This is a genomic window from Virgibacillus dakarensis, from assembly GCF_900155625.1.
GTDB lineage: Bacteria > Bacillota > Bacilli > Bacillales > Amphibacillaceae > Lentibacillus_C > Lentibacillus_C populi.
This window is the reverse complement of sequence record NZ_LT732553.1, coordinates 978,314-1,035,984: the sequence shown is the minus strand read 5'-3', so window position 1 is coordinate 1,035,984 and position 57,671 is coordinate 978,314. Positions and strand designations below refer to the sequence as shown.

General features: G+C 41.5%; 54 protein-coding genes and 1 other annotated feature (2 of these 55 running past the window's edge). Of the genes, 4 read left to right on the top strand and 50 right to left on the bottom strand.

Annotated features, from left to right (window positions below):
• The 3 genes in view from recG to sdaAB are tightly spaced (at most 24 nt apart) and all read right to left on the bottom strand, a layout consistent with a single transcriptional unit that may run on beyond the window.
• Positions 1-1,900, bottom strand: partial view of an ATP-dependent DNA helicase RecG gene (gene recG, locus CZ382_RS05145; RefSeq protein ID WP_088050142.1) — the 5' portion only. It extends 134 nt beyond the left edge of the window; 1,900 of the gene's 2,034 nt are visible here — the first part of the coding sequence; it begins with the start codon at positions 1,898-1,900; its stop codon lies beyond the left edge, outside the window.
• 6 nt (positions 1,901-1,906) lie between these two features.
• On the bottom strand, positions 1,907-2,794 hold the full coding sequence (gene sdaAA, locus CZ382_RS05140; protein ID WP_088050141.1) for an L-serine ammonia-lyase, iron-sulfur-dependent, subunit alpha: 888 nt from the start codon (positions 2,792-2,794) through the stop codon (positions 1,907-1,909).
• A 24-nt stretch (positions 2,795-2,818) separates the two neighbouring features.
• Positions 2,819-3,481 carry an L-serine ammonia-lyase, iron-sulfur-dependent subunit beta gene (sdaAB, locus tag CZ382_RS05135; protein WP_088050140.1) on the bottom strand — a complete coding sequence of 221 codons (663 nt, stop codon included), beginning with the start codon at positions 3,479-3,481 and terminating at the stop codon, positions 2,819-2,821.
• 136 nt (positions 3,482-3,617) lie between these two features.
• Between sdaAB and CZ382_RS05130 the strand changes: the two genes are divergently transcribed.
• A complete protein-coding gene (locus tag CZ382_RS05130; protein WP_088050139.1) occupies positions 3,618-4,904 on the top strand; it encodes an NCS2 family permease in 1,287 nt (428 codons plus the stop codon).
• A 41-nt stretch (positions 4,905-4,945) separates the two neighbouring features.
• Here the strand turns inward: CZ382_RS05130 and CZ382_RS05125 are convergent, their stop codons facing one another.
• The 4 genes from CZ382_RS05125 to CZ382_RS05110 form a co-directional block, all read right to left on the bottom strand.
• On the bottom strand, positions 4,946-5,260 hold the full coding sequence (locus tag CZ382_RS05125; protein ID WP_088050138.1) for a hypothetical protein: 315 nt from the start codon (positions 5,258-5,260) through the stop codon (positions 4,946-4,948).
• Positions 5,261-5,327: 67 nt separating this feature from the next.
• Positions 5,328-6,989: a DAK2 domain-containing protein gene (locus CZ382_RS05120; protein WP_088050137.1), complete on the bottom strand. Its 1,662-nt coding sequence runs from the start codon at positions 6,987-6,989 to the stop codon at positions 5,328-5,330.
• 123 nt (positions 6,990-7,112) lie between these two features.
• Entirely contained in the window at positions 7,113-7,475 is a 363-nt protein-coding gene (locus CZ382_RS05115) for an Asp23/Gls24 family envelope stress response protein (protein ID WP_088050136.1), read from the bottom strand.
• Positions 7,476-7,778: 303 nt separating this feature from the next.
• Positions 7,779-9,497, bottom strand: a complete 1,719-nt coding sequence (locus CZ382_RS05110; RefSeq protein ID WP_088050135.1) for an IS1634 family transposase — start codon at positions 9,495-9,497, stop codon at positions 7,779-7,781.
• Between the two features lie 404 nt (positions 9,498-9,901).
• On the opposite strand from CZ382_RS05110, the gene rpmB reads away from it, so the two are divergent.
• Complete coding sequence (rpmB, locus tag CZ382_RS05105) at positions 9,902-10,090, top strand: 50S ribosomal protein L28 (RefSeq protein WP_088050134.1); 189 nt, start codon at positions 9,902-9,904, stop codon at positions 10,088-10,090.
• Between the two features lie 152 nt (positions 10,091-10,242).
• Here rpmB and spoVM read toward each other — a convergent pair whose 3' ends face one another.
• From spoVM to CZ382_RS05030, 15 genes are all read right to left on the bottom strand, one after another.
• A complete protein-coding gene (spoVM, locus tag CZ382_RS05100) occupies positions 10,243-10,326 on the bottom strand; it encodes a stage V sporulation protein SpoVM (protein ID WP_088050133.1) in 84 nt (27 codons plus the stop codon).
• Positions 10,327-10,356: 30 nt separating this feature from the next.
• Positions 10,357-11,031 (bottom strand): thiamine diphosphokinase, encoded by a 675-nt coding sequence (locus tag CZ382_RS05095; protein ID WP_088050132.1) that lies wholly within the window; start codon positions 11,029-11,031, stop codon positions 10,357-10,359.
• Positions 11,032-11,036: 5 nt separating this feature from the next.
• Positions 11,037-11,699 (bottom strand): ribulose-phosphate 3-epimerase, encoded by a 663-nt coding sequence (gene rpe, locus CZ382_RS05090; protein ID WP_088050131.1) that lies wholly within the window; start codon positions 11,697-11,699, stop codon positions 11,037-11,039.
• Positions 11,700-11,703: 4 nt separating this feature from the next.
• Complete coding sequence (rsgA, locus tag CZ382_RS05085; RefSeq protein ID WP_088050130.1) at positions 11,704-12,585, bottom strand: ribosome small subunit-dependent GTPase A; 882 nt, start codon at positions 12,583-12,585, stop codon at positions 11,704-11,706.
• Positions 12,586-14,637 carry a Stk1 family PASTA domain-containing Ser/Thr kinase gene (gene pknB / locus CZ382_RS05080; RefSeq protein ID WP_088050129.1) on the bottom strand — a complete coding sequence of 684 codons (2,052 nt, stop codon included), beginning with the start codon at positions 14,635-14,637 and terminating at the stop codon, positions 12,586-12,588.
• A complete protein-coding gene (locus tag CZ382_RS05075; RefSeq protein WP_088050128.1) occupies positions 14,631-15,392 on the bottom strand; it encodes a Stp1/IreP family PP2C-type Ser/Thr phosphatase in 762 nt (253 codons plus the stop codon). The genes pknB and CZ382_RS05075 overlap by 7 nt, the downstream gene beginning before the upstream one ends.
• Positions 15,393-15,480: 88 nt before the next feature.
• Positions 15,481-16,827: a 16S rRNA (cytosine(967)-C(5))-methyltransferase RsmB gene (gene rsmB / locus CZ382_RS05070; protein WP_088050127.1), complete on the bottom strand. Its 1,347-nt coding sequence runs from the start codon at positions 16,825-16,827 to the stop codon at positions 15,481-15,483.
• A gap of 5 nt (positions 16,828-16,832) precedes the next feature.
• The gene (gene fmt, locus CZ382_RS05065) at positions 16,833-17,771 is read right to left on the bottom strand and encodes a methionyl-tRNA formyltransferase (protein ID WP_088050126.1); all 939 of its coding nucleotides are present in this window, start codon (positions 17,769-17,771) and stop codon (positions 16,833-16,835) included.
• Between the two features lie 16 nt (positions 17,772-17,787).
• The gene (gene priA, locus CZ382_RS05060) at positions 17,788-20,196 is read right to left on the bottom strand and encodes a primosomal protein N' (RefSeq protein WP_088050125.1); all 2,409 of its coding nucleotides are present in this window, start codon (positions 20,194-20,196) and stop codon (positions 17,788-17,790) included.
• Positions 20,193-21,401: a bifunctional phosphopantothenoylcysteine decarboxylase/phosphopantothenate--cysteine ligase CoaBC gene (coaBC, locus tag CZ382_RS05055; RefSeq protein WP_088050981.1), complete on the bottom strand. Its 1,209-nt coding sequence runs from the start codon at positions 21,399-21,401 to the stop codon at positions 20,193-20,195. Before coaBC ends, priA begins: the two co-directional genes overlap by 4 nt.
• A gap of 137 nt (positions 21,402-21,538) precedes the next feature.
• The gene (gene rpoZ, locus CZ382_RS05050; RefSeq protein WP_088050124.1) at positions 21,539-21,733 is read right to left on the bottom strand and encodes a DNA-directed RNA polymerase subunit omega; all 195 of its coding nucleotides are present in this window, start codon (positions 21,731-21,733) and stop codon (positions 21,539-21,541) included.
• Positions 21,730-22,350 carry a guanylate kinase gene (gmk, locus tag CZ382_RS05045; RefSeq protein WP_088050123.1) on the bottom strand — a complete coding sequence of 207 codons (621 nt, stop codon included), beginning with the start codon at positions 22,348-22,350 and terminating at the stop codon, positions 21,730-21,732. The genes rpoZ and gmk overlap by 4 nt, the downstream gene beginning before the upstream one ends.
• 18 nt (positions 22,351-22,368) lie before the next feature.
• Positions 22,369-22,629 carry an extracellular matrix/biofilm regulator RemA gene (gene remA, locus CZ382_RS05040; RefSeq protein WP_088050122.1) on the bottom strand — a complete coding sequence of 87 codons (261 nt, stop codon included), beginning with the start codon at positions 22,627-22,629 and terminating at the stop codon, positions 22,369-22,371.
• 315 nt (positions 22,630-22,944) lie between these two features.
• The gene (locus tag CZ382_RS05035; protein WP_088050121.1) at positions 22,945-23,826 is read right to left on the bottom strand and encodes a YicC/YloC family endoribonuclease; all 882 of its coding nucleotides are present in this window, start codon (positions 23,824-23,826) and stop codon (positions 22,945-22,947) included.
• Between the two features lie 102 nt (positions 23,827-23,928).
• Positions 23,929-26,580 (bottom strand): calcium-translocating P-type ATPase, SERCA-type, encoded by a 2,652-nt coding sequence (locus tag CZ382_RS05030; protein ID WP_088050120.1) that lies wholly within the window; start codon positions 26,578-26,580, stop codon positions 23,929-23,931.
• A 128-nt stretch (positions 26,581-26,708) separates the two neighbouring features.
• On the opposite strand from CZ382_RS05030, the gene CZ382_RS05025 reads away from it, so the two are divergent.
• Positions 26,709-28,424 carry an Rqc2 family fibronectin-binding protein gene (locus CZ382_RS05025; protein ID WP_088050119.1) on the top strand — a complete coding sequence of 572 codons (1,716 nt, stop codon included), beginning with the start codon at positions 26,709-26,711 and terminating at the stop codon, positions 28,422-28,424.
• 153 nt (positions 28,425-28,577) lie between these two features.
• Here the strand turns inward: CZ382_RS05025 and CZ382_RS05020 are convergent, their stop codons facing one another.
• Both CZ382_RS05020 and CZ382_RS05015 read right to left on the bottom strand, forming a co-directional pair.
• Positions 28,578-29,000, bottom strand: a complete 423-nt coding sequence (locus CZ382_RS05020) for an organic hydroperoxide resistance protein (protein WP_088050118.1) — start codon at positions 28,998-29,000, stop codon at positions 28,578-28,580.
• A gap of 390 nt (positions 29,001-29,390) precedes the next feature.
• Complete coding sequence (locus CZ382_RS05015; protein WP_088050117.1) at positions 29,391-30,251, bottom strand: LysR family transcriptional regulator; 861 nt, start codon at positions 30,249-30,251, stop codon at positions 29,391-29,393.
• A 117-nt stretch (positions 30,252-30,368) separates the two neighbouring features.
• On the opposite strand from CZ382_RS05015, the gene CZ382_RS05010 reads away from it, so the two are divergent.
• Positions 30,369-31,244 (top strand): class I SAM-dependent methyltransferase, encoded by an 876-nt coding sequence (locus CZ382_RS05010; RefSeq protein ID WP_088050116.1) that lies wholly within the window; start codon positions 30,369-30,371, stop codon positions 31,242-31,244.
• A gap of 263 nt (positions 31,245-31,507) precedes the next feature.
• Here the strand turns inward: CZ382_RS05010 and CZ382_RS05005 are convergent, their stop codons facing one another.
• The 26 genes from CZ382_RS05005 to spoIIGA all read right to left on the bottom strand — a co-directional run.
• Positions 31,508-32,164: a TasA family protein gene (locus tag CZ382_RS05005; protein WP_088050115.1), complete on the bottom strand. Its 657-nt coding sequence runs from the start codon at positions 32,162-32,164 to the stop codon at positions 31,508-31,510.
• A gap of 36 nt (positions 32,165-32,200) precedes the next feature.
• A complete protein-coding gene (gene sipW / locus CZ382_RS05000; protein ID WP_088050114.1) occupies positions 32,201-32,800 on the bottom strand; it encodes a signal peptidase I SipW in 600 nt (199 codons plus the stop codon).
• Positions 32,793-33,632: an amyloid fiber anchoring/assembly protein TapA gene (tapA, locus tag CZ382_RS04995; protein WP_235000406.1), complete on the bottom strand. Its 840-nt coding sequence runs from the start codon at positions 33,630-33,632 to the stop codon at positions 32,793-32,795. Before tapA ends, sipW begins: the two co-directional genes overlap by 8 nt.
• 159 nt (positions 33,633-33,791) lie before the next feature.
• Positions 33,792-34,412 carry a CalY family protein gene (locus tag CZ382_RS04990; protein ID WP_088050112.1) on the bottom strand — a complete coding sequence of 207 codons (621 nt, stop codon included), beginning with the start codon at positions 34,410-34,412 and terminating at the stop codon, positions 33,792-33,794.
• A 558-nt stretch (positions 34,413-34,970) separates the two neighbouring features.
• A complete protein-coding gene (pyrE, locus tag CZ382_RS04980; RefSeq protein ID WP_200809518.1) occupies positions 34,971-35,591 on the bottom strand; it encodes an orotate phosphoribosyltransferase in 621 nt (206 codons plus the stop codon).
• Positions 35,581-36,291 carry an orotidine-5'-phosphate decarboxylase gene (gene pyrF, locus CZ382_RS04975; protein ID WP_088050109.1) on the bottom strand — a complete coding sequence of 237 codons (711 nt, stop codon included), beginning with the start codon at positions 36,289-36,291 and terminating at the stop codon, positions 35,581-35,583. Before pyrF ends, pyrE begins: the two co-directional genes overlap by 11 nt.
• The gene (locus CZ382_RS04970; RefSeq protein WP_088050108.1) at positions 36,288-37,205 is read right to left on the bottom strand and encodes a dihydroorotate dehydrogenase; all 918 of its coding nucleotides are present in this window, start codon (positions 37,203-37,205) and stop codon (positions 36,288-36,290) included. Before CZ382_RS04970 ends, pyrF begins: the two co-directional genes overlap by 4 nt.
• Positions 37,202-37,954: a dihydroorotate dehydrogenase electron transfer subunit gene (locus CZ382_RS04965; protein ID WP_088050107.1), complete on the bottom strand. Its 753-nt coding sequence runs from the start codon at positions 37,952-37,954 to the stop codon at positions 37,202-37,204. The genes CZ382_RS04970 and CZ382_RS04965 overlap by 4 nt, the downstream gene beginning before the upstream one ends.
• Positions 37,951-41,151, bottom strand: a complete 3,201-nt coding sequence (carB, locus tag CZ382_RS04960) for a carbamoyl-phosphate synthase large subunit (protein WP_088050106.1) — start codon at positions 41,149-41,151, stop codon at positions 37,951-37,953. The genes CZ382_RS04965 and carB overlap by 4 nt, the downstream gene beginning before the upstream one ends.
• Positions 41,144-42,244 (bottom strand): carbamoyl phosphate synthase small subunit, encoded by a 1,101-nt coding sequence (locus CZ382_RS04955; protein WP_088050105.1) that lies wholly within the window; start codon positions 42,242-42,244, stop codon positions 41,144-41,146. The genes carB and CZ382_RS04955 overlap by 8 nt, the downstream gene beginning before the upstream one ends.
• Positions 42,237-43,517, bottom strand: coding sequence for a dihydroorotase (locus CZ382_RS04950; protein ID WP_088050104.1), 1,281 nt, complete (start codon positions 43,515-43,517; stop codon positions 42,237-42,239). The genes CZ382_RS04955 and CZ382_RS04950 overlap by 8 nt, the downstream gene beginning before the upstream one ends.
• Entirely contained in the window at positions 43,477-44,406 is a 930-nt protein-coding gene (locus tag CZ382_RS04945) for an aspartate carbamoyltransferase catalytic subunit (RefSeq protein WP_088050103.1), read from the bottom strand. Before CZ382_RS04945 ends, CZ382_RS04950 begins: the two co-directional genes overlap by 41 nt.
• Positions 44,407-44,699: 293 nt before the next feature.
• On the bottom strand, positions 44,700-45,242 hold the full coding sequence (gene pyrR, locus CZ382_RS04940) for a bifunctional pyr operon transcriptional regulator/uracil phosphoribosyltransferase PyrR (protein WP_088050980.1): 543 nt from the start codon (positions 45,240-45,242) through the stop codon (positions 44,700-44,702).
• A gap of 150 nt (positions 45,243-45,392) precedes the next feature.
• On the bottom strand, positions 45,393-46,304 hold the full coding sequence (locus tag CZ382_RS04935) for an RluA family pseudouridine synthase (protein WP_088050102.1): 912 nt from the start codon (positions 46,302-46,304) through the stop codon (positions 45,393-45,395).
• Positions 46,301-46,771 (bottom strand): signal peptidase II, encoded by a 471-nt coding sequence (lspA, locus tag CZ382_RS04930; RefSeq protein WP_088050101.1) that lies wholly within the window; start codon positions 46,769-46,771, stop codon positions 46,301-46,303. The genes CZ382_RS04935 and lspA overlap by 4 nt, the downstream gene beginning before the upstream one ends.
• 166 nt (positions 46,772-46,937) lie before the next feature.
• On the bottom strand, positions 46,938-49,694 hold the full coding sequence (ileS, locus tag CZ382_RS04925) for an isoleucine--tRNA ligase (protein ID WP_088050100.1): 2,757 nt from the start codon (positions 49,692-49,694) through the stop codon (positions 46,938-46,940).
• A gap of 172 nt (positions 49,695-49,866) precedes the next feature.
• Positions 49,867-50,087, bottom strand: a binding site (T-box leader).
• Positions 50,088-50,195: 108 nt separating this feature from the next.
• Positions 50,196-50,693: a DivIVA domain-containing protein gene (locus CZ382_RS04920; protein WP_088050099.1), complete on the bottom strand. Its 498-nt coding sequence runs from the start codon at positions 50,691-50,693 to the stop codon at positions 50,196-50,198.
• 99 nt (positions 50,694-50,792) lie between these two features.
• Positions 50,793-51,569: a YlmH family RNA-binding protein gene (locus tag CZ382_RS04915; RefSeq protein ID WP_088050098.1), complete on the bottom strand. Its 777-nt coding sequence runs from the start codon at positions 51,567-51,569 to the stop codon at positions 50,793-50,795.
• An 11-nt stretch (positions 51,570-51,580) separates the two neighbouring features.
• Positions 51,581-51,847 (bottom strand): YggT family protein, encoded by a 267-nt coding sequence (locus tag CZ382_RS04910; protein WP_088050097.1) that lies wholly within the window; start codon positions 51,845-51,847, stop codon positions 51,581-51,583.
• Between the two features lie 6 nt (positions 51,848-51,853).
• Entirely contained in the window at positions 51,854-52,288 is a 435-nt protein-coding gene (locus CZ382_RS04905) for a cell division protein SepF (RefSeq protein WP_088050096.1), read from the bottom strand.
• Between the two features lie 9 nt (positions 52,289-52,297).
• On the bottom strand, positions 52,298-52,978 hold the full coding sequence (locus CZ382_RS04900; RefSeq protein ID WP_230856047.1) for a YggS family pyridoxal phosphate-dependent enzyme: 681 nt from the start codon (positions 52,976-52,978) through the stop codon (positions 52,298-52,300).
• Between the two features lie 26 nt (positions 52,979-53,004).
• Positions 53,005-53,814: a peptidoglycan editing factor PgeF gene (gene pgeF / locus CZ382_RS04895; protein ID WP_088050095.1), complete on the bottom strand. Its 810-nt coding sequence runs from the start codon at positions 53,812-53,814 to the stop codon at positions 53,005-53,007.
• A gap of 44 nt (positions 53,815-53,858) precedes the next feature.
• The gene (locus CZ382_RS04890) at positions 53,859-54,137 is read right to left on the bottom strand and encodes a YlmC/YmxH family sporulation protein (RefSeq protein WP_088050094.1); all 279 of its coding nucleotides are present in this window, start codon (positions 54,135-54,137) and stop codon (positions 53,859-53,861) included.
• A gap of 705 nt (positions 54,138-54,842) precedes the next feature.
• Positions 54,843-55,622: an RNA polymerase sporulation sigma factor SigG gene (gene sigG / locus CZ382_RS04885; protein ID WP_088050093.1), complete on the bottom strand. Its 780-nt coding sequence runs from the start codon at positions 55,620-55,622 to the stop codon at positions 54,843-54,845.
• A gap of 124 nt (positions 55,623-55,746) precedes the next feature.
• The gene (gene sigE, locus CZ382_RS04880) at positions 55,747-56,466 is read right to left on the bottom strand and encodes an RNA polymerase sporulation sigma factor SigE (protein WP_088050092.1); all 720 of its coding nucleotides are present in this window, start codon (positions 56,464-56,466) and stop codon (positions 55,747-55,749) included.
• 375 nt (positions 56,467-56,841) lie between these two features.
• On the bottom strand, positions 56,842-57,671 hold the 3' portion of the coding sequence (spoIIGA, locus tag CZ382_RS04875) for a sigma-E processing peptidase SpoIIGA (RefSeq protein ID WP_088050091.1). The gene runs 91 nt beyond the window's last position; only the last 830 of its 921 coding nucleotides appear in the window; the start codon falls outside the window, past its right edge; the stop codon is at positions 56,842-56,844.

Below are 57,671 nucleotides of genomic sequence, written 5' to 3'. Positions count from 1 at the left end.
AATCATGTATCATGTCAGCAACTTTAAATTCGGGTACACCACTTTGTTTTTTTCCGAAAAAGTCACCAGGGCCGCGAAGCTTCAAGTCCTGCTCAGATAAGGCAAAGCCGTTATTCGTTTCCGTCATGATCCGCATCCGCTCCTTGCCAACTTCCCCTTTTGGTTCGGCAATTAAGATACAATAGCTTTGTTTATCGCTTCGTCCAACACGCCCCCTTAACTGGTGCAATTGTGACAATCCAAACCGTTCCGCATCATAAATCACCATAATTGTTGCATTTGGTACGTTGACACCAACTTCAACAACCGTTGTTGATACCAGAACCTGAATCTCATTTGCAGCAAACCGTTTCATGACATCTTCCTTTTCATCCGAATGAAGCCTGCCATGCATGAGTCCAACACGGATGGATGGCGGATAGAACGCCTGTAATTGTTCATAAAGATCGACGGCGTTTTGGATGTCCAATTTATCGGACTCCTCAATCAGCGGGCAAATCACATAGGCTTGTTCACCATATGCAATCCGTTGTTCGATAAACTGGAGTACCCGATCAAGCGTATTTTCCTTTGCCCAGTATGTCTCAATTTCCTTTCTACCGGACGGCATTTCATCAATAACCGAGACATCCATATCTCCAAAAGCAGTTATTGCAAGCGTTCTTGGGATTGGGGTCGCCGTCATAAATAACACATCCGGATGAAGTCCCTTATCACGTAATGTTCGTCGTTGTTCAACACCAAAACGATGCTGTTCATCAACAATTACCAGTCCCAAATCGGCAAAAAATACATCGTCCTGTATTAAAGCATGGGTCCCGATGACAATATCCGCCGTAGCTGCTTCAATTGCTTCCAGGATTTCCTTGCGTTTTTTTCCTTTCACCGATCCGGTTAACAATACAATCTTCGCCCTTTCACCGAACAGCTCCGTCAATGACTCATAATGCTGCTCTGCCAAGATTTCGGTTGGCACCATTAAAGCACCTTGTCTGCCGGCTGTAACAGTTCCATAAAGGCAAATGGCCGCCACCGCCGTTTTTCCTGAGCCTACATCCCCTTGCAGTAATCGGTTCATTCGATAAGGGGATTTCATATCTAGCAAAATTTGCGTAAGTGTTCGTTGCTGGGCTGCTGTTAACGAAAATGGGAAATGGTCAATGAATTCCTCCAGCTTTTTCTGGTCATATTGCTGCGCATTTCCATGTGTCGCTTCTCGTTTCATTTTCCGTAGTAATTGCATTTTCAGTTGAAATAACAGAAATTCCTCATAAGTAAAGCGTCTTCGTGCATGCTTTAACTCGGTGCGGTTTGCTGGAAAATGCATGGTCATAAGTGCATCAAGACGATTAGGCAGCTTATAGGACTTTAAATAGCTCTCCGGTAAAATCTCTTCCACTTGATCGGCATAATCATTTAGTGCACGTTTAATAGCTTTTTTTAATTTTATATTCGTCACGTCACCTTTTAATGAATAAAGCGGCTGAATCGAAGCATGGTTTTCTGCGGGGCCTTTTTTATAATTACTTACCGTAATTTGCAGTCTGTGAGCATCCCATTTTCCAGTTAATGTAACAATGTCATTTGGTGCGATTTGCTTTTTGGCAAAAGGTCGATTAAACATGACGGCTTTAATTGCTACGTTTTCCACCTCCAGCGTAAAAACAAGCCGTGATTTTCGTTTCCCATAAAAAGTGAGGGAAGGCTGATGGATCACCTTTCCCTCAATTGTAACCTTGTCATCGTGAATCAATTCACGAAGCGGTTTTATTTCAAAAACATCGTAACGATAGGGGAAGTAAAACAACAAATCTTCTACAGTATAAATGTGAAGTGCGGCTAAGTCTTCAGTGAATTTGCCGCCTACGCCCTTAATCGAATCTACGGAATCATTCAGCAATTTCTATCACTCTTTCACTGTGGCTGCAATGCCAAAAATTTTCTCTTTAATTGCTTGACCTGTTGGGGTAGCTGCCAGACCACCCTCACCCGTCTCTCTTAATGCGGATGGCATTGTTTTACCGATCCTGTACATTGCCCCAATGACTTCATCACAAGGAATTCGACTTGTTACGCCAGCAAGTGCCATGTCAGCTGATACGATCGCAAGCGTTGAACCCGCGGCATTTCGTTTGACACACGGCACCTCAACTAATCCTGCAACAGGATCACATACGAGACCAAGCATATTTTTCAGTGTCATCGCAAACGCCTCAGCAGATTGCTGGGCAGTCCCGCCAGCCATTTCGACGATTGCGGCTGATGCCATCGCTCCAGCCGAACCGACCTCTGCCTGACAGCCTCCCGCAGCTCCGGAAATAAACGCGTTATTTGCCACAACAAAACCAAATGCTCCAGCAGTAAATAAATAACGAATCATCTGTTCCCGTGTTGGGTTAAGCTGATTTTTTACCGCAAACAATGTGCCCGGTACACAACCGGCACTTCCAGCAGTTGGTGTTGCACAAATCGTTCCCATCGCTGCGTTTACTTCATTTGTTCCCATTGCTTTGCTAACGGCATCAAGCAGCAGATTTCCTGAAAGCGGTGTCTTTTCCTTCATGTAGTTTTGAATTAGCACGGCATCCCCGCCTGTCAAACCAGTAACCGATTGAACACCCTGCAGCGCATCTTCGACAGCCTTTTCCATCACATTCAGGTTTTTTTCCATATCCCTCATGATCGCTTCACGAGCTACGTTTTTGACGTCCATCTCCTGACGTATCATAACTTCCGATATCAATATATTTTCTGATTCAGCTATTTCCACCAATTCTGCAACTGTACGAAACATAGGAAAACTCCTCTCTCCATCCATCTATGAAACAATTTTCGAGATTTGCATAATATGATCAGCATTTTCTAATTCTTGCAAAATACGATCCTCAACATTTTGGTCAACTTCGATAACCATCAACGCTTCTTTCCCAACGTCTTTCCGGTTTACTTCCATATGCCCAATATTAATTTCATATTTGGCCAAAATTCTTGTTACCGACGCAATTGCCCCAAACCGGTCATTATGCATAATTAAAATGGCTGGGTGGTTGCCGGACAGTCGTAACGCAAATCCGTTTAATTCCGTTATTTCTACTTTCCCACCGCCGATGGAAATCCCAACTAATTCCAACTCCTCTGAGCTATTACCGATAACAAGCCTAGCCGTATTCGGATGATCGGCCTTGGCGTCATCCTCAATGAATTCCACTTTTATATTTTTTTGCTTTGCTATATCAAGAGCCTTACTCATCCTTGGATCATCAGTGTCAAAGCCAAGCAGTCCCCCGACTAAAGCAAAGTCCGTTCCGTGCCCTTTATATGTTTTGGCGAACGACTCATATAAGTAAATTTTAGCCCATGCAGGTTCTTCACCAAATAAATTTCGGGCAGCCTTGCCAATTCGGGCAGCTCCTGCTGTATGTGAACTAGATGGACCGATCATGACCGGACCAATGATATCAAATACAGAATTATATTTCATGACGTAACACCCTCTTTTCTTCCTGAGTATTCTATGCCTATTGTCAATTATAACAAAAACATCTATAATATTCATTTGTGGATTATATTTTTATAATCGGGCGGGAGAGGGATAGAAGGAATTAAGAGGAGATAACATGCCTTTTAACAATGGCCACACGAAGTTAGAAACTGCTAACGGAGAATGGCTGAGAGAAATTCTTGCTGGATTGATAGGTTATCTTACTACCGTTTACATTGTTGTCGTTAATGGATCGATTCTCAGCGAGGCGGGCATTTCCCTTGAAAGTGGCATGATGGCAACGATTTTAGCCAGTTTTGCCGGAACATTCATAATGGGAATTTTTACGAAGCTTCCATTGCTGGTAGTCCCGGGGATGGGGATCAATGTACTGTTTGCCTATTCCATTGTCGAAGGAACCGGGCTAAGTTTTCAGGAAGGCTTGGCGGTTGTATTGGTAGCTGCTGTGATTTTCCTGATTACAGCATTCAGTCGATTAGGTTTATTATTGAAGGAAGCAATACCGGAATCGTTAAAACATGCGATTACGGTTGGATTAGGCTTTTTTCTAATCTTAATCGGACTGGAGAAAAGCGGTCTTGTCGTAAGCGGTGAGCATACGATTGTTGCTTTGGGTGATTTCACGTCTGCAACTGTCATCGTTAGTTTGTTAACACTATTTTTAGCGATATTTTTATTTATTAAAAATATCCCGGCAAACTTTCTGATCACGATGATCGGCGGAACATTGCTCGCTTATTTCTTTGGTATTCTTGAGACAGGAAAAAGAGCAGTTGCTATGCGACCGGATGAATTATTATTTGTTCCTTCCTTTTCAGCAATTGATGAGTTTTCTTTTTGGCTCGCGGTTTTTCCATTGACCATGATTATGGTCTTTGAAAATATGGGATTATTACACGGCCAGCTAGAAATGCTCAAGCGAAACGATAGCTATGACAAAGCATATCAGGTGACGGCTTTTTCATCATTGCTATCAGCATTTTTCGGAACATCGCCAACGGTTTCAGCAGCGGAAAACGCGGCTGTAATAGCTTCAAAGGGAAAAACGGGTAAAGTAGCGATAACCGCAAGTATTTTCTTTTTAGCTACCATCTTTATCATTCCATGGATATCGATGATTCCAAATACAGCTATTAGTCCAATTCTGATTATTGTTGGCGTATTAATGGCACAAAATATCCGCCATATCAGGCTTGATGATTTATCAGAAGCCCTTCCAGCATTTCTGGTTACGGTGATGATTCCATTCACGTATAGTATTGCAGATGGAATGGCCTTTGGATTTATCGCCTACCCGATCGTCAAACTAGCATTAGGGAAACAAAAAGAATTATCAGCAGCATTAATCGTCATTTCAGCACTGTTTATGGTTGACTTTGTGATGAAGATTGCCGGAATGTAAAGTTATGTAAAAGGCCTTCCTTTAGGGGCGGCCTTTTTTCTTTATGTCGGCAGCGCTTGCTCAATGAACAACAATTTTGCACCTTCGATCGGCGGGTTTCTGCTTTCGATCGGCGAATTTTCACTTTCAATCAGCGGGTTTCTGCTTTCGATCGGCGGTTTTTCGCTTTTGATCAGCGGGGTTCTACTTTTGATCAGCGGTTTTTCACTTTCGTTCAGCGGGGTTCTATTTTTGATCAGCGGGTTTTCGCTTTCGATCAGCGGGGTTCTACTTTTGATCAGCGAATTTTCACTTTCGATCAGCGGGTTTCCGCCTTCGATCAGCGACATCTCACTTTCGTTCAGCAACTTTCCCATTTGTTACGCGTCTCAGACAAAAAAGGCCGTACTGCGAAAATCGCAGCATGGCCTGCTTAACCTATACTTATTCAACCGACAAAATATACGAATAAATCGGCTGGTTTCCGTTATGAACTTCGACTTCTATATCTTCATATGTCGCTTCGATGTAATTCACTAATGATTCCAGATCAGCATCGCTGACATCCTCGCCCTGAAGAATGGTAAGAATTTCATCGTCTTCGGTAATCATTTCTTTCAGTAATAATTTTACCGTTTCTGTTTTATCTTTATTTGTCGCTTTAATTTTACCATCGGCAATTCCCATGAAACTGCCTTTTTCAATAGCAATACCGTCTATTTTCGTGTCACGAACAGCGTATGTAACCTGCCCCGTTTTTACTTGTTCGCCAGCTTCTTCCATCATTTTCTTATTCGCTTTTATGTCTCGCTCTGGATGGAATGCCAAAATAGCGCCTATACCCTGTGGAATAGTTTTCGTTGGTACCACTTGAACGTTTCCTTCGGCTATTTCTCCAGCTTGTTCGGCTGCCATGACAATATTTTTGTTGTTTGGCAAAATCAAAATATTTTTGGCGTTGGCCTGGTTAATCGCATCGGTAATATCCTGAGTACTTGGGTTCATCGTTTGCCCACCCTCAATAACTACGGTGGCACCAAGACTTTCAAGCAGTGTTTTGATTCCGCTTCCCATTGCGACCGTCACAATCGCATATTCTTCCTTTGCTGCCGGAGTCGATTTCTTTTCTTTTTCGCCAACTATTGCTGTATGCTGTTCACGCATGTTCTCAATTTTCATATTAATCAAGCTGCCGTATTGCTGACCAATGGTTAATACATTTCCAGGGTATTCAGCATGAACATGGACCTTAACAATTTCATCATCTGCTACAACTAAGAGTGAATCCCCGTGTTCACTCAGTTCATTGCGAAATGCTTCTTCGTTAAAAGGATTTTTCGCTGTTTTTTCTTGATCAAATTTAACCATAAATTCCGTGCAATAGCCGAATTCAATATCAGATGTATCCATGAAGTCCTGGGCAAGCTTATGGTGCTCCGCGTTAACCATTTCATCCATTTTTTCTTCACTAACATCGTAAGCTGGTAGTTCTTCACCTTTCAAGGAAGCAAGAAACCCTTCATAAATTGTCACAAGACCTTGTCCACCTGAATCAACGACACCAACCTCTTTTAATACTGGTAATAAGTTTGGTGTACGCTTTAAGGACGCTTTGGCCTCGGTTAATACGTTTTCCATCAATACGACGATGTCCTTTTCTTTCTTTGCTTGTTTAACAGCTACAGACGCTGCATCCTTTGCCACCGTCAAAATCGTCCCTTCAACAGGTTTCATAACTGCTTTATAAGCTGTTTTTACACCACTTTCAAATGCATTTGCCAAATCCACTGCCGAGAGCGTCTGTTTATTTTCAATACCTTTTGCGAAGCCACGAAATAATTGCGATAAAATAACACCCGAGTTTCCTCTGGCGCCCATTAATAAACCTTTAGCGAAAGCATTGGCAACTTCCGATATATGTCCCGATTTCACCTTTTTCACTTCACCAGCACCTGAAGTCATTGATAAATTCATATTTGTCCCGGTATCCCCATCAGGAACCGGGAATACATTTAATGCATCAATTTTTTTCGCATTATTCGTTAAATGGTGTGCTCCCAAGCGTACCATTTGTGCAAACGTCTTGCCATCTAACGCTCGTACCATAACATGCTTTCCTCCTTCATCAACCAAAAATACCCTGCTATTTCGCGTATTACCACCGTCGCCGTCCATTACGGTTCAATTAGACATGCGTTACCTGATGGCTTACACAAGCTCGCTTACGGGTTAATCTTTGGCCACACGAACTCCTTGGATATAAATATTGACGGAGTCGATCGTTAATCCTAATGTTTGATTTAGTGTATACTTTACCTGGGATTGAACATTATGTGCTACTTCCGATATTTTGGTACCATAGCTTACAATTATATACATATCAATATGAAGACGATCACCATCTTGTCTGACTATGATACCTCTTGAAAAGTTCTCTTTCCGGAGAATTTCGGCAATACCATCTTTGATTTGACTTTTGGAAGCCATTCCTACAATTCCATAGCACTCGATTGCAGTTCCTCCGGCAATCGTTGCAATAACATCGTTTGTAATTGTCACATGACCATCATTTGTGTTAAGCTCAATGGACATAATCATCCTCCTCTGAATAACGGCCTTTTCAAGGTTAGTTTACTACATTTACCCAACTTTTGAAAGAAAACATATTATCCCAACTAACCACTATTAACAATGAACGAAACCCGATGATCTGTCAAGTCGCTTTTAGAGACTAACACCAGTCCAAGCATCAGTGCTTTGCATCAAAAAATAAATTGCATTATCCCAGTACTTGTGATAAATTCTCGTCTTTGACAGTTTTTGAAGGGTAAAACCTCCCGAAACCTTGTTATTGAAAGGTTTTGGAAGGTTTTTTTTACTATCAAAAGTTGAGTACTATTTTGTCTTCTTCAATTGTTTTAAAATTTTTTTCATGTCCTTTATCGGAACAATTTCATAGTCTGTTCGAAACCCAAACACCTTATGCAACTTATCCGTTAATTCATCCCGCTCATAAAGTGGAACATAACCTTCACCGGAAACTTCCATTACCTCCATATTTCGTAATTTTTGAATGACTGCGGGACAAGTGAATGCCTCTTCTAATTTTTGCTCTACTATACGATAGGTTAGTAAGGCAAGAAAACAAGTAAGAAAATGGGCTTCGATCCGATCTTCTTTTCGTACATACACAGGTCTTGATTTTAGTTCACTTTTCATGATGCGGAAACTTTCTTCAATTTCCCACCGTTGTTGATTAATACGAATCAATTCCAGTGGATCAGATTCCAGATTAGTGCACACTCCATAAAACCCGTCATACTTTGCTTCTTTTTGAATCGATCCCTCATCAATTGAGAAATGGGCCTTTTTAGCGACCTCTCCGTCTCCTGTAGTATACTGGGCCTGAATAAACCGCGCAGGATCATTGGGTCTTTTCTTTTTAAGAGAAGATGGTTTTTTCACTTTTTTCAGAGCTCGTTCGATTTGTCTCTCCCGAATGGTTTGTTGATAATTTTTATATTTTGGTGAAAAAGTGACAAGAAGCCGTTGTTCTAAATTTCCTTCTTTAATCCAACGCTCTTTGAAATAAGTTGTTTGATTTTCGGAACTGTCATCAACATCAGAAAGATGAATGGCTTTATCGCCTGGCCTTACATGCCACCCAGAAGGGTCAAGTGCCCATTCTTTCAGATGTTTTTTTAATTTCTTGATGGATTGTGTAGTAATGAATCCACGCTTGCCTAACGTGTTATATATCCGATTTTTTTCAGAAGATAGGCCTGCATCCGTACAGACAACAAACTGGGATAGCTCAAAGTCTTTTAAAATTCTTTTTTCTAAAGGCTTAAGAGACCCTTGTTCGTTGTCATTTCCTCTGAAAATAGAAAAGGCAAGGGGAAGACCAGAGGCGTCCATAAATAACCCCATTTGAACTATCGGATTTGGCCGATTTTCTTTTGATATTCCGAATTGTTTATCCCCATCCTCCTGTTCGATTTCGAAATAAAAATTGGTACAGTCGTAATACAAAATTTTTTTGTGACGGTTGACCAATTTCAAGCTGTTTTTATAAACCGTTTGTTGAATAAAATCTGTTTCCTTTTTCAGCACATCTAACGCGCGATACAGTTGGTGGGGCTCGCATTGAATGCCTTCTAATAAGGATTGCGCTTGTTCAAACGAGTTCTTTTTAGACGTAGGATGCAGCACACGCATATAAATTAATTTAGACAGGATTTCATTGAGGTCATAATGAAACTGATATTTTTCCTGAATGGTCCTTGTCGTGTGCTGTAAACCCAGTTGGTAGTAAACGGATTGTAAAAACAAATAACCAACATTGAACGAGCGTCGCTGATTGTGCTCAACGATTTTTCGCGGATTATATTTTGCGATAATGACCGCGCTTTTTTGTTTCTTTTGTTCCGTTAATTTTTTTGCATAGGCCCGCGCCCATTCCTCCGGATCCACACCCGGATGTTTTTCACGGATCTCCTTTTCATTTCCAAGCGCTTCCACAACTTTTGTCGTTGATTTTCCGTTGATATCACGGACATTTTCGATGACGGAATAGGAAACGGAATTCTTGGACACACTCTTTTTAATGCGCATCACTATCCCTCCATTTCCTTTAGATACGTCTAATATAACATAGTACTAAATAGTACTCAATAATAAAATTAAAAATTTGACAAAAAAATAAGCCCTCACAAGGCTTACAGTGTTTTTTTGGAAGTGAAACTGTCAAACTCCCGGACATAATCATCCTCCTCTGAATAACGGCCTTTTCAAGGTTAGTTTACTACATTTACCCAACTTTTGAAAGAAAACATATTATCCCAACTAACCACTATTAACAATGAACGAAACCCGATGATCTGTCAAGTCGCTTTTAGAGACTAACACCAGTCCAAGCATCAGTGCTTTGCATCAAAAAATAAATTGCATTATCCCAGTACTTGTGATAAATTAAATAAGTATTAAATGACACATGTAAACAGTAGGGAGGGATTTGCATGGCTAGAAAGTGTGTTGTTACTGGACGTCAAACTCGCAGTGGAAACCAACGTTCTCACGCTATGAATTCCAACAAGCGTAATTGGAAAGCTAATGTACAAAAAGTTCGTATTATGGTAGACGGCAAACCTAAACGTGTTTATGTTTCTGCACGTGCCCTAAAATCAGGTAAAGTAGAGCGCGTATAATATACAGCTTTATCTTTAGTTCAAAAAAGCATCCGGTAGTTGGATGCTTTTTCTCTTTGCTTAAAACCCGTTTAGAAAAGTAGCCTTTAGGCAAGTCCAGTTTTAAAAAAAGAAGCTTCTGCCAACTGGATTGACAAAAGCAAACCTCTTTTCTATTTATCTTTTTTAAAAACACCGATGCAGACTCGAACTAATCCACCAATAAATCTTGGGAGTTTAATCGTATAAAATTTCAATGAGTCCCCTCCTCTAATAACGAACAAAGCCTATTTCTTAATTGGAATCGTTTCATTTATGGCGTCACGACTCTTTATTAGTAATAGTATGCCTTCATTAAAGGAAAAAGTACCATTTTTTAAAAGAAGCTTGTTAGATATACAGCGTGTCGATCCCCAAGAAAGGTTCTGATTGACAAGCGGATAATAGAAACCCTCCAGCGACAGCCCCCGTACTTGTTGGGTAAAAGGGACAAACGATAGATTGGGATAGTTTATATCATTGGTTACTGTGTGTGTTCCCGGTTCTACCATTGTCAGCCAGTTATCTTTATCAACAATAAATCCTTGCATGCCTCTTTTTGCAATCGAATAAAGTGTTTGAATATTAATGATTTCATGATCGAGTCTGCCGCCAGTTACGCCAAATAAATAGATGCTGACCGGTTTCCATTCATATGCTATCCGAAGCGCCAGCTCCAGGTCGGTCGAATTTTTCTCAACCGGATGCTCCTCGAATAAATATGCGTGTTGTTTAACGATCGCTTTTTCTTCCTGACTGATGGAATCAAAATCACCAAGTGCATAATCAGGGGTAATATGGTTCTCTATTAATGTTAATGCACCGCGATCAGCGCCAATCCATACATCTATTTCATCCATATATAACGACAATTCAGGAAGCAGGTCAAGTGATCCATTGCCTACGATTGCAACAGTTGTCATGCCAATTACTCCATTCCGTTCGCTGCTTGACGGATTCTTCGTATTGCCTGATGCCGATCATCCTTGGTAAACACCGCACTGCCTGCTACTAACACATCCGCACCAGCTTCTGTACAAAGCTTTGCGGTATCCGTATTAACCCCGCCGTCGACCTCGATCTCGAAGGTAAGCCCTAGTGCTTCGCGCCATACGGCAACTTGTCTGATTTTCTCGGTAACGGCTTGAATAAAGGATTGACCGCCAAAGCCAGGATTTACCGTCATCAGTAATACCAAATCAACATCAGGGAGGATTGTTTTAATCATTTCAGCTGGGGTTGCCGGGTTAATGACAACACCAGCCTTTACACCCTGATCCTTAATTAATTGGATAGTTCGATGCAAGTGTACACACGCTTCCTGATGGACGGTAATAATGGACGCCCCTGCTTTTGCAAAACTGGAAATATACGTATCCGGATTGTTAATCATCAAATGAACGTCTAATGGTAGCGATGTGATTGGTTTAATTGCTTCAACGATGAGCGGACCAATGGTTATATTTGGAACAAAATGGCCATCCATCACATCCACATGAATATAATCGGCTCCACCTTTTTCCACATCAATAATTTCTTGTCCCAGCTTTGCAAAATCTGCTGATAATATCGAAGGTGCAATTTTAGTCATTGAATTAGTACCTCGCCTTTCTCGAATTAATCTCTTCGTAAAAATTTAAATAATGTTCATAGCGAAACCTTGTGATCTCGCCAGTTTCAACGGCTTGCTTCACCGCGCATTTTGGTTCTCGATAATGCATGCAGCCCCGAAATTTACAGTTTTCTTTCCGCACACGAAATTCCGGAAAGCAGTCAGCCAGTTCAGCAAGGTCTATTTCACTAAAGTCAAGCGAACTGAACCCCGGGGTGTCAGCAACCAACCCGTCATGGACGTTGATTAACTCAACATGTCTTGTCGTATGTTTTCCACGTCCCAAGCTTTTGGAAATATCTGCTGTTTTTAGTAAAAGGGAGGGCTTTAACGCATTAATTAATGATGACTTTCCAACCCCCGATTGTCCGGCAATAACGGTTACTTTTCCGGTAAAATATACTTCTAATCGCCCCAAATCATCTGGTTGTTTTGCTGACAGCAATTCAACTGGATAACCTATCTGCTGGTAATCCCTTTGATAACGTTGCATTTCGATTCTTTCATTTTCATCAACGGCATCCATTTTCGTAATAAAGATAACCGGTTTTATTCCTTTTGCTTCAATGAGTGCTAGAAACCGGTCCAACAGTAACGGATTGAAATCCGGCATAACAGCAGAACTAACAATAATTGCCTGATCAATATTGGCAATAGGCGGGCGTTTCAGCTCATTTTCTCTCGGTTTAATTTCCTGAATATACCCTTCATCGGGATTACCTACATCGAACGATACAAAATCCCCGACAAGCGGGGTAATCTTCTTGTTGCGAAAAACCCCACGTCCTCGGCATTGGTAAATTCCGTCTTGTGTCTGAACATAATAAAACCCGCTTAACGCTTTGATAATCCTGCCATTTGCCATTTAGTCACCCTCTTCATAGGAAACTGTCTTATTTATAACAACCTCGTTATCCCTGATCACTTTATATTCTGCCTTGTCATCCGGTGCTATCGTTAATGTAATAGTAAATTCTGTATCCTTCGTGATCGTTTCCTGCTCCGCAACTTCTGAAATAGACCGGTTCATATCAGCAATATATATTTTTACTGTTTGTTCCTTCACTTTACCCGAATCTTCGTCTGTTGGCTGATCAGGATTATACGGAACAGTAAAGGTCACCTTTTTTGATGCCGGTGGCTTCTCTTTCGGCCCGGTTGAGATATGGACATCAACTGTCGAGCCTTCTCCCAGTTTTGTCCCTGGTTCCGGATCCTGCTTGATCACTTCTCCTTCAGGTACAGAATCGGAATGTTCTTCTAAAACATTCATCGTTAAATTTTGTTCATCCAGGTAAGCTTTAGCCTCGTCCTCCGTCATCCCCTTTAAATTATTTAAGGAAACCAGATCCGGGCCATTACTATATTCGAAAATGACTCGTGTTTCACTTGGAACAACTTCCGAATCCGGTGTCGGCTGAATTTGCGTAATTATTTCTCCTACTGGTTGATCCGAGTGTTTCTCATAACCAATAACCTCATACCCTTCCTCTTCCAGCAACCGTTTTACCTGACTGAAATCCTCGCCGACATGATCTGCAAATGTCACCTTTTCTTTGCCTTGACTGACAAAAACCGTGACACTGGTTTCTTCCTTAACCGTATTTCCTGCACGAGGATCTGTTTTGACAACGATGCCTTCCTCAACATCCTCTGAATACATCATTTCCTTTTTATGCTTCAAATTGAATTCTTCCAGCTTATTTACTGCATCCTCATATTCCATATCCGCAACATCAGGTACATCCACTTCCTTAGGCTGCAATAAACTCGGAACAATAAACAATGCTGCTGCACCAGCCGCAAGTAAAATAAATAAAATGACAGCAATAATGATCCACTTCTTCTTCTTTTTTTTGCCATTCTTTTTTTTACCATTCTTTTTTTTCTTTAGCTCCTTTTTCTTGTTTTTTGCCGGCTTTTCAGTGGCTTCATCTGCTTCGTTCCCGTTATATGGCTTTGTACTGCCATTTGTCTGATGCACAATCGTATCCTGATTAACTGTATCCCCCATTTGATTATCGGTAATGATTGGAATAGCCTTCGTTTCTTCCCCCGCTTCAACTGGTGGTACATATTTTTCCTCGTTTATCCGGCTGGGGTCCAAGGCTGTTTCAAGTGCGTCTTCCATATCGTATACAGTGTCATACCGATGAAACGGATCTTTTGCTGTTGCTTTCAGGACAATATTTTCAACGCTTTGCGGGATATCCTGGTTAAACCTCCTGACAGATGGTGTATCATTTTGTAAATGCTTTAATGCGATGGATACTGGTGACTGACCGGAAAAAGGCAGACGTCCGGTTAAAAGCTCGAACAGGACGATTCCTAGCGAATAGATATCCGATTTTTTCGTTGCCATGCCCCCACGTGCCTGTTCAGGTGATAAATAATGAACCGAGCCTAAAATCGAATTGGTTTGCGTTAATGACGTCGCACTTAATGCAACCGCAATTCCGAAATCAGTCACTTTTACTTGTCCATATGTATCCATCAGAATATTTTGCGGCTTTATATCACGATGCACAATATCATTTGCATGTGCGTGAGCAATTGCCGAACTGATTTGTTTCATAATATCCAATGATTCCTGGACTTCAATAGGGCCGTATTTCTGTATGTATTCCTTTAAAGTCATGCCATCTACATATTCCATTACCATAAATAAAATGTGATCTTCTTCCCCAACGTCGTAAATACTTACAATATTTGGATGTGAAAGACTTGTAGCTGATTGAGCTTCCCGGTGAAACCTGGCAATAAATTCTTCATCATTTGCATATTCCAAACGCAAAACCTTGATGGCAACGTCACGGTCCAAGATAATATCTCTTGCCAAATATACATTCGCCATGCCACCGCCGCCAATTGTTCCCTCGATACGATATCGTTCATATAACAGGTGACCATTCAGCACGCAGTTTCACCCTCTTCCCTGGAACGATCATGCTGGATGAGGATAACCGAGATATTATCCTCGCCGCCTAATTCATTGGCCAAATCAATCATCTTCTGTCCTTTTTCCTTCAGGCTATTCTCCAACCGCATGAGCTCGGACAATTTATCATCCGGTAATTTATCTGTCAGGCCATCGGAACATAATAATAATTGATCATGCTTGTCCCAGCCAAGGCTGCGAACATCTGATTCGACATGTTCTTCTGTTCCAACAGCTTTTAGAACAACATTTTTCCTAGGATGATTCTGTGCCTCTTCATGCGAAATTTGACCGGATTTAACAAGAACATTTACGAGGGAATGGTCTTCGGTAATCTGCTTAAACTCATTATCATTTACAAGATAGCAGCGACTGTCACCAACATGAGCTACCGTAAAAAAATCCTGTGTACAGATCGTAATCACGATGGTCGTACCCATTCCTTGACATGCCTCATTTTTCACCGCATGGTCATATATTGCTTTGTTCATTTCCTCAATAGCCTCAGATAAAAAAGACTCGATTTCATCTGGTGATGAAAGCTGGTTACTTTCCTCCCATTTTTCCTGTATGTGTGCGACAGCCATTTGACTGGCTACATCACCAGCCCGATGTCCACCCATTCCATCGGCAAGAGCAGCCAGAAATTGCCCATTACGATTATAATAGATACCCCCGGAATCTTCATTATGGTCCCGGACTCTGCCACGATCGGTCAGAAATTGTCCTTGCAAATTGATTCACCCCTTTGGCCCCAATAGTTACCTCACCATTTATTACCTACATTATGACACGAAATAACCTGTAATAGAATATTTTTCTTCATTTTTTTCGGAAACGGGTAAGGAAGAAGCCGTCAGTTTGAAAGGTTTGCGGGAAAATCTGCAATCCATTCTCCGTTCTTCCCGGAGAATGCTCAAAGCCCGCCGGTAATTCCGTAAAAAAGCGCTGATCGATGATAAAATCAGGTTGCTGTTGCAGGAAGCTTTTTACGACACCTTCATTTTCCGTTTGCTCAACTGTACATGTACTGTAAATCAGTAACCCGTCTTTTTTCAATAACGGTGCAACATGCAACAGTATTTCCAGCTGAATTTCTGCCAACCGCTTAATATCTGTAGCATTTTTATTGTATTTAATCTCTGGTTTGCCACGGATTACACCCAGCCCAGAACATGGGGCATCAGCCAAGATACGGTCAAAGCTTTCGATTTCGTGCAATTCCTGCAATTTTCTCGCATCTGCTTCGTTAGCAACGATAATCGTCAAGTCCAGGTCTCTTGCTTTTTGACTGATTAATTTAGCTTTCTTTGCATGAAGGTCATAAGCATAGAGCATTCCTTTGTTTTGCATTTTTTCAGCAATATGTGTTGCCTTTCCTCCCGGAGCACTGCAAGCGTCAAGTACCTCCATCCCCGGTTTTATTGCCAGCATTTCCGCAACAAGCATGGAGCTTTGATCCTGGATAGTAACAATACCTTCTTTAAACAAATCCGTTTTTAAAACATTTCCCTTATCAATAACGATCCCCTGACTGGAAAAAACGGATGGCCTTACTTCCAGTCCTTGTGCTGTTAATAGGCGGATCACTTCCTGCCGGGAAATTTTTAATGGCTGAACCCGTACAGATAGGGCTTTGCGGGTTACGTTTGCTTCACACATCTCACGGGTTATTTGCTCCCCGTACATGGCAATCCACCTGTTTACAAGCCACTCCGGATGACTTGTTTCAATGGCGATCCGCTCAGCCGAGTTCTTAATATTACCTGTGTCTGGAACACCTTTTCGCTGGATACTGCGAAGCACACCGTTTACTAATGAGGCGATCCCTTTGTTCCCTTTCGTTTTTGCAATCTCTACCGCTTCGTGAATAATCGCATGATCGGGTACTTTGTCGAGGAAAACCATTTGATAAACGGACATCCGAAGCAACATTCGTACCCATGGAGCGATTTTTTTCCTTGACTCAATAAATGCGTCCAAATAATAATCCAATGTAAGTTTTCTCTGGAATGTGCCATAAACAATTTCTGTTAGCAGACCTTCATCTTTAGCCTTTATTTTGCCTGTTTTAAGCTCATAGTCAATTAACAAGTGACTATAGGCTCCGTCTTTTTCCATTCTTTCCAATATATCCAGGATCGTTTTTCTTAATCGGTAGTTACTCATGTTGATCAATCACCCAATTTTGTACCAGATTTGATTCGGTCTGACGCGCCATGCAAATAATCGTGAACCGTCATTCGCTTTTTACCAGCAGGCTGGATTTCTTTAATCGTTATCCCTTGTCCATTCCCGCAAATAACGGTAAACCCTTCGTCACTAACGCGGACAATTTCTCCGGGTGTTCCCTGATATGTCGTGTTATCGGGTTCTCCCCACCATATTTTCATCCTGCTGCCATTATAAGTTGTAAATGCAACAGGCCAAGGGTTTAGTCCCCTGATTTGATTGTAAATCGCGATATTGCTGTTTGTCCAGTCAATTTTCTCCTGCTCCCGTTTAATATTTGCGGCGAATGTTGCTTCCTGATCATTTTGTTTTTGAGGTGTAATCGAATGTGTAGCCAGTTTTGGTAATGTATCCAATAATAAATCAGCACCAGCGCTCGCTAATTTTTCATGCAAGATCCCAACATTATCATCGTCGGCAATTGGCACCTTCACTTGCGTCAAAATATCACCGGCATCAAGTTTTTCTACCATATACATGATCGTCACACCAGTTTCTTTTTTACCCTGTAAAATGGCGTAATGGATTGGTGCACCACCACGGAGCTCCGGTAATAGAGAAGCATGGACGTTGATACAGCCATATTCGGGAACGTTCAACAGTTCCGATGGCAGGATTTGCCCATATGCGGCCGTTACAATTAAGTCTGGTTGATAATCGATAATAGGCTGGTAATCATTTTTCAATTTTTCCGGCTGGAAAACCGGTATGTTTAACTTGTCTGCTGTCTGTTTCACTGGAGGAGCTGTCAGTATCTTCTTCCTTCCCTTGGGCCGATCGGGCTGGGTGACGACTAACACCACTTCATATCCGGCCTTGACGAGGTTCTCCAATATCGGGACAGAAAAGTCTGGTGTCCCCATAAATACGATTCGTTTCATATACTATCCCTACTTCCTACATCAATTGATATGGCTGCATGTCCACTGTAATCAGCAGGTCATCCTTTCGCACATCATCATCAAATTGCTGGACAATTTTCCTGATCAGGTTCCGTAACTGTGGTTCCTGCTTGTATTTTACCATGCATTGGTAACGATATCTATCTTTCATGCGTGTGACTGGTGATGGTGTCGGACCAAGGACTACCGTTTTATTGTTTACATGATTCAGCAGCAATTGCACGATTTTTTGTGTTGTCTGGACAGCTTTTACCTGATTCCGATGGGAAACCGTCAATAATGCCAAAAAAACATATGGAGGGTATTGAAACGTCTTACGTGTGTTCATCTCGGTCCGATAAAATTGTGCATAATCATAGGTGCTTGCTAGTTCGATACTATAATGGTCAGGAGTATACGTCTGGACAATCACCTCACCTGGCAATTCATGCCGGCCAGCCCTGCCGCTTACTTGCGTCAGCAGCTGGAAGGTTTTTTCCGAAGAGCGAAAATCCGGCAAGTGCAGCATCGAGTCAGCGGTCAATACACCAACAAGGGTGACATTTTCAAAATCAAGTCCTTTTGCGATCATTTGCGTTCCTAATAAAATATCTGCTTCTTGATTGGCAAATCGCTTTAATAGTTTTTCATGAGCGCCTTTTCGCCTTGTCGTATCGACATCCATTCGGACAACCCTTGCTTCCGGGATTAGCTGTGTTAAAGCTTCCTCTACACGCTGTGTTCCGGTACCAAAGTAACGGATTAAATCACTGTTGCATTCCGGGCAATGTAAAGGAACGCTTTCCTCATAAGAACAATAATGACATTTTAATTGATTGCTATTTTTATGGTATGTCAAGGCAATATCGCAATGTGGGCATTCTTTTACATGTCCACATTCCCGGCACATCACAAATGTTGAATAGCCTCGCCTGTTCAACAGCAAAACAACCTGTTCTTTTTTCGCAATGCATTGTTCGATTTGTTTCTTTAATCTGCGTGAAAACATCGTACGATTGCCGGCGTGAAGTTCTTTTCGCATATCGACTATCTGAACATCAGGCATCCCTTTATTATTTGTCCTTTTTGTTAATGTAGCTAGTTGGTAAACGCCTTTTTGGGCACGAGCGTATGATTCTAGTGCAGGTGTCGCACTCCCAAGGATAACCGGACATTGATGCTTTTCGCCGCGATAAATGGCTACATCTCTGGCATGATACCGGGGCTGGTCCTCCTGTTTGTAACTTGTTTCGTGTTCTTCGTCAATAATAATAATCCCGATATTCTCGAACGGGGCAAAAACTGCCGACCTGGCCCCAACGACAACCTGTACTTCTTTTCGCTGAACCTTCCGCCATTCATCATATTTTTCCCCACTTGATAAGGCACTATGTAACACCGCAACATTTGAACCAAACCGCCCTTTAAAGCGATGAACCATTTGCGGAGTCAAGGAAATTTCCGGAACGAGGACAATTGCCTCCTGCCCTTTTTCGATGACGTCCTGAATCGCTTGTAAATAAATTTCTGTCTTGCCGCTGCCAGTCACACCATGTAGCAAAAATACGTCGTGCTGGTTTTCGGCAATTTTCCGTTTGATCGGACTAATCGCTTGCTCCTGCTGTTCTGTAAGCTTTAGTGCTGTTGTCTTAACAACCTGGTCGTCGTCATAAGGATTACGAAAAACCTCCATCCTCGTTGAAACAAGCAGCCCTTTATCAACTAATTTTTTAATTGTCTGCTGTGTGGTCTGTAAGTTTTTTAACAGCTTCGTTTGTTCTATTGCCTCTGGATTTTCAATGAAAAAGGTTAGTATTTCCCGTTGTTTCGCTGCATTTTTTGCTAAATCCTGGATCGCTTCTTCAAGTAAATAAGCATCCTTGTTAGGCTTTACTATGGTGGTATATTTTTTGGTGATTTTAGATTTAACGAGATAGTTAATCATAATATCCCCAACCTGGATTGCTTTTTGAACGTGGGAATACCGGATCTGCCGATTGTTCAATTCCTCATATGGCACGTAATCACGGCCGGCAAATAAAACCTCTAAATCATCTGCCAGCTTGGCATCTGTCAGGCGGACAAGCTCCTTTTTATATTGTGATTTCAATACTTGCGGCAGCATAGCCTGATACGTTGTAATATAAAGACTTAGTGTTTCATCCGCCAGCCACTTCCCGAGTTCAAGCAGCTCCTCTGTTAAGGCGGGGGTTAAATCGAGAATGTCGATAATTTCTTTTAATTCATCATAAGCCGATTCTGAAACTCGGCCGACAACATAACCCATTATTTTCCTCGGACCAAACGGAACGATCACCCGCATACCGTTTTGCAACACGTCAAGAAATCGGTCTGGAATAAGATAATCAAAGGTTTGATTAATCGAACGGGCTTGCACATCAACAATTACTTTAGCTATATTCACTTGGACTCATCCTTCATATCCCGGTCAATCAACATCATAATCTTATCCGCCATATCCCGTTTTGATGATAAGGCAATTTCCTCTTTCTCCATGTGTTTGTTCAAGTATGTGGCAATATTCGTATCACCGCCGAACCCGGCGCCAGCCGTCGATACGTCATTAATTACAACTGCATCCAAGCGTTTCTTTTGCAATTTCTTCATTCCATATTCCAGAGCATTTTCCGTTTCAGCAGCAAACCCGACTAAAAATTGACCCGTTTTTGCCTCTCCAAGTGATTGCAAAATATCTTTTGTCCTTTCCATTTCGATTTTCCAGACACCATCCTGTTTTTTCATTTTCTCCTCATAGACCTGTTTTGGGCGGTAATCCGCAACAGCTGCTGCCTTAATGACAATATCACTCGTTAGAAAATTGTGATGCATTGCATGATACATTTCCTCAGCAGTTGTAATATTAATACGCTTGATCTGCTTATTCACTAATTCCATATCGGTTGGTCCGGCAACAAGGGTAACCTCGGCACCAAGGTCAGCTGCTGCCTCAGCAAGAGCAAAACCCATTTTCCCTGATGAATGATTGGTAAAAAATCGCACCGGGTCAATTTGTTCGCGTGTTGGTCCTGCTGAAATCAGCACCTTTTTTCCGGCAAGGATCTTATTTTTGTCTTGATGGGTTTTGACTGTTTCGATAATACTTTCTGGTTCTTCTAATCGTCCCTTCCCAACATAGCCGCACGCTAAATACCCTGATCCGGGTTCGATAAAGTGGTAGCCCCATTTTTCCAGGCGCTGCATATTTTGCATAACAGCCGGGTGGGCATACATATGGACATTCATAGCAGGGGCAATATAAACACTGGCCTGTGTAGCTAATAGTGTTGTCGATAGCATATCATCGGCAATCCCATTGGCAAGTTTTCCAATGATGTTTGCTGTAGCTGGGGCTATGATTACAATATCTGCCCAGTCTGCGACATCGATATGAGCAATTTTTCTAACATCTTTTTCATCAAATGTATCCGTATATACAGGATTTCTGGATAAAGCCTGAAATGTTAATGGTGATACAAATTTGGTTGCGTTCTCCGTCATCATTACCTTTACATTTGCACCCGCCTGTGTTAATTTGCTCGTTAATGCACAGGCCTTGTACACCGCTATCCCGCCAGAAACCCCTAATAGAATATTTTTATTCTGTAGCATTTCTATTACCGCCTTTCCGGTTTCGATCTGCATTGTATAACTCATTTCAATCATACATAATCAAGCAAGTATAAAACAAATAATAATACCCTCGCCAAAATAATGCGAGGGTATTGGACCCGAGTTGTCTGAGAGGATTATTCCTTAACAAATAATTTTTCTGCCAGAATTTCTTCAAGTGCCATGCCGACATATTTTTCAGATTTTGGATTTTCCACCTGACAGTTTTTTGCATGGCGCATCTCTCTTGCACGTCTTGCCGATAAAGTAACAAGTGTATATTTTGATTTAATCTTTCCCTGTAGTGCGTCAATTGATGGCTCTAACATCATTTTATATCATCCTCCAATAGCTGCTTATATTGTTTCGCAATCCGTTCCCGTTTACAGTGTTCACTTTGAATGATCGATTTCACCTTGGCTACTGCATGTTTGATCTGATCATTTACGACAACATAATCATAGGCATCCATCATTTCAATTTCGTCTCTCGCTGCTTTTAGCCGGTTTAACACTAATTCTTCCGTTTCCGTGCCACGATTCACGATCCGGTTCTTTAATTCCTCCAAGCTTGGCGGGAATAAAAAGATGAACACACCTTCCGGGAAGTTTTCCTTAACCTGTAATGCGCCTTGCACTTCAATTTCCAGGAAAACATCATGCCCTTCTGCTAATGTCTTTTCCACATAATCCCGTGGTGTACCATAATAATTATTGACATATTTAGCATATTCCAATAACTTGTTTTGGGCAATTAATGATTCAAATTCTTCATTTGTTTTATAAAAATAATCGACACCATCTGTTTCACCTTGCCTTTTCTCCCTGGTTGTCATCGAGATCGAATATCTTAATGCTGTATCATGTTGAAACAGCTCTTTTCTCACTGTACCCTTCCCAACACCTGAGGGACCGGAAAGAACAAATAAAATCCCTTTCTCTTCTATCAAAACAGCTAACCTCCCGTTTTATTCATCCGAATCTTCTTCATGGCTTAATACGCGCTGCCCTACTGTTTCCGGCTGAACTGCAGATAACACGACGTGATCACTGTCGGTAATGATGACAGCTCTTGTCCGACGTCCGTACGTTGCATCTACTAACTTATTATTATCACGTGCAACGGTAATAATCCGTTTTATTGGCGCTGATTCTGGTGAAACAATAGAAATAATTCTATTAGCAGAAACAACATTGCCAAATCCAATGTTAATTAGTCGTAAACTCAAACTGGTTCCCCCTTAAAATTCAAGCAGCGTCCGATTCGGATGAGGATCTGACGTACCGGGCGCTACCCATGACTACTGCATTCCGTCTACACTTATAGAGGATGTTCAAGAAGTCACCAAATAAAAAGCGGTGAACTAAGGCGTTTGCGGTAAAGAATCTTCTGCTAAAACCGCCCTAACAGCAGAAGTCAGCACTTCCTGTACTCAGCAGCTGCGCCGCCTCGACCTTCAAGACTCAGATTCAGCGACATTTGAACACCACTATTACTACTATCTATTATATGTATAGGAAAAAAGAAATGCAAAAACAAGCGATTACTCTATATTTTGCACTTGTTCTTTCATTTTCTCCAATTCACTTTTTATCGATACAACCCATTCGCTTATTTTGGGATCTGTAGATTTGGAGCCGATTGTATTTGTTTCACGATGCATTTCCTGCAGGATGAAATCCAGTCTCCGGCCGACTTGCCCATCCTTTTCAATTGTTGTAAAAAATTGATCGATATGGCTTCCTAATCTTGTAATTTCCTCGGTAATATCCCCTTTTTCCGCCAACAGGGCGATTTCCTGGTACAAACGGCTTTTATCTATATCCATTGCCCCATCCAAATGATCCTCTATGCGCGCACTGATTCGTTCCCGATATTCATCGATGACGTGTTCTCTGCGTGTTTTTAAAGAGGAAACCAATTCCCTGATGATGTTCATGCGGGCAACTATATCTGTAAGCAGCTTTTCTCCCTCATTCTCACGCATTTGTTTAACTTGTACACAGGCAGCTTCAATACTTTTTATAACCATATCAAGCTCTAACTCAGACTGTTCTGCAGTCTGCCGGACCGAAAACAATTCGGGAATTGATAAAAGCGTACTCATTGGAATTTCGCCAGTTAACTGGTAGCGTTCCTTCACTTGCTGAAGCTGGCCCATATATTGATCCAGCAATTTCCAATCGGTTTCGAGTATGTTTTGCGCAAAACCTTCCCCATCCACACTTATATACAATTCAATTCGTCCCCGGTTAAAAAAGGAGCGAACAATTTCTTTTATTTTCTCTTCCAAAAGTAAAAGGGTGTGCGGAATCTTGATATTAAAATCAAGGAAACGATGGTTAACACTTTTGATTTCAACAGTTACCGTTGTTTTCCCGATATGGACCACATCTCTTCCATACCCCGTCATGCTTCTTACCATACTTACCACATCCATTACATTCGTTTAACTCTCTAATTATAGCAGTGATCAGGGAAAAATGAAAAGCTTCCGCAAATAAAATAGCAGAAGCTGTGATAAATTCTATTTTTTTGTAAAGCCAAACAAAACCGTCGGTAATGAACTAAAGACAATGATAAGCAGCCAATCTCGCAAACTCAAAAATGTCGTATGGAAGACAACTTGTAATGGTTCAAAATAGATAACAACGAGGAGCAGCAATAAGGACGAAATGACGGCTAAAACCAAATACATATTTTCAAATGGATTCCGGGTAAAGACCGAATGTTCACTGCGGCAATCAAATACATGAATAAGCTGAGCCATGACCAATGTTGTAAAAGCGATCGTTTGCCCATAGACAAGATTATCCGGATCATTCTGATAGGTCAGCATAAAGGCAAGCAACGTCACAAGGCCGATTACTATACCCCTGCTGACAATTTTAAACCCAAGTCCTCTGGCAAACACACCTTCCCTTGGGCTGCGTGGTGCCCGCCGCATCACATCTTCCTCCGGCTTATCAAGTCCTAGCGCCATCGCCGGCAGCCCATCTGTGACCAGGTTTACCCATAATATTTGTACAGGTACAAGCGGTAATGGTAACGCCAGCAGCATCGCAAACAACATTACGAGAATTTCACCAACGTTGGATGCCAGCAAATAACGAATGAATTTGCGAATATTTTCATAAATGTTTCGCCCTTCATTTATCGCAGCTTTTATTGTTGCAAAATTATCATCCATTAATACGAGCGACGAAGCTTCTTTCGTTACATCTGTACCACTTTGTCCCATGCTAATTCCGATATCACTTGCCTTAATTGCCGGGGCATCATTTACCCCGTCACCGGTCATTGCTACAATATGCCCTTTTTCCTGAAATGCATTGACAATCTTTAATTTATGTTCCGGGGTTACCCTGGCAAAAACATAAACCTGGTCGATCACTTCCCGTAATTCATCCGTTGACATTTGATTTAATTGATTTCCATCCAATACTAGACCGTTCTCAGGCAGCAGTTGTAAATTTTCAGCGATCGCCCTTGCCGTTTTGACATGATCGCCTGTTATCATGACCGTCTTGATTCCTGCATTTCTGCATTCTGCAATTGCCGCTCTTACTTCCTTGCGCGGCGGATCAATCATCCCGTACAGACCAATAAACGTCAAATCATTTTCGATAAACGTAGTGTCCAGTGCATCCTGCTTGGACAAAGGCTTCATAGCAATGGCAATTGTCCGCAATGCTTTTTCGGCCATTTGATTGATAGCATGATCAATATGGCTTTTATCTTCTTTTTTCAGCAATTTCCTGCCGTCTTCACCCATGAAAAACGAAGATCTCGGCAGTAAAACATCGGGTGCGCCCTTTGTAACCACAAAGCGCCGTTTATTGTTATCCTCGATAATGACACTCATGCGTTTGCGATCGGAATCAAACGGAATTTCTTTCACAATACGGTATTCGTTGTGCTCCGGCTTTAAACCGATTTTTCGAGCCGCAACCAGCAACGCGCCGTCAGTCGGATCCCCGTCAACATAATATTTCCCTTTTTTAACATGTAATTCAGCGTGATTGCACAGCATGCCATATAACAGCATGGATTGCAAATTTGGGAATGTTTCGTTGACCTTTGTTTTATTGAGAAAATAATCACCACGAATATCATAGCCGTCACCAGTAACATATAAATGCTTGCCATTCAAGTAAATTTCTTTAACGGTCATTTGATTTTCCGTCATCGTCCCTGTTTTATCGGAACAAATAACGGACGCACATCCTAATGTCTCAACAGCTGAGAGCTTCCGGACGATTGCCTTTTTCCGGATCATCCGCTGCACACCTAATGATAAGGCAACTGTTACTATCGCCGGCAGCCCTTCCGGAATTGCCGCAACTGCTAGAGATACACCGGCCAAAAACATATTATAAACTGGGTGCCCCTGATAAACACCTACAACGACTACTAATGCCGTTAAAGCCAATGCAACAAAAATGAGGATTTTTCCGAGTTCTGCAAGCTTATTTTCCAATGGGGTTGTTATTTTTTTCGTTTTCACCATCAAGGAAGCGATTTGTCCCATTACCGTATTCATGCCCGTCCCAACAACAATCCCCGTTGCAGATCCTCTTGTTATTAGCGTTCCCATAAATGCCATATTGCTTTGGTCCTGCGGGTCTACATGATCCCTGGAAATCCCGTTCGTATGCTTCATAACCGGCAGTGATTCCCCAGTTAATGCTGACTCCTCTGCCTCCATGCCAATTGATTTGATAATTCGAACATCAGCTGGAATCCTGTCACCGCTTGAAAGCCGGATAACATCACCGACAACAATCTCTTGTGACGGCACTTTTATCCATTCACGATCACGCAGGACGGTTGCAATTGGTGCAGATAATTCCTTTAATTTGGCTAGTGATTTTTCCGCCTTTTGCTCTTGGAAATAGCCGATAAAACCATTGACAAGGACAATTACCATAATCGCGATGGCGTCGACAAACTCACCTAATAGTCCAGCAATCAATGTTGCCGCAAGTAACACAATTACCATGAAATCTTGGAATTGTTTAAGAAACAGTAGCCACCGTGGCGTGCTTTTTTCCTCTTCCAGTACATTGGCACCGAATTTTTTGCGACGATCGGCTACTTGCTTGACAGGCAAACCGTTATCCATTGTCACATTTAATTTTTCCGCTACTTGATCTACGTCCAATTGATACCATTTCATACCGCATTCCTCCACATTCACCTGCACTCATTTTTACACTGCACAATGCTTGTACATGTAAAACCATTATTCATTTCTATGCAGACTTGACCGGAAAAATGCTATAATTGCATTAAAGAGGTGATCGTATGCCATTTGATGGAATTGTTACAAGGGCAGTAACGGACGAGCTAAACGCAAAAATTATACCAGGAAAAATAACAAAAATTTATCAACCTACGATGACGGAACTTGTTTTAACGGTTCGCAGCCAAGGTATAAACCATACATTATTATTATCGATACATCCGACATATGCACGATTTCACCTGACCGATGATGATTACAAAAATCCGAAAGAACCGCCGATGTTTTGTATGCTGCTCCGCAAACACCTGTCGGGAGCGACGATCGAAGCCATTAACCAATATGGCATGGAACGGATTGTAACCTTCACGATAAAGACGCGCAATGAAATCGGTGATCTAACACGTAAGTCCTTGGTTATTGAATTAATGGGCAAACACAGTAATGTCATGCTGGTTGATAAGGAAAAAGGGCATATCATCGATAGCTTGAAACACGTCTCGGCCGCGCAAAATCGCTATCGAACTATTCTGCCTGGACAGACGTATAAGCTACCACCTGAACAAAATAAAGCAAATCCCCTTGAAATTGACGGGGAAAATTTTATCAAAAAACTCGATTTTAATACTGGTAAACTAGAGAAGCAAATTGTGCAAACACTTGTCGGCTTTTCCCCACTCATTGCCAGCGAAATCGTTCATCAGGCAAGACTAGGTTCGGCAAAAATATATAAGGAAAAGTTTATTGCTATTCAGGAATTGCTCAAAACAAACAACTATACACCGGCAATTTATCAAGGGAAAAAAGAAGACTTTCATGTACTTCCGATCACGTCCTTCCAGGGTAAAGAAGAATTATTTTCGACAACCAATTCCATGCTCGATACATTTTTTTCGGGAAAGGCTGAGCGTGACCGGGTCAAACAACAGGCAAAGGACTTATACCGATTTATCAAAAATGAAAAAGACAAAAATGAACGCAAGCTGAAAAAGCATGCGAAAACAATGAAAAAGGCTGAAGGTGCTGAAAAATTTCAGCGGCTCGGGGAATTATTGACAGCGAACATGCACATGGTAAAACCTGGGGATGCATCCGTTTCCGTCATTGATTATTACGACCCGGAACAAAACAGTTTAATAATCGATCTTAATCCGAACAAGACACCGAGTGAAAATGCCCAAAGCTTTTTTAAAACGTACCAAAAGCTGAAAACCTCCAAACGTATGGTGGAAAAGGAAATGGTCAAAACAAATGAGGAAATTGCCTATTTAGATCAGTTGTTGCAGCAACTTGACACCGCCCGTGAAGCGGATATAGAGGAAATACGTGATGAGCTTCGTGACGAGGGCTACTTAAAAAAACAACGGCAGCAGAGAAAACAGAAAAAGCAAGGTAAACCTCAACCGGAAGAATATGTATCTTCTGACGGTACAGAAATTCTTGTCGGGAAAAACAATAAGCAGAATGAATATGTTACAACCAGGGTCGCACACCGTGATGACATTTGGCTGCACACGAAGGATATACCCGGGTCACACGTTATTATCCGCAGCCGCACACCAAGTGAAGAGACATTGCTGGAGGCGGCACAAATAGCTGCTTATTTCAGTAAATCACAGCAATCATCTTCCGTGCCAGTTGATTATACAACGATTCGCCATGTCAAGAAACCAAACGGTGCTAAGCCTGGTTATGTTACCTATGATAATCAGAAAACACTTTTTGTCACACCAGATAAAGCAATTGTTGAGAAATTGCGTAAAAAGAAAAACGGATGATCCTCACCAAGATCATCCGTTTTTCTTTTGGTATTTGTTGAATGGATCCAGCCTGAACAAGCACGCAGTCCAAGCCAGTGAACGCGGAACTTTGGAGTTTAAGCCCGCTCCTAATTAGAGTGCGCTACCTGCAGCGCCACAGCATGTCATTCTTTATTCAACAGCTTCAGGATTTAAGGTGACCTCTATGTTTCCTCTAGTAGCTTTTGAATACGGACAAGCTTGATGCGCATCTTCCGCTAGCTGCTGAGCATCTTCAGGGTTAACACCTTTTATCTTAATATTTAACGTAACCGCAATTTTAAATCCATTATCTGCCGGATCTTTGCAAAAACTGACCTCCGCGTTTGTCTCTGAATCAATTTTCTTATTTTGCTTGGATGCAACAAGATTCAGCGCTCCGTCAAAACAAGCGGAATATGCTGCTGCAAATAGCTGCTCCGGGTTCGACCCTTTATCTTCTTTGTTTTTTGCCGGATTTACCAATTTTAAATCAATTAAACCATCATCAGACTTCACATGTCCATCACGTCCATTCTTTGCTGTTGCGCTTGCGGTAAATAGTACATTGCTCATTATTGGAACACTCCTTTACATGTTTATAGTTATTTGTTCCTCAAAATACAAGCTGTTAAACCTTTGGGTTGTGCAAGAGATGTTTCGAATTTATTATTGATGTTCGATTTGTGTTGATGTTTCTGCTTTTACTGTCGATGTCCATTCGATTTCTGTTGATGTTTCCGCTTTTACTGTTGATGTTCTCTCGATTTCTATTGATGATTCCGCTTTTACTGTTGATGTTCTCTCGATTTCTATTGATGATTCCGCTTTTACTGTTGATGTTCTCTCAATTTCTGTTGATGTTCCCGCTTTTATTATTGATGTTCTCTCGATTTCTATTGATGATCCCGCTTTTACTATTGATTTCGCCCATGTTCAGTCACACAACAAGACAACCCTATCAAACTAAAGAAATGTTTTATCAATAATAGTTTGAATGAACCGATCAACCTGAGGTAATTTCCGTACGCCTTCCTGGTAGCATATCCAGGTATCCCGCGTTACACTTTCTCCATTTAATTTCAACGGGATATGGGGATATTCATCCATCATTTTATCTGAGACGCTTTCAGGCAGTACAGCCATCCCTAATCCTTCTTTCATAAACTGTTTACATGTCTCAATCTGATCCACTGTGATCGTCTTTAATGGTTTGATTTGATCCTGATGATAATAAAGCCAGTTGTCAACAGACTCGTGCATACTATCATCACTTTTAAACGAAATCAATGGACGTTCTTTCAATTTATTGTCAGGAAAAGGCTCTGTATCGAAAATGTATAATGGATCGTCAAACAATCGTTTGCACGTTGATTCCTTAAATGTTTCGCCACGAATAATACATACATGGTAATTCTTGTGATCACGCTTGATATCCTCACTTAAACCTGTCACAAGGTCAATTGCAACTTTAGGATAGGCACGGGTGAATTGTGCTAAAATAGCCGGCAAAAAACGCTGACTGATCAGGGACGAACAAGCAATTGAGATCGTTCCTTGTACATCGTCACTTGATTGTGCCAGTTGATTTTTCAACACTTCCTCCCGTTCCATAACACCTTTCGCATGCTCGATAATGATTTCACCGGCAGGGGTCAGAACCAAACTTTTAGATGTACGGATAAAAATCGTTTGACCGAAATATTCCTCGATATATTTAAGCCGCTGGGTAACTGCAGGCTGTGAAATTAGAATGGCCTTTGCCGTCCCGCGAATCGTTCCAATCTCATGCAATTTAAGTAATAAGGCATAATCATCGATCTTCATGTAGATGTCCTCCGTTGAATAAGTATTTATTATTACTTTTGATTATAAACTAGTATTTTACTTATTGCATTAGAAAGCATATGATTAAGGTAACAAAATATACTGGAGGAGAGCCACATGCGTGAAAAGGATTATGTAAAACAGGTATTTTCAAAAAACAAAGACGCCTATATCAACAGTTCTACACATGCAAACGGGAATGATTTAGTTAACATGATCGAGTGGCTAAAGCTTGCCCCAGACATGATAGCACTTGATATTGCTACAGGTGGCGGACATGTTGCAAAACAATTGGCAGCACACGTAAACGAAGTTATTGCTACTGATCTGACAGAAGAGATGTTGCGGAATACGGCAAAGCATTTACAATCCTGTGAAAATATAACGTTTACCGTTGCTGATGCTGAGGATTTGCCGTTTGCTAATGACATGTTCGATATTGTTACGTGCAGAATCGCGGCACACCACTTTCCGGATCCGGACAAGTTTGTTGCAGAAGTCGCCCGCGTGTTAAGGCCAGACGGACAATTTCTTTTCATCGATAATATTGCACCAGAAAATACATCCCTTGATCAGTTTAACAATACATTAGAGAAAATGCGGGATTACAGCCATGTACGATCACGGACAATTGCTGAATGGACAACCATTTTTAACAGACAATGTTTACAGATTGTTAAGGAGAAACGCAGGAAGAAACGATTGCCGTTTCGAGAATGGGTAGCACGAACCTTGGATTCAGATACAGAAATGGACAGGGTAGAAAAGTATTTACTGAATGCTGCAGAAGAAATTCAAGAATATTTTCAGGTTGAACGAAAAGAAGCTCATGTGCAATCATTTGCGATCGATGAATGGATGGTTTTGTTTCGCCAGAACAAAGGTGCAAGCTCCCGGTCAGCGACGTATGGACTGCGCCCTGCCAAGCAGGGTGGTTCGGTGTTGCTGCTTAAAGCAGCGGTTTTAACCGAACATTCCTACCGCAGGAGATAAAGGAAACATGCCCCTGCAAAAGGGGTAGACGTGAGTTGGGCGCAAAGCCCGCTTTTAGTCGGCCTTCCTTCCTACCCGAGCCGATGTTGACTTATCGTACGGAGGTGAAGGAAGTTTACTACAGCTTTAGAGCTGGAGCCGGACGTGGCCTGCTCTGATGTAAGCATAACTGCGTCTCAAATTTTATACTTTCTTTAGTTTTAAGAAAAGCGAACAGTAATGGAGTGCTGTTCGCTTTGTCAAAATATTTAAATACAAAAATGCTATACCCGAAACCTGCCAATACGTTTTAACTTTTGATATAGCAGCAGGATTCCGCCAACTAGTAGAAAAATTCCCCCAATTAATAATAGGGTAAACATACTTGTAGCAGTGTCCGGTAATGGTGAGCCTCCTGACGGTGAACCATTTCTACCAACCAGCCCCTGACTACTAGCTTCATCCGTAAGATTACCTTCTCCTTCAGCAGTAAATTTAATTGTGAATCTTGCATCAAGTCCCTGATACTCATTTCCTAGATGTTCCGGAAACCGTATAGTAAATCCTAACTTTTCTTCACTGGACGACGCTAAGCTTCTTGGCGGTAGTTCATGGAGATCGGCTAACTTTCCACTATATATTTCTCCATCTTCGTCACTAATTTCTAGTAATAATTCGTTATATAGTTTTACCGATTCACTCGTATTTTCCAATTTTATATAATAATTAAAATCTTTTAATCCATTATTTTGCACAATCATTGTTCTTGGCACCCAATCCCCGGGTTTCATATCTTTAATATGAAATAAATACCTGCTTGGCTTAATCCCAATGTCAATTTCTGATGTTGCATTCTCCGAGCCGTAAACATGCCTATCAGGAAGGAAAAAAGTGCCTATCATCAAAGCAACAGTAGCCGCTAACACTAGTGTTTTTTTCAACCGTTTCACCCCATTTCTCAGCACTCACAACATCAATTAGCTGGACGCCTCTGCACTTTCCTTCACTTGACCTTTATCTCTTTGATTTGACGCCTCTACCTCTGATAATGTCTTCCAAATAATAAAGATCGAATAACCGAGTAACAAAATGCCCGGTATTAATAATAGAAAGGCACCATTTTTTGATTGGACAAAGTTACTAAAATAGCCAACGTACGGGATGGTGAAGCCAGTATATTCTCCAACCACATTTTCTGATAAAACCGGATCCATGTCAGGGGCGTTATTATTATCCCCCTTTGTTTGATAAATTGTGTGTTCTCCGCTTTTTGTAACGTCTACGATTCGATGAGTAATTACGGTTTTTTCGTCAGCTTGAAACGTAATTACATCATTTTCTTTGAATCTGGTCATATCGCCTCCAGGCTTAACTGCGATAATTGAACCTGTCTTGATACCGGGTTCCATGGAGCCGGATAGGACGGTTTTTAATTGATAACCGAAAATCCCGGGTTCTCCACCGGAAAATTTAGATATAATAACAACAGCAAGCATCCCGATTAAGATGGTGAATAATAGTACTGTCGTAATATTGTTAAGCCATTTCCATACTTTTTTCCCCTGCTTTTTACTCATCTTTGTCAACCTCCTCGTTTACAGCGGATTCTGTTTGTTTTGCATTTGGCTTTTGTTTTTGATCCTTCGAAGTTGACTGTTCTCCAGATGATTCATTCTTGTCTGTTTTTGTTTCGTCATTTTCTTTTGACTCGGTTTTTCCGGTGGGATCTGATGAACCGTTATCTGTTTTATCTGCGCTATTCTCCACTATCTTTTCGGAATTCTTTTGTTCGTCTTTAGACTGATTATCTTTAGCTGCATTGGTTTTTTCCGAATCATTATTTTCTTCGGATTTATCCTCAATGTTTCGTTCATCTTGTTTGTCTTCCTCGGCTTTCTCCATACATTTAACCATTACTTTTTCGCTCCAGATCTCGTGTCTTGACTTTTCATCATTTTTATATCCTGGACGTTGCAATGCTTTAAACGTATAGGACCCGACTTTTTCAGCATGAAAGGATAACGTTGTGATGCCGCCTTCTTTTATAGGGTCAATGCTCCATGCTGCTATCTTTTCCCCATTATTTTTTGGATTTCCATTTTCCGAATAGTAGATTTCATATTCAGTTGGCCCGATCATCGTAAAGCCATTATTTTTAATTTGCACACTTATATCCGTTGGCGGGCAGGCTTTCACATTTTGTGTCGGTTTTCCTATGAATTCAAGCTCACTCTGATCCCACCATTCTCCGGCCTGAATGACATGTTTATTCGTTTTTCCGTCGTTAAAATATGCCCCAGTTCCAGATGTCAGATAGCTAAATGAAAAAGTGGCCAAATAAAACACAGCAATCATTTTTGTTAACAAGATAAACTTTTTTCTTGACTTAAACTTTCGCAAACGACTCATTCGCAAGGAAATACCTCCCTATTAAGCACCCATGAATATGGATTAAATTCTGTTTGGGGCAAAAAATAGCTTTTATAACAATTCATAAACACAAAAATTATATTGTGTTTATGAATTGTTATAAAAAGGGGAGGAAGGGGTTGACTTCCTCCCGTATTCTTATCTGGACTCACCTTTTGTTTGCTGAGCATCAAAAGTCCATGTAAGGTCTAAAGAATCTCCTTGGAATTTATTTTGATCATTGCCATTATCCACAAATTCAAATTGAACTACAAGATCGTCGTGATCCCCAACTTTAAGACCACTTCTTTCGTCTCCTAATCCCAAAAATGCCCAAATTTTGTTTTTAACGGCATCCGGCATTTCACCTTTTAGTTCAGCTAAAGTTGTTGATGCTATAACATTTTCATGAGGATATTGAAAGATTGAGTCTTTATCATAGTTTTTTAAGAAATTCACTCTAATGTGTTCCCCAAAATCTTCTCCATCGTTATCACCATTTTTATCATTTACAGTATAATCAGTAAGAATATTTACTTTTGAAATATCCAATGTTCCCTCGTTGGTAAGTACGAATTCCCGAGTCATCCAATCACCAGGCTTTAAATTATCCACATCAATAATCGTGGTCGGATCGACTGACAAATCTAATGTACCTGCAGCAAATGTATTATTTGTTGCTTCTGCATCACTGAAATACGCGAAAGTACCTCCCCCAATCAATGCTATACCTAGTGCTGCTGATGCTACTCCCATTACTAGCTTTTTCTTAATACTCATTCTTGTTCCTCCCTGTAACTAATTTTTTATTTTGAACTCAATGATGAGACAAAATCATGCCCGGTAATTCTATTTGGTCATCCGTTACATATACTAAGTTAACGGCCCTTTTTCTCTCCCATCCCCTACTGTTCTTCATTAACAACAAATTGTTCTCTATAGGGAACATAACAATTGTGAGTATAAGACATACATTTCATTTTGAAAAGGCTTGAATTCAACCGTTTGTGCTTAATTAAGAACGATTTACTTCTATTATCTTCAGTTTTCTTCCAAATACGTACAATTTTAAATTTTATTAAGAACAATATGGATTTTATAAGAACAATCGCAACTAAGAAAAGCGCAAGCGCCCGTTTAGCAACGTACAAACTGGAGCACTCCGCAATGAGATAAAGGAAACACGGTGAGCTGGAAGCGAATCGATGTTGACTTATCGTAGTGAAGGAGTGTGAAGTTTGCTAGTTGCTGGGCGCTGGAGCTGGACATGGCCAACTCTGACGCAATAAGAATAGAGCCTAAATTTTTATACTTTCTTTACCTACAAAAAAAGACTCCTCAGTGAGAAGTCTCTAGTAAATCACGCCACGACTGCAGCTCTCGATATTGTTCATTATTAATTGTTTCATCTTCCACTAGCAATCGTAGTAACTGATCATAATCCGTAATTGTCCGGAAAGCAAGATTTGCTTGCAAAAATTGCTCTTTTGCCTTTTTCAGTCCGTACGTAAAGATAGCGAGTACACCAAGCACTGTTATCCCTTCTTTTTCTAATGCCTTGGCAGATTCAATTGATGACCCGCCGGTGGAAATCAAATCTTCAATCACGATAGCTCGTTGTCCCTTTTCAAGTTTCCCTTCTATTTGATTCCCTTTGCCGTGTCCTTTTGGCTTCGATCTGACATAAACCATCGGCAGCCCCAGTCTATTTGCAACCCAGGCGGCGTGAGGAATTCCGGCAGTAGCGCATCCGGCAATTACATCAGGCTTTTGCTCCGATTGTTCGATTAATTGCACAAATGCTTGAGCAATTTTCGCACGTATGTCTGGATAAGACATCGTAAGGCGGTTATCACAATAAATCGGTGATTTAATTCCAGATGTCCAGGTAAAATAATCTTCTGTTCTAATTTGTACTGCTTGGATGTCCAGTAAATTACGTGCTATTTCACGACTCAGCTCCACAATTCCACTCCTCCACCACTTTGTTATATGCTTTTTTCGGGTCTTGCGCGTTGGTTATTGTCCGTCCGACAACAAGAATATCCGAGCCATTTTTACGGGCAAATGCCGGTGTGGCAACACGTTTTTGATCATTTGTCTCCGCGTCCTGCAATCGGATACCAGGTGTCACGGTTAGGTAAGATGACCCGCACACTGCTTTGATCCGCTTTGCCTCATGAACGGAACAAACAACACCATCTGCTCCGCTACGATTGGCAAATTCGGAAAGGCGAACGGCATTGTCCTGAACATTCCCTTGTATCAGCAATTCATTATTCATAATAGTATGATCCATCGACGTCAAAATCGTAACCGCAATCAGCTTCGTATCATATTGAGAACCCGACAGCAGGCCTTCTTTTGCTGCTTGGATCATTTCACTGCCACCGAGCGCGTGTACATTCACCATATCTACCTCCAGCCTGGCCAGATTTTTCATTGCGTTTCTTACCGTTGTTGGAATATCATGCAGCTTTAAATCAAGAAATATCGCATGATTGTCCTGCTTTAGTTTTTCAATCACATCTGGCCCTTCCCGGTAAAATAATTCCATCCCCACTTTAACCGGGACTCCATACAGATCATGTTGATCAATGAAATGTTTTGCTTCATTCCATGTCGGAAAATCCAAAGATAAATAGATAGTCTGATTCATTCTTCAACATGCCCCTTTCCGATCGCAGCTTCTGCCGATGCGAATCCGTACTCTTTCAAAACCGCCGGTAACGCATCAATGATTTCGGAACAGACAAATGGATTCTGGAAATTGGCTGTTCCAATTGCAACCGCACTAGCACCCGCAAGTAAAAACTCCAGAACATCCTGAGCATTTGCAATACCACCCATTCCAATAATTGGGATCGAGACATGCTGCTTTACTTCATAAATCATCCGAATGGCGATCGGTTTAATCGCCTGGCCGGAAAGCCCACCTGTTTTGTTTGCAAGCAGTGGCCGCTTACTTGATAAATCAATTTGCATTCCAGTTAGTGTGTTAATCATCGAAAGGCCGTCCGCTCCAGCTTGTTCAACGGCTTTTGCCATCGAAACAATATCGGATACATTTGGGGACAGCTTTACATACACGGGCAGATTGCTCACCTTTTTCACTTCTTCTGTCACAGTAGCTGCCATACCGGGATTGGTGCCGAACTGGATCCCGCCCTCTTTTACATTTGGACAGGAAATATTCAATTCCAGTGCATGAACAGCATCCGTTTGATTAAAAGCCTCGGCAACATTTACATATTCTTCAAGTGTACTTCCCGCTACATTTGCGATAATTGGAATGTTATAGGTTGCTAGATTTGGTACTTCATGGGCGATAATTTTTTCTACACCGGGGTTTTGCAAGCCGATGGCATTTAACATACCTGCCGCTGTTTCTGCTACCCGTGGTGTTGGATTACCAAAACGGGCACTTCCTGTTGCTGCTTTCATAATGACAGCACCGAGTTTGCGTAAATTATAAAACTCACTAAATTCCCGGCCAAACCCAAAACAGCCTGATGCAGGCATAATCGGATTTTTTAGTGTTAGACCAGGTAATTGAACTCCCAAGTTTGTCATAATATCACCTCATCTGCGGCAAACACTGGACCGTCCTGACAAATTTTTTTATAGCCGCGCTCTTCGTTTCCCGGAATAACGCAGGCAAAACACGCTCCGATACCACAGCCCATACGTTCCTCCAACGAAATGTATCCCTGTTTATTACGCAGTTCTTCTGTTACTGCCTGAAGCATCGGCATTGGCCCGCAAGAGAAGTAGTTATCAAATTGTCCCGTCTGATCGAGCACATTCGTAACAAATCCCTTGTGTCCATAGCTGCCATCATTGGTTACAATCCATGTTTCCCCAAGTGCAGCAAACTTTTCTTCATAAAATACATGTGCCTTCGTTTGAAACCCCAGTACCGCCTTAACATGAATACCTCTCTGCATGAGTTCCTTACCCAGGTTATAAAGTGGGGGAATACCGATCCCCCCGCCTATCAGTAATGCTGTTTTCATCGTCTCCATATAAGGAAAGCCATTCCCGTTAGGCCCAATTGCATCAATCGTCATTCCCGGCCTGTAAGCTGCCAATTGCTTCGTACCGGTTCCTATTCTTTTAAACAGGATGACAACAAGTTCTTTCTCCTGGTCAACATCGGCAATCGAGATCGGCCTGCGCAATGTATGCCCCTCCACCTGCAAATGTAAAAACTGGCCTGGCTTCGCATTCCCTGCTATATAGGCATTTTCAAGAACCATTTCGACCGTTTCCAAGGCAATTTCCTCTACAGATCTTACAACCATCGTTAGTCGTTTTTTCATGGCAAAACAACCTCTTGCCCTGTTAGTGGCTGGGCACTGAATGTGGTGGAATCAATCACATTTAAGATGGCGTTCGCGGTATCTAAACTTGTTAAGCAGGCAATTCCATGTTCAACTGCTTCCCGGCGAATCCAAAATCCGTCAGATCGCGTTTTTTTACCAGACGTCAGGGTATTAACAACAAATTGCACATCCCCATTTTCGATAATTGATAATACATTTGGTTGATCCGCTCCAACCTTTCCTACTTCCGTTACCGGGATTCCTCGTTCTTTTACAAAAGCAGCAGTTCCGGTCGTTGCATACAGCTTAAATCCAAGTTGATGAAAACCGCATGCGATGGAAAGTACCTCCTGTTTATCCTTATCAGCAACGGTCAAAAGTACAGCACCTTCCTGCGGCACCGATAAGCCCGATGCAACAAGTCCTTTGTAAAGGGCTTTTTCCAACGTTTTATCATGACCGATCGCTTCTCCGGTTGATTTCATTTCCGGTCCGAGAATGGTATCAACACTGCGCAATTTTGCAAACGAAAACACTGGTACTTTTACCGAAACCGTATTATGCTCCGGTAAAATTCCTGTAGCATACCCCAGTTCTGAAAGTGTTTCCCCTAAAATGCATCTTGTTGCCAGATTAGCCATCGTAACACCCGTGATTTTACTTAGGAAAGGGATCGTTCTACTGGCTCTTGGATTAACCTCAAGGACGTAAACATCATTATTCCGGACGATAAATTGGATATTGATCAGCCCTTTTACATGCAACTTACTGGCAATTTTCACGGTAGCATCCATACATTTTTGTTTCACAGCCTCACTGATTCGCTGTGGGGGATAGACAGCAATGGAATCTCCGGAATGGATACCTGAACGCTCGATATGTTCCATAATACCTGGAACAATGACCGTTTCCCCATCACTGATTGCATCCACTTCGACCTCAATGCCGGTAATATATTGATCGATCAAAATCGGGTGTTCGTTCTCCGTATCATGTGATTTCGCCAAATAAGCCTGCAGTTCTGACTCGTGATAGACAATTTCCATCCGGCTGCCGCCAATGACATACGATGGCCTGACCAAAACGGGATAACCTATTTCTTTGGCAACTGTTAATGCCTGATCGAACTTCTTTACTGACCTTCCCTTTGGCCGCAATATCTGTAAATCATGCAACAATTGTTCAAATTTATCCCGGTCTTCAGCTTTGTCAATTGCAGCTAAATCCGTTCCAAGGATTTTGACTCCGCGCCGTTCCAACCCTGCTGCCAGATTAATTGCTGTCTGTCCGCCAAATTGGACGATAACACCTTCTGGCTGCTCTAAATTAATTACATGCATGACATCTTCCAATGTAAGTGGTTCAAAATAGAGCTTATCAGAAATACTGAAATCGGTTGATACGGTTTCCGGATTATTATTCATGATAATCGCTTCATAGCCCAGTTCCTTGATTGCCAGCACAGAATGAACCGTAGCATAGTCAAACTCGATTCCCTGTCCAATTCGAATCGGGCCTGATCCAAGAACAAGAACTTTTTTGCGATCAGATTGAATGGATTCATTTTCATCTTCATAGCTACTGTAAAAGTATGGGGTTTCGGATGCGAATTCCGCTGCACACGTATCAACCATTTTGTATACCGGTTGGATGTTATGATTGAGGCGAAATTCATATACCTCATCAACTGGTTCATTCCATAGTCTGGCAATTTGCGTATCCGAAAAGCCCAGTCGTTTCGCTTTTGCTGCTATTTCCAATGAAAACTTATTGCGTTTTATTGTTTCCTCTAATTCCATTAACTGTGCCAGTTTGACTAAAAAGAAGCGATCGATTTTTGTCAGCTGAAAAATTGCTTCAACAGACATGCCACGCCGGAAAGCTTCAGCTAATACAAACAATCGCTCATCATCTGCTTTCGGAAGCTTTTCTTTAAGTTCATCAAGCGGCAAATCAACCAGACGTTTAAGCCACAATTCTTCTGTTCCGACATCAAGCGACCGGATCCCTTTTAAAAGTGACTCTTCAAAATTCCGCCCAATCGACATGACCTCACCCGTTGCTTTCATTTGTGTCCCAAGATACCGGTCACCGGTAACAAATTTATCAAATGGGAACCGTGGTATTTTAGTAACAACATAATCAAGTGCCGGTTCAAAGCAGGCGTAGGTATTACCGGTAATCGGATTGATGATTTCATCCAATGTTAATCCGACAGCTATTTTTGCCGCCATTTTAGCGATTGGATAGCCCGTAGCTTTAGATGCTAATGCTGATGAACGACTGACTCTTGGATTTACTTCAATAATGTAATAGTTAAAGCTGTCTGGATCAAGTGCCAGCTGGACATTACAGCCACCTTCAATTTTTAGTGCGCGAATGATTTTCAGCGAAGCATTTCTGAGTAATTGATATTCGCGGTCGCTTAATGTTTGTGATGGTGCTACAACGATGGAATCACCTGTATGAATACCGACCGGGTCAACATTTTCCATATTGCAAACAACAATCGCCTGATCATTTTTATCACGCATGACTTCATATTCAATTTCTTTAAAACCAGCGATATTTTTTTCAATTAAGCATTGATCAACAGGTGATAATGCCAGACCATTGCGGGCGATTTCCCTTAGTTCCATTTCGTTAAAACACATACCACCACCTGTTCCACCAAGTGTGTATGCTGGCCGTACAATAACAGGAAAACCGATTTTAGCAGCAAAGTTGCACGCTTCTTCAACCGTGTTAACGATTTGACTGTCTGGGACGGGTTCCTGCAATTCCTGCATTAGCGAACGAAATTTTTCCCTGTCCTCCGCTTGCTGGATTGCCTCCAGTGCTGTACCAAGTAAAGTAATATTGTATTCGGCAAGTATACCTGTCTTTTCCAAGGCAACAGCCAAATTTAAGCCCGTTTGTCCGCCCAATGTAGGAAGTAGCGCATCGGGCTGTTCTTTACGGATAATTTTGATCAAAAACTCCGTCGTTAGCGGTTCCATATACACTTTATCCGCTACTGTATGATCGGTCATGATTGTTGCTGGATTAGAGTTGGCTAAAATGACGGTATACCCTTCCTCCTTTAATGCCTGACAGCCTTGCGTTCCGGAGTAATCAAATTCAGCTGCTTGTCCAATGACGATTGGGCCGGATCCGATGACGAGAATTTTCTTGATGGATGTATTTTTAGGCATATGCTTCCTCCTCGTTTTTCGCTTTTACAGCGACAATCATTTGCAAAAATTCATCAAACAAGTGGTTCGTATCTTCCGGCCCTGGTGAACTTTCCGGGTGATATTGAACAGAGAATGCCGGATGAACAGTATGTCTGATTCCTTCTACACTGTTGTCATTCAAAGCAATTTGCGTCAGGGCCAGATTTGTTCTTCCCAGTGATTCATGTGTCACCGCATAGCTGTGGTTCTGTGATGTCATATATGTTTTCCCTTTTTCCAGATCCTTGACTGGATGATTGGCACCGCGATGACCAAATTTCATTTTTTCCGTATTTGCACCACAGGCTAAGGCAAGCAGCTGATGGCCCAGACAAATTCCAAAAAGTGGAATTCTCCCTAACACTTCTTTTAGCATTTCGATCGCTTCCGGTACATCTTTTGGATCTCCGGGGCCATTTGTCAGCATAATGCCATCAGGTTTTAACCGTAAAATATTGGCAGCTCCGTAGTTATATGGTACAACCGTTACGTGACAATCATGTTTGGTGAGCTCCCGTAAAATGCCATGCTTCATGCCAAAATCAACGAGTACAATTCTAAGACCGCGTCCAGGTACAACGTATGGTTTGGCTGTAGATGTCCGGTGTACTTGATTCGTTCGTTTCGGTGTTTGCTTTAACCGTTCGATTACCTTTTCCACCGGTTCATTACATGAAGTGATACACCCTTTCATCGTGCCGTACAGGCGGATAATTTTTGTTAATTTCCTTGTGTCAATCCCGGCAATCCCTGGAATATCATTAGCCTGCAAAAAACTGCTTAAGCTTTCGTCGCTGCGGAAATTGTATGGATGTTCACAATATTCCTTTACGATAAACCCATGAATAAATGGTGTTACCGTTTCAAAATCATCCCGATTTATCCCGTAATTTCCGACTAATGGGTATGTCATCATCACGATCTGCCCACAGTACGAAGGATCGGAAATAACCTCCTGATACCCGGTCATTCCAGTATTAAATACAACTTCTCCGCTACAGTCTTTTGTGCTGCCGAATCCTTCGCCGATAAAAACAGAACCATCTTCCAAAACAAGCTGTCGTTTATGCATGTGTATCCTCCTTGTAGACTACTTTCCCTTTCGCTATCGTCATGACCGGTAACCCAGTCACGGTCCAGCCTTGAAATGGTGTATTTCTTCCTTTTGAATAAAAATTACGTTTATTAATACGCGATGCTTTTTCCAGATCCACTAATGTGATGTCCGCAATAGCACCCTCCTCCATCCGGCCATACGGTAACCTAAAAACAGCTGCTGGCTTTACTGTTAGCCAGTCTATTAATTGGGTAAGGGAGCATTTATTTGTTTTTACAAGCTGGGTGTACAGCAAGGGAAAAGCTGTTTCTAACCCGACAATGCCGAACGGCGCTTTCTGAAACCCTTGTGCTTTTTCAGTTTCCGTATGTGGGGCATGATCGGTCGCGATAAAATCGATCGTTCCGTCAAGCAGACCTTCGAATAATGCTTTTTGATCGCCTTTCGCCCGTAATGGTGGGTTCATTTTAAAATTGGTATCGCCCGTTTTGATATCTGTTTCATTTAAGAGCAGATGATGAGGGGTAACCTCGGCCGTCACCTGGATACCTGCTTTTTTGGCATCACGGATAACGCGAACAGACTCCTTTGTGCTGACATGACAGACATGATAATGACAGCCACTCGCTTCCGCCAGCAGGACATCACGGGCAATTTGTACCGATTCACTTAATGACGGGATCCCTGGCAGCTTGAGACGCTCACTAATTTCGCCATCGTGGACAACGCCGTGGTAAACAAGTGTATTATCCTCACAATGCGCAACGACTGGTTTTCCGCACGCCGCTGCTTGCTTCATGGCCTGAAACATTTGATCAGCCGTTTGGATCCCGACACCGTCATCAGTAAAGGCAAAAGCCCCTAAACTGGCAAGCTCACGAATCGGCGTTATTATTTCCCCTTTTAATCCTTTTGTAATAGCGGCGTACGGCAAAACCCGTACCACTGCATCTTGCTTTATTTTTTCCTGAAGCTCCTGCAGTACGACCGAATTATCTGGTACCGGATTCGTATTCGGCATCGCACAGACCGTTGTAAATCCGCCTCTTGCAGCTGCTTCTGTTCCAGTTTTAATTGTTTCTTTATGCTCCCCACCCGGTTCTCGCAAATGGACATGAACATCAACAAAGCCTGGCAGCAGCAGATTACCCTGGCAATCAATGATTTGGTAAGCTTCTTTCGTGATCGTTGAACCCATTTCTATGATTCTTTCGTGATCAATAAGTACATCGAGGTCTTCTAGTTGATTAGTAGGAAGCAACTTTTTTGCGTTCTTTAGTAAGATCATGGATGAACCCCCGTTCAGCTAATAATTTTGTAATAATTGCCATACGTACATAAACACCGTTTGCCATTTGTTTAAATATCCGTGACCGTTCGCATTCAACCAAGGTCGTATCGATTTCCACCCCGCGATTGATTGGGGCCGGATGAAGAATAATTGCATGTTTCTTCATCCGTCTTGCTCTCTCTGTTGTCAAACCATAGTGTTGTAGATATGTCGTATCCTTGTCTACATATTTTTCCTCGTGCCGTTCATGTTGAATTCGCAATAACATCATGACATCACACGTTGCTGCTGCTTCATCCATCGAAATATATGGGAAGTCCAATGTCGTATCGGCAAATTCCGGTGCTCCTGAAAAGTAAACATTCGCACCTAATCTCTGCAGGGCGTATGCATTTGAGCGGGCAACACGGCTATGTTTTATATCACCGGCTATCGCCACGTTAAGACCGGTAAATTTGCCAAATTCCTGGTAGATTGTCATTAGGTCCAGCATACATTGGGTCGGGTGTTCCCCTTTTCCTGCACCAGCATTAATAATTGGAATCTCGATAGTTTGCAGGAGATTGTCATACCATGTATCGTCCTGATGACGGATAAAGAGGATATTTGCCCCGATCGCTTCATACGTTTTTGCCGTATCGTACAATGTTTCACCTTTTCGGACGCTTGATGTTTCACTATGAAAATCCAATACATCCATCCCCAGCTTTTTCTGGGCAACGATAAAACTCATTTTCGTTCTCGTGCTTGGTTCGTAAAATAAATTAGCTGCAAATAATTGTTGCGTTACGTTTCGTGTTTCACCATGACGAAATTCCTCTGCTGTTTCAATGATGGAAAATATCTCAGCTTCTGACAAATGGTTTACCGATATAAAGTTTCGCACAAGCGCTCCTCCTTTTAGTCCCAAAAAATCCAATCTTCATTTTTTAAAGCCATATTGGCCACGTCCAGCTTCAGGGCCCAGTGTTTTGCATTTTCTCCATAAAAAAACCTCTTTGCATAAGATCGCAAAGAGGTACGGCAGACAGAAGTCGGACATCAGGGGTCGGAAGTCGGATGGGAAGCGGTCGTTAGAATAGCCGATTCCATCCTGATTCAAACCATCTTTTCTTCTGTATACACGTAATCTAAAACGACCTTATAAATCTCGCTGGATTTAATTAAAGGTCTGCCTATTTATTTTTCAAAAATGGATACTTGATCTGTCTCATCTGTTTCATTAAGCTGGACAACGATTATTTCCTTTTCTGAAGTTGGGATATTTTTCCCCACGTAATCAGCACGAATCGGCAGCTCCCTGTGTCCGCGGTCAATTAAGACTGCTAATTGAATATGAGATGGTCTGCCCAGGTCCATTACAGCATCCATTGCCGCGCGTACAGTTCGGCCGGTAAACAATACATCATCGATCAAAATGACATTTTTACCGGCGAGCTTAACTGCAATATTCGTTTCCTTCAGTTCTGGATCATCACTTTCCACCGCTTTTTCCAAATCATCACGGTAAAGGGTAATATCCAATTCGCCTATCGGAACCGTAATTTCTTCTATCTGCTTAATTTTTTCCTGCAGACGTTTGGCGATCGGTACTCCTCTTGTTTTAATCCCGACTAAAACAAGATTTTCCCCACCTTTATTTTTCTCTACAATTTCATGAGCAATCCGGGTTAACGCCCGGTTAATTGCCTGCTGATCAAGTATTTCCGTCTTTTTCTTCACCATTTCACCTCGATTAAAAAATCCCTTTCTCCATGAGGAAAAAGGGATTTGGTATAAAGCCAAACGGTCGGTTCCTTTTTAGCCTCACAGGACTATAATTTAAAGGATCTTATTTACTTGTATTTATTATGGCAAAGCCAATCCTATCTGTCAATACATTTTTTTAATTTGCTTTAGCAGATCGCGGAATACCGTTGGTGCCTCGCTTGTAAAATGCATCCAATTCTTTGTCCGTGGATGTGTGAAGCCGAGTACTTTCGCATGCAAGGCCTGTCCGCCTATATCGAGGGTCTTCTTTGGACCATATTTTGGATCACCAACAAGTGGAAAACCAATATATTTCATATGGACACGAATTTGGTGTGTCCTACCTGTTTCCAACCGGCATTCAACATGGGTAAAATGCTCAAAACGTTGCAATACGGTAAAATGGGTGACAGCAGGCTTTCCCTGTTCGACAATGCCCATTTTTTGTCTATCTTTTGGATCTCTGGCAATTGGCGCATCAATCAATCCTTTATCATGTTCAATTACTCCGTGGACGATTGCTTCATATTTTCGTTCGACATCCTTTGCCTGCAGCTGTTCAACAAGTGATGCATGGGCCTGATCATTCTTTGCAACAACTAATAACCCGCTCGTATCTTTGTCAATCCGATGGACAATCCCCGGACGTTCGACACCATTAATTCCCGATAGATCATGACAATGAAAAAGAAGTGCGTTAACGAGTGTCCCGCTGGCATGTCCAGCAGACGGATGAACAACCATCCCCCTTGGCTTGTTGACAACAATGACATCGCGATCCTCGTAAACAATGTCAAGCGGGATATCCTCTGGTGTAACCGATAACGACATTGATTCAGGTATCGACCATGTTACACGATCCCCTGATTGACACTTGTAATTAGCCTTGACAATATTGTCATTGACCGCAACCAAACCCTGATTGATCCACGTTTGTACCTGGGAACGGGAATTTTCCGGATTTATCTCAGCCAGCAGCTTATCAATTCGTATTTTATTTTGTTCCCTTTGCACTTCGTATTGCTGCTCGGTCATTTCGCTGTCTTTCCTTTCCTTTTCTCATCCAAAAAGGTTGCTATTAAAACAAGAATAACACCTACAGTTAATGCTGAATCCGCAACATTAAAAATCGGAAAATCATAACCGAATATAATAAAATCAAGAAAATCAACAACCTCTTGCCGAAAAAGCCGGTCGATAAAGTTGCCGATTGCCCCACCCAAAATCAGACTAAGTGAAACTGCAAGCAGGATGCTGTCTTTCCCGAACTTTTGCATATAGTAGACAACCCCGATGATCACCACGACAGTAATGATATAAAAGAAGATCATTTGGCCCTCTAAAATTCCCCAGGCAGCACCTGTGTTTCGATGAGAGGTTATGTAGAAGAAGTCTTTAATAACGGTGATTTGTTCGTACAATTCCATGTTTTTGACAATGATCCATTTTGTCAGCTGGTCAATTCCAATGACAACTACTGCAAGAAGGTAGTACCAATACATGAAGACTTTCCTCCAATTCCTATTCTATTCCTATTGCATTTTACCACAAAAAGTCACGCTTTGCCTTATAAGCGGGAAAATATATACTGCTGCGATACAAATACCAGCACAGAAACATAAGAATGCTGATTATAAACCAGCATTCTTACCTTTTCATAAGCTATTTTTATCCTGTATAATGCTTTTTCACAACATCTGCACAACGGGAACATAATTCAGGATGATCATGATCCTCGCCGACTGTTTCGGAAGCGACCCAGCAGCGTTCACATTTTTCGCCTGGATGTTTTTCTACTTTAACATGGACGTAGCGATATTCTTTTGTATCATCAGCACTATCCACAACATCAGCACCCGAAACGATGAGTAATTGATGTAAGTAGGGGATGTGTTCCAGTACTTCTTTTGTTTGCACATCCTTAGCGACAATTGTTACTTTTGCCTCAAGTGATTTACCAATTACTTTGCCATTCCTTGCTTCTTCCAGTGCTTTCAAAACATCATCCCGTACTTTCATGAAATGATCCCATTTTGCAAGTGCAGCTTCGTCTTCAAATACAGTTCGTGCCTCCGGAATGTCCGTTAACTGTACATAGTCAGCCTCAGCTCCAGGAACGTATTCCCACACTTCCTCTGCTGTATGTGGGATAATCGGTGTCAGCATCTTAATCAAACTTGTCAAAATATCGTAATACACCGTTTGAATACTCCTGCGACGATGGTCATTCTCCGCTTCGATATACAAAATATCCTTAGCAAAATCCAAGTAAAATGAGCTTAAATCGACCGCACAGAAATTATGGATTTGATGATAGATCGGTGAGTACTCAAAGTTGTCATAGCTTTTCCGCACGCTTTTCATAACATGCTGCAGACGATGAAGCATGTAACGATCGACTTCTTCAAGATCGTTTTCAGCTACACGGTCTTTAGCTGGATCGAAATCAGCAATATTCGCCAGCATAAACCGGAACGTATTACGGATTTTCCGATATGTTTCTGAAACCTGTTTTAAAATATCATCCGAAATACGGACATCTGCCTGGTAATCAACGGAAGCAACCCATAGGCGTAAAATGTCAGCACCGAGCTGTTTTAGAACCTTGGAAGGAACAATCACATTGCCAAGTGATTTACTCATTTTTCTTCCATCGCCATCTAACGTAAATCCATGGCTGACAACATTTTCATATGGTGCCTTTCCAGTTACCGCAACAGCCGTTGATAGGGAAGAGTTGAACCAGCCTCGATATTGGTCACTTCCTTCCAAATACACATCTGCCGGCCGTCTATGGTTCTCTCTGCCGACAAGCACTGCTTCATGTGATGAGCCTGAATCAAACCAGACATCCATAATATCGGTTTCTTTTGTAAACTTGCCATTAGGGCTGTGCTCAGAAGTAAACCCTTCAGGCAGTAGATCTTTAGCATCCCATTCAAACCAGATATTTGATCCATGTTCAGCAAACAACTCAGATACATGTGCAATCGTTTCATCGGTAATGATTGGTTCCTTATCTTCCCCGTAAAATACCGGAATTGGCACACCCCATGTACGTTGGCGGGAAATACACCAGTCCTCGCGATCCCGCACCATATTGTACAGACGTGTTTCACCCCACTGTGGATACCAATTGATCCGTTTGATCTCATCCAGAATATCCTGACGAAAATCTTTAATCGATGCAAACCACTGGGAGGTCGCCCGGAAAATAGTCGGTTTTTTCGTCCGCCAGTCGTGTGGATACGAGTGTGTAATAAACTTTAACTTTAATAACGCGCCTACCTCTTCCAGCTTCTCCGTGATCGGTTTATTTGCCGCATCGTAGAACATGCCTTCGTACCCAGGTGCTTCCTCTGTAAACACCCCTTTTTCATCGACTGGGCAGAGAGCATCAATGCCATATTTTTTTGATACATAAAAGTCATCTTCCCCGTGTCCCGGTGCCGTGTGTACACAACCGGTCCCAGCATCTATTGTCACGTGTTCACCGAGCATGACAAGGGAATCACGATCATAAAATGGATGCTGAGCCACAATTTTATCTGCTTCTTTTCCTTTAAACGTTTTTACAACTTCCGGGTCCTCCCATGCCAGTTCTTCTGCAACAGCTGGGAGTAGTTCCTCGGCAACAACAAATTTATCATCGTTTACCTTGGTAACGACATAGTCAAAATCTGGATGAAGACTAATTCCTAAGTTAGCAGGAATGGTCCATGGCGTTGTTGTCCAAATGATGAATTTCTCTCCGCCATCAAGGAGCTCCTTCCCATCGGTTATCTCAAACGCAACATAAATTGAGGGGGAACGCTTGTCATAATATTCGATTTCCGCTTCCGCAAGTGCCGATTCAGACGAAGGCGACCAATAAACCGGCTTCAATCCTTTATAGATATAGCCCTTTTTCGCCATTTCACCAAACACACGAATTTGCGCGGATTCATAGTCCTTTGTCAACGTGATATAGGGATTATCCCAATCGCCGCGAACACCTAACTCTTTAAACTGTTCCCGCTGATTATCAATTTGCTTCATAGCATATTCCGCACATTTTTGTCTGAATTCTGCGATACTCAGCTTTTTGCGATCCACCTTTTTCTTTTTGGTAAGCGCCGTTTCAATTGGCAGTCCGTGTGTATCCCAGCCTGGAACGTATGGTGCATGGTAACCGGCCATTGATTTATAGCGGGTAATAAAATCTTTTAAAATTTTATTTAGCGCATGACCAATATGCAGATCGCCATTCGCATATGGCGGGCCATCATGAAGAATAAATAACGGTCTTCCTTCTGTACGTGCAAGACTTTTTTCATATAAATGGTTTTCATCCCATTCCTTGCGTCGTAATGGTTCTTTATTCGGCAAATTTCCACGCATCGGAAACTTGGTTTTTGGCATAAGTAATGTCTCTTTATAATCCATCTTACCTTCCTCCTGTTCATGTTAAGATAAAACAAAACTTCAGTGGGAGCTTTTTCCGCTAATTGAATGGGTCGAGCCTTTATGGGCAGTTAATCGACATTTCATCTCGGAAGTTTAGAGTGGAGAGTTGCTGCCCGTTAAAGCGGGATAAAAAAAGCCCTCATCATCCCCAAAAAGGGACGAGAAGACTCGCGGTACCACCCTTATAAATTTAATATCATCATTAAATTCACTCAAGATTCGTAACGTGAATGAACCGTCCATCTCTACTTGTTAATCGTTCGAATGGATACTCCAGAGTGATCTTCCAAAAGTATGCTGTACCAGGCTCACACCAAATCCCGGCTCGCTTTTACAGATATGCTTTTATACTGTCTCTATCATCGTATTTACTATATGAAGATGTTCAAAAAGTATCCGAATAATAAGCCGACTTTTTAAACACGCACTATATGTTTACAAATTATATGCATAAATCCCCGGAACGTCAAGGGTTATGAATTATTTACCTGTCAATTCGAGTTCTTCACTCATTTCGGTATCAAATAATTGATCCCAGTCATCAGTGTCAATCATATCCAATTGTGCTTCGACCAGCATTTTAAGTCGTGTCCGGAATACTTTTGCCTGTTTCTTTAGTTCTTCCACATCCAGCGAAATTCGGCGCGATTTCTCCAATGCTTCATTAATAATCCGATCGGCGTTTTTTTCCGCTTCCTTGATGATTAACTTCGCTTCTTTGGATGCACTCCCTTTTACTTCTTCAGCCGTTTCCTGGGCAACGAGAATTGATTTATTCAAGGCTGTCTCAATATCCGTGAAGTGTCCAAGCCTTTCATTCAGCTGTTCAACCTTTCCTTGCAAATCCTTCTTCTCCCGGATCGTCATTTCGTAGTCTTTAATCACTTGATCCAAAAATTCATTAACCTCATCTTCATCATATCCACGCCAGCTTCTTGTAAACTCTTTATTGTGAATATCTAGTGGTGATAATGGCACAAAGGCCACCTCCTAACGCAAAATATCGTATCAGTATGCTATAATTTCTTACTTGCTATTATTCGACATAAACGGAAAATATCCTGCACGGATAACAATTTATTTTAAAATGGCCGTCGTTATTTTCCATTTTTCTTTTTTAGTTTTTCCATTAATCCCGGCTAATTTGCTTCTTCCTTTACCCCGGAAAGAGAGAATATCCCCTTCTTGCAACTGATAAGCGGGATTTTCGACCGTTTTATAGTTTACTTTGACAAGACTTTTTGTAATAGCATTTGTGGCATCTTTCCGGGACAGTTTGTATATTTCTTTTAAAATCGCATCAAGTCGTAAGGAGGATACGGTATGATCTGCCTCAGCCCAATATTTTTCCCCGCCTAAAAAATTTACCACTGGTCTTTCTTCCAATGCGATTTTCGCTTTTTTTATCGCTGTTAAATTTGCTTTGATATAGGCAGCGATATCACTTGACATGATAATTTGCACTATACCACTGGCAACATGGATGTCTCCTAATTTTTTTCGCTTCACACCAAGTGACAGAAAAGCACCCATGACGTCACGGTGGGTTAAGGAAATAAACTTGTCCTGATAGGCCGCCTGCATTAACGTAAGGGCAAAATCCTGCTCCTCAATCTCGTCGTAAATTGGAGCGATAATGATCCTTTTTCGCTCCGTATGTGCTGTCCCGCCGCTTTTATGCAATGCCAGCACATCACGCTGGCTGCCAATCAGCATTTCGACAATCTGCTGTTCTCTCGGATCCAAAAAGTCGGTTAATTTGGGCTGGTATGTTTTTTCGACATGTTCCTTCCACGCGAGTACTTGATCAATAAAGCCTTGTTCATCTTTACGAAAGTGCTGATAAATCTCCATTGTTCTCTGCCTCAATACACAATCAATCTAAACAATTCCAATAACCCGCTTCTTGCTAAATACAATACAAAAATAGCGACGATCGGGGATAGATCAATCATTCCTAGTGGTGGAATAAACTTACGGAACATTTCCAGATACGGTTCGCAAATTTTGGCTAGAAACACCCCAATTGTCGACTCCCTTGCCCCCGGAAACCAGGACATGAAAATATAGATTATCAATGCATAGACATATATTTCGAATGCATAAAACAGTATATTAAATAATTGGACCATGCTTTATTACCATCCCTTTTCAAATTCATCTTCAGTTGAAAATGCTTCAGAAATTGTTCCGGAAACATCGACATTATCTGGTGTACATAAAAATGTCTCCGTACCGAGCTTTTGAATATCACCGTTCAAAGCATAAACCGTCCCGCTGAGAAAATCAACAATCCGTTTAGCCTGGTTATGGTCAACACGCTGTAAATTGATGACAATCGCTCGCCGGTTTACAATATTATCAGCGATTTCCTGAACTTCATTATATGATCTCGGCTCACATAGAACGACCTTGGGTGAAGGCTGCTCGATACTTTTTAAATTTACAACATTTTGCTTCCAGTGCTGATCCGTTGATGAACGTTCAGACAAATCGGGCCCCTCCTGTTCCTCGACATATTCATATTCATCATCCATCGCAAAAAATGTTTTAATTTTATTTTTAATGCTCATCGTTTCACCTCATTCATTCCCGGATCCGACTAATTTGGAACCGACTCTGATATGTGTAGCTCCTTCCTCAACGGCAATGTGATAATCATTGCTCATCCCCATGGACAAATAGTTGCAAGGTGCATATTTCAGATCCCTTTGCTGGATGGTATCCCGTAAATCTGCCAGTTGTCTAAATGTATTTCTTAGCACATGCTCGTCATCAACATGTGGTGCCATTGTCATGAGACCGACTATACGAATATGTTGAAAAGTTGCGAGAGAATCGATGAAAGGGATGACTGCCCCTTTGGATAACCCATGTTTCGATTCTTCTCCACTTGTATTTACTTGGACAAAACAATCAATTACATGATCTGCCCGCTTATCAATTTCCTTCGCGAGAGATACCCGATCGAGTGAATGAATCGTATCTACCTTATCAATAATGTCTTTTACTTTCCTTGATTGCAGTGAACCGATAAAATGCCAGGTTGCACGGTCCCGAAAATGATTATATTTCTCAAGAAACCCTTCAGAGCGATTTTCGCCAAGGTTATTGATCCCTGCTGCAATCGTTTCTTCCGTTCGCTCAATTGTAACATATTTCGTAACCCCAATAATGGTTATGTCGTCAGGATTACGGCCTGTCTTCTCGCAAGCTTGTCTGATTGTTGAACGGATGTTCTGCAAATTTTCAGCTACATGCACTGGTTTTCCTCTCCTCCCCGACATCATCATGGTAAGTATCCAATATATCCCAACATTCTTCCTGTTTTACCATTATCTCTTCTATGTGAAAAAAATAACGATTCCTCCTGAAACGTGCAATAATTTGTTATGTCTATATTATGACGTAAAATACCACATTGTAAAAGGATTTCGGTATTTAATTGTTTTAAATCTAATAAATAACGATTATTTCCCTGTTTGGTTACAGTTTTATCGTGTAATTCCACAGGTATATGATGAACAACTCGAGCATCGACTTCATACGCTTTTTGGGAAATACAGGGGCCAATTACGACAAGGATATCATTTGTTTTGCTGCCAGCCATCAGCAGCTTTTCGACCATTTTTTCAGCGATTCGCTTAACCGTTCCCTTCCAGCCAGCATGCGCAATCCCGATATATCCTGATACAGGGTCAAAGAAAAATAATGGTACACAATCAGCAAAAAAGGCGGTACATAGTAAGCCGGATTCATTTGTGAATATCCCATCTGTACCAGCGAGTGAATCTTCAAAAGTAACGGCACCTTTGCCTTTATCATTCCGATTTACCTCTACGGTATTTGCCGAATGAACTTGCTCCGCTGCCACCCAATTGTTCAATGGGAATGCAAGATTATTTGCCAGTAGACGCCTATTGGCTACGACGTCATTGTTATCATCTGGTACATGTAATCCAAGATTAAAGGTTGCGAACGACTCCTTGCTGACACCGCCGATTCTTGTTGTAAAACCTGCTCTGAGTTTTTTATTTATATTTTGCCATTTTTGTATATGTAAAAAAGAATCGGTATCATGGTAAAATGGTTCAGACATATAAACACCCTCCATTCATATGCTTTTTCCATTCTACCATAATTTTAGCGTTTTTCCACGAAATGCTGATCTGGATATAATTTGGGCGACTCCACGTTCTTTACGAGAATAACATCAGAACCGATTGTTTCAATTTGACTCCAATGGATAATCATTTCATCTGTTTTGCCAAAAAAACCGCTTTGTTTTTCTTTTACCGGAACGATCAGGGCAGTAATTTTACCATTTCTTGTATCTATTTCAAGATCCGTAAAGTGTCCAAGTCTTGTTCCATCATCAATAATAATGATTTCCTTTACTTGTAATTCAGATAATTTTACCATAATGCCTCACCCTCCTTGGTTAATTATATGCAAGGCCAGGCTGTTTTCATGTCAAGAGAAAAGCCGCTCATCAAGCTTGTGAGTGACTAATCTCGTTCGAATTTCAAGAGAAAAGCTGCTCATCAAGCTTGTAAGTGACCAAGATCGTTCGAATTTCAAGAGAAAAGGTACTCATTAAGCCTATGAGTGACCAATTTCGTTCGAATTTCAAGAAAGAAGGTACTCATCAAGCTTATGAGTGACCAAGATCGTTCGAATTTCAAGAGAAAAGGTACTCATTAAGCTTATGACTGACCAATCTCGTTCGAATTTCAAGAGAAAAGCTGCTCATCAAGCTTGTGAGTGACCAAACTCGTTCGGATTTCAAGAAAAAAGGTACTCATCAAGCTTATGAGTGACCAATCTCGTTCGGATTACAAGAGAAAAGCCACTCATCAGGCTTATGAGTGACCAAACTCATTCGGATTACAAGAGAAAAGCCACTCATCAGGCTTATGAGTGACCAAACTCATTCGGATTACAAGAGAAAAGCCGCTCATCAGGCTTATGAGTGACCAAACTCGTTCGGATTACAAGAGAAAAGCCGCTCATCAAGCTTGTGAGTGACCAAACTCGTTCGGGTTACAAGGGAAAAGCCACATCACTTCATGTAATGTGGCTTATTCTCTAATTCGTCCTGCTCCAGCATCCGTGAAGCTTCTGAATTTATTCAAACATTTGCTTATTCATTTGCTGGATTGCGGCTTTTTCCAGACGGGACACTTGGGCTTGGGAAATACCTATTTCTTCGGCAACTTCCATTTGCGTTTTCCCTTGAAAAAACCGTTTATTTAAAATCATTTTTTCCCTTGCATTTAACTGGTACATGCCCTCCTTCAGGCTTAGCTTATCGACCCATGTATCATCTTTGTCCTTGTCATCACTAAGCTGATCCATCACAAAGATTGGATCCCCGCCATCATTATAAATCGGTTCAAATAATGAAACAGGATCCTGGATAGCATCCAAAGCAAAAACAATATCCGAGTGCGGAACACCCATTTCTTCTGCGATTTCCATTGGCGTTGGTTCTTTCGATGTTTTATTAATTAATTTTTCCCGAACTTGTAATGCCTTATAAGCAATATCGCGCAATGATCTGGAAACGCGAATTGGATTGTTGTCCCGTAAGTATCTCCGGATTTCACCAATAATCATTGGTACAGCATATGTGGAAAACTTTACATTATGTCCTAAATCAAAATTGTCAATCGACTTCATCAGACCGATACAACCTACCTGGAATAGATCATCCACATATTCTCCACGATTATTGAACCGCTGGATGACACTCAAAACCAGACGTAAATTTCCATTCACAAGTTCCTCTCTAGCTGAAATGTCTCCTTCTTGCATTTTGACAAATAATTTCTTCATTTCCTCGTTCTTTAAAACCGGTAATTTCGATGTATCAACGCCGCATATCTCTACTTTATGTCTGATCATTCTGCTCTACCCTCCCGTTGGAGATGCTGTTCATGGACAGTATCTCCCCCTGGGAAGTTTTTTATGCAGCGCGATTTATGTTAAAAAAGGTAAAAAATTGTCATTTTCCCACTAGAAATAAGGGCTAAACCATTTTATTAAATTCTTTTTTTAAACGCCTGATTATTTTCTTCTCCAAACGGGAAATATAGGATTGCGAAATACCAAGCATATCGGCGACATCTTTTTGTGTTTTTTCCTCCTCCCCGATTAACCCGAAGCGAAGTTCCATAATTTGTTTTTCCCGGGCATTTAGTTGGGACAAGGCATTTTTTAAAAGGTGCTTATCAACATTGGATTCTAAATTTCTTGTAATGATATCATCGTCGGTTCCAAGCACATCGGAAAGCAATAATTCATTGCCATCCCAATCAATGTTTAACGGCTCATCAAAGGAAATTTCGGATTTTAATTTGTTATTTCTCCGTAAATACATCAGAATTTCGTTTTCAATACAACGTGAAGCATAGGTTGCCAATTTGATTTTCTTTTCCGGATTAAAGGTATTGACTGCTTTGATCAGCCCTATTGTTCCAATACTGATCAGATCTTCAATATTAATCCCGGTATTTTCGAATTTCCGAGCTATGTAGACTACCAGCCTTAGATTTCGTTCAATTAACATGGCCCGGGCTGCTTTATCACCTTTTGGCAAACGCTCGAGCAGTTCTTGTTCTTCTGCTTTGGACAATGGTGGTGGCAATGCTTCACTCCCGCCGATGTAATAAATTTCATCCGATTTAAATCCGAGTTTCATTAACGCTCTATACCACCATAAACGCAACCGTAATTTCCATTTCAGCAAATCTATCTCTCCTTTGTCTGATATACTAGTTTAGCAATAAATGAGCATTTGACAGTCCAGTTCCGGTTCCCAGGTGCTTATGAACTTCCGCTCTTGAACAATTTATCCCGCATTAACAGGCTGTAATACCCCCACCTTATCGCGAGTAAACTAAAAAGGAAGGTAGAAGATAAATAGCCCATAAAGATTCGATCATAGGAACAAAGACTAAGAGCGTCACATTCTTATGTCTTCGTCTTTGTGCCCCACATCGTGTCCGCCTCAGGCTAACATTCAATCGGAAAGAAGGGCAGGCTAAAACCGTCACGTCTGCATGCCTTCGCCTGGACTAGCACGTCCTGTGCTTCGGAAACCCCCACTGCATGAAGTTTCACTTTATGCTGTATGGACCGCTGCCAGCTTCATGATTTGTGGATGGAGTAAACAATGATAACTCTGATCATTCACAAGTTCGGCAAATTGGATGCCGATCAAAACTTTACTCGTGATCAGTTTTTCCTCATTATAGTAGACGATTAACTTATCCGGCTTGATTGTCATCATAAATAGACGTTTCCCTTCGACCCCTTGAAACGGAATAAGCTGAATTCGCGTTTTCCATTGTTCCGGGATTTTTTCAAAGTTCAATTCCTCCTGAGCACTTTTTAGCATCTGCCACTCATGCTCGTTAAACCAGTGCTTTAAAAAATGTTCGTCACATATAATTACCGGTTTTTTTGTTAATGGATCGACCAATTGATTCCCGCTGTCAATATATCCTGTAGTCGAATTACTCCGGTTCTTTAATTGAATTGTGACAGGATGTAATTGATCATATCGGATCTTTTCACTGGCGTGCTTGTCCATACGCGTCTTCGTAAACCACCAAACGATCGGAAATCCGATAACAATGAATAGCCAGCTTACAGGATCACCATATCCTTTATTGAATGTAAGGATCCCGTTTGCTGAAAACCCAATTGGATTTTGGAACAAAAAATGTATGGCTATCAAACCACCTCCGATCGAGAATGTTGTGAAATAAAATAATAAAAGCATTTTTACTAACCGGTAGAACGAATAATAACGAAAAGAGCAAAGGATGATAATCACGGAATAACCAATTTTGCCTATCATACTAGTCATAATAGAATCCGGATAATATAAAGAAATAGGTACAAGCATGGAAGCTACAAATGCACCAAAAACAATCCGGATTTTCCTTG

Coding starts and splice junctions, on each gene's coding strand:
- CZ382_RS04935 (WP_088050102.1), bottom strand. CDS start 46,304: ATGACCGAGCAGCAATACGAAGTGCAAAGGGAACAAAATAAAATACGA.
- CZ382_RS05110 (WP_088050135.1), bottom strand. CDS start 9,497: ATGCGCATTAAAAAGAGTGTGTCCAAGAATTCCGTTTCCTATTCCGTC.
- coaBC (WP_088050981.1), bottom strand. CDS start 21,401: ATGCTACAGAATAAAAATATTCTATTAGGGGTTTCTGGCGGGATAGCG.
- CZ382_RS05130 (WP_088050139.1), top strand. CDS start 3,618: ATGCCTTTTAACAATGGCCACACGAAGTTAGAAACTGCTAACGGAGAA.
- tapA (WP_235000406.1), bottom strand. CDS start 33,632: ATGAGTCGTTTGCGAAAGTTTAAGTCAAGAAAAAAGTTTATCTTGTTA.
- rsmB (WP_088050127.1), bottom strand. CDS start 16,827: ATGAGTAACTACCGATTAAGAAAAACGATCCTGGATATATTGGAAAGA.
- CZ382_RS04965 (WP_088050107.1), bottom strand. CDS start 37,954: ATGAAAAAACGACTAACGATGGTTGTAAGATCTGTAGAGGAAATTGCC.
- CZ382_RS04905 (WP_088050096.1), bottom strand. CDS start 52,288: ATGAGCATTAAAAATAAAATTAAAACATTTTTTGCGATGGATGATGAA.
- pgeF (WP_088050095.1), bottom strand. CDS start 53,814: ATGTCTGAACCATTTTACCATGATACCGATTCTTTTTTACATATACAA.
- rsgA (WP_088050130.1), bottom strand. CDS start 12,585: ATGGCAAATGGCAGGATTATCAAAGCGTTAAGCGGGTTTTATTATGTT.
- CZ382_RS05030 (WP_088050120.1), bottom strand. CDS start 26,580: ATGAAATGGTATCAATTGGACGTAGATCAAGTAGCGGAAAAATTAAAT.
- CZ382_RS04910 (WP_088050097.1), bottom strand. CDS start 51,847: ATGGTCCAATTATTTAATATACTGTTTTATGCATTCGAAATATATGTC.
- rpoZ (WP_088050124.1), bottom strand. CDS start 21,733: ATGATGTTAGAGCCATCAATTGACGCACTACAGGGAAAGATTAAATCA.
- CZ382_RS04990 (WP_088050112.1), bottom strand. CDS start 34,412: ATGAGTATTAAGAAAAAGCTAGTAATGGGAGTAGCATCAGCAGCACTA.
- CZ382_RS04950 (WP_088050104.1), bottom strand. CDS start 43,517: ATGATCTTACTAAAGAACGCAAAAAAGTTGCTTCCTACTAATCAACTA.
- rpe (WP_088050131.1), bottom strand. CDS start 11,699: ATGACTAAAATTGCACCTTCGATATTATCAGCAGATTTTGCAAAGCTG.
- CZ382_RS05120 (WP_088050137.1), bottom strand. CDS start 6,989: ATGGTACGAGCGTTAGATGGCAAGACGTTTGCACAAATGGTACGCTTG.
- CZ382_RS05125 (WP_088050138.1), bottom strand. CDS start 5,260: ATGGGAAAGTTGCTGAACGAAAGTGAGATGTCGCTGATCGAAGGCGGA.
- pyrF (WP_088050109.1), bottom strand. CDS start 36,291: ATGAATCAGACTATCTATTTATCTTTGGATTTTCCGACATGGAATGAA.
- sigG (WP_088050093.1), bottom strand. CDS start 55,622: ATGATCAGACATAAAGTAGAGATATGCGGCGTTGATACATCGAAATTA.
- CZ382_RS05115 (WP_088050136.1), bottom strand. CDS start 7,475: ATGTCCATTGAGCTTAACACAAATGATGGTCATGTGACAATTACAAAC.
- CZ382_RS05010 (WP_088050116.1), top strand. CDS start 30,369: ATGCGTGAAAAGGATTATGTAAAACAGGTATTTTCAAAAAACAAAGAC.
- CZ382_RS05020 (WP_088050118.1), bottom strand. CDS start 29,000: ATGAGCAATGTACTATTTACCGCAAGCGCAACAGCAAAGAATGGACGT.
- CZ382_RS04970 (WP_088050108.1), bottom strand. CDS start 37,205: ATGACAAACTTGGGAGTTCAATTACCTGGTCTAACACTAAAAAATCCG.
- lspA (WP_088050101.1), bottom strand. CDS start 46,771: ATGTATTGGTACTACCTTCTTGCAGTAGTTGTCATTGGAATTGACCAG.
- carB (WP_088050106.1), bottom strand. CDS start 41,151: ATGCCTAAAAATACATCCATCAAGAAAATTCTCGTCATCGGATCCGGC.
- CZ382_RS04890 (WP_088050094.1), bottom strand. CDS start 54,137: ATGGTAAAATTATCTGAATTACAAGTAAAGGAAATCATTATTATTGAT.
- CZ382_RS05015 (WP_088050117.1), bottom strand. CDS start 30,251: ATGAAGATCGATGATTATGCCTTATTACTTAAATTGCATGAGATTGGA.
- CZ382_RS04955 (WP_088050105.1), bottom strand. CDS start 42,244: ATGCATAAACGACAGCTTGTTTTGGAAGATGGTTCTGTTTTTATCGGC.
- CZ382_RS04915 (WP_088050098.1), bottom strand. CDS start 51,569: ATGGAGATTTATCAGCACTTTCGTAAAGATGAACAAGGCTTTATTGAT.
- sipW (WP_088050114.1), bottom strand. CDS start 32,800: ATGAGTAAAAAGCAGGGGAAAAAAGTATGGAAATGGCTTAACAATATT.
- CZ382_RS05025 (WP_088050119.1), top strand. CDS start 26,709: ATGCCATTTGATGGAATTGTTACAAGGGCAGTAACGGACGAGCTAAAC.
- rpmB (WP_088050134.1), top strand. CDS start 9,902: ATGGCTAGAAAGTGTGTTGTTACTGGACGTCAAACTCGCAGTGGAAAC.
- sdaAA (WP_088050141.1), bottom strand. CDS start 2,794: ATGTTTCGTACAGTTGCAGAATTGGTGGAAATAGCTGAATCAGAAAAT.
- CZ382_RS05095 (WP_088050132.1), bottom strand. CDS start 11,031: ATGACAACTGTTGCAATCGTAGGCAATGGATCACTTGACCTGCTTCCT.
- ileS (WP_088050100.1), bottom strand. CDS start 49,694: ATGGATTATAAAGAGACATTACTTATGCCAAAAACCAAGTTTCCGATG.
- sdaAB (WP_088050140.1), bottom strand. CDS start 3,481: ATGAAATATAATTCTGTATTTGATATCATTGGTCCGGTCATGATCGGT.
- CZ382_RS05035 (WP_088050121.1), bottom strand. CDS start 23,826: ATGGTAAGAAGCATGACGGGGTATGGAAGAGATGTGGTCCATATCGGG.
- fmt (WP_088050126.1), bottom strand. CDS start 17,771: ATGAAACGAATCGTATTTATGGGGACACCAGACTTTTCTGTCCCGATA.